Below are 54,964 nucleotides of genomic sequence, written 5' to 3'. Positions count from 1 at the left end.
GAATGACAAAATGCCCGCGGCAGAGAACTGACGCAGGCATTTCGGCTCAAGCCGGGACGTACAAAGATTACTTACGCAGACCCAGTTTAGCGATCAGATCGCGGTAACGGGTTGCATCTTTGTTCTTCAGGTAGGACAGCAGCGATTTACGACGGTTAACCATCATGATCAGGCCACGACGGCTGTGGTGATCTTTGCTGTGGGCTTTGAAGTGACCGTTCAGTTCGTTGATGCGTGCGGTCAGCAGCGCAACTTGAACTTCTGGGGAGCCGGTGTCGTTCTGGCCACGTGCGTTGTCCGCGATGATCGCGGCTTTGTTGATGTTTTCTACGGTCATGATATTACCTTTCACATGCGGTATGCGGAGTCTGAACCCTGCGCACCGTGATATCGATTAAAAATATACTGATCCAAAGACCAGACCCGCGAGTATAACGGAATACATCACGGATGGCTAGAATTACCCGTAGACGGAGAGTGCGAGGCTTGCAACCATGAAAAAACTGATCACAATCGCAATATTGCCGCTGCTGCTGGCGGCCTGCGCCGGCCCGGGCGGCACGCCGCCGGCCATAGGCGAGCGCATGGACGCCGTCAAAGCCAGGCTGGGCCAGCCCGGCGCCAGCTACCAGGCGGGCGGCGACACCTTGCTCGAATACAGCACCCAGCCCTTCGGCCAATACGCCTACATGGCCCGCTTCGGGCCGGACGGCGCGCTGAAATCCTACGAGCAGGTGCTGACGGACGAAAAATTCGCCACCCTGAAAGTGGGCATCGCCACCCGCGACGACGTGCTGCGCACCATAGGACATCCGGCCGAGACCAGCTACCTGGCGCTGCGCGATCTCACGGTCTGGTCCTACCGCTACAAGCAGTCCGGCGTGTGGAACTCGATGATGCACGTGCATTTCGACCAGGCCGGCATCGTGCGCGAAATGATGGCCGGGCCGGACCCGGCCTACGAGGACAAGCCGCGCTTCTTCCGCTAGCCCCCCCACGGCGGGGTCAGTTCTGTCATCGCGTCACAAGCTCATCCGTTCAACGCTTGAGCTCGTGACGCGATGACAGAACTGACCCCAATATTATTCGGTTTGCGGATTGACGCGCTCGATCTTGGAGTGCAGCTTGTTCAGGCCGGACAGGTAGGCCTTGGCCGAGGCGACCACGATGTCGGGGTCGGAGCCGACGCCGTTGACGATGCGCCCGGCGTTCGATAGCCGCATCGTCACCTCGCCCTGCGACTGGGTGCCGGTGCTGATGGCGTTGATCGAGAACAGCACCAGCTCGGCTCCCGACCTGGCCTGGCATTCGATGGCGTTGACCATGGCGTCCACCGGCCCGTCGCCCTGCCCGTCGCAGCTGTACTCCTTGCCGTCCATGGAGAACACGATCCTGGCGGTGGGCGTTTCGCCCGTTTCGGAGCGCTGCGCCAGCGACACGAAACGGTAGTACTCGTTCTCCTGCGCCGTCTCCTCGTCCGACACCAGGGCCATGATGTCTTCGTCGAAGATTTCGGCCTTGCGGTCGGCCAGCTCCTTGAAGCGGCCGAAGGCGGCGTTCACCTCCGCTTCCGAGTCCATTTCTATGCCCAGCTCCTGCAGGCGCTGCTTGAAGGCGTTGCGGCCGGACAGCTTGCCGAGCACGATCTTGTTGGCGGTCCAGCCCACGTCCTCGGCGCGCATGATCTCGTAGGTTTCGCGCGCTTTCAATATGCCGTCCTGGTGGATGCCGGACGCGTGCGCGAAGGCGTTGGCGCCCACCACGGCCTTGTTGGGCTGCACCGCGAAGCCGGTGATCTGCGACACCATCTTGGACGCGGCTACGATCTGCGTGGTGTCTATGCCCACGGTCAGGTTGTAATAGGCTTGCCGCGTGCGCAGCGCCATCACCACCTCCTCCAGCGCGGTGTTGCCGGCACGCTCGCCCAGGCCGTTGATGGTGCATTCGATCTGGCGCGCGCCGCCTATCATCACGCCGGCCAGCGAGTTGGCCACCGCCAGCCCAAGGTCGTTGTGGCAGTGCACCGACCACACGGCCTTGTCCGAATTGGGGATGCGCTCGCGCAGGCGCTTGATGGTGGCGCCGAACATTTCCGGCACCGCGTAGCCCACCGTGTCCGGGAAGTTGATGGTGGTGGCGCCTTCGGCGATCACGCCCTCCAGCACGCGGCACAGGAAGTCCTCTTCCGAGCGGCTGCCGTCTTCCGGGCTGAATTCAATGTCGTCGGTGTGCTGGCGGGCGAAGCGCACGGCCAGTTTGGCCTGCTCCAGCACTTGCGCCGGCTCCATGCGCAGCTTCATCTGCATGTGCAGCGGCGAGGTGGCGATGAAGGTGTGGATGCGTTTGCGCTCGGCCGGCGCCAGCGCTTCGGCGGCGCGGGCGATGTCGCGGTCGTTGGCGCGCGATAGGGAGCAGATGGTGGACTCGCGCACATGCGCGGCGATGGCCTTGATGGATTCGAAGTCGCCCTGCGATGCGGCGGCGAAGCCGGCTTCGATGACGTCCACCTTCAGCCGTTCCAGCTGCTTGGCGATGCGCAGTTTCTCTTCGCGCGTCATGGAGGCGCCCGGCGATTGCTCGCCGTCGCGCAGGGTGGTGTCGAAAATAATGAGGCGGTTGCTGAGGCTCATAACGATGTCTCCTTATGGCTAGGGTTGAACCGCCCCGTACTTGCTAGCGGCGTTCGCTCTCGTCCACCGGTTCGTGGCCGGTCTGCACGATGCTGACCGGCTTGCCTTTGGCCATGCGCCAGAAGAACACCGCGTAGCCGGACAGGCCGTACACGATGAACAGCGGGAACAGCACTTTGGGCGGATCGATCGACACCAGCGCGAAGAACAGTGCAATCAGGAACACGGCGATAAAGGGCACGGACTTGCGGAAATTCAGCTCCTTGAAGCTGTAGAACGGCACGTTGGTGACCATGGTGAGCCCGGCGAACAGGGCAATGGCGAACGAGGTCCACGACAGCTGCAGGCCGGGCACTTCCATGTCCACCATCAGCAGCACGAAGCCGCCCACGATGGCCGCCGCGGCCGGGCTGGGCAGGCCCTGGAAGAAGCGCTTGTCGACCACTTCGATATTGGTGTTGAAGCGCGCCAGGCGCAGCGCGGCGCCTGCGCAGTAGACGAAGGCGGCGATCCAGCCCAGCTTGCCCATGCCGCGCAGCGACCATTCATAGATCACCAGCGCCGGGGCGGCGCCGAAGGAGACCATGTCCGACAGGGAGTCGTACTGGGCGCCGAATTCGCTTTGGGTATTGGTCAGGCGGGCGATGCGGCCGTCCAGGCCGTCGAGCACCATGGCGATGAAAATGGCCCAGGCCGCGTGTTCGAAACGCTGGTTCATGGCCATGACGATGGCGTAGAAGCCGCAAAACAGCGCGCCCGTCGTGAAGGCGTTGGGCAGCAAATAGATGCCGCGCGAACGCGGGCCGGCCACGCCGCTCTCGTTCTCGCCACGGGCCTTGCGCGCGAACCGGGCGAAACGCGAGTTCTTGGGCTTGGCCAGGGTTACGCCATTTTTAGGTCTGCGACGGGGGAAATTTGCCATTGGGTTCCATTTCTAGTGCTGCGTGTTTGCTTTTCCGGCCGGCCGGGCGGCCGGAATCTCCCGCCTATTATATAAGGGCGACGCAAGGGAGCACACAGCAAAGAGAAAGTTTGGCTTATTTGAACGCTTATTTGAACTTCACTTTGCCCACTACGCGCATTTCCAGCGTGGTCTCGCCGGGCTCGAAGCTCGGTTCGGACACTTCGGCGCTGTCCATGGCTTTGCCGCGCATCATCATCATGGGCGCGGGCGCGGCCATGGCTTCGCGGGCGTAGGCGCCGGAGCCTTCGAAGTCCACCGTGTCCAGCGTGGCGTCGCTGACCTTGCGGCCCATGGCGGCGGCGATGGAGGCGATGCGCTCGTTGAGGTTCTGGTAGGTGGCGGCGATGCGCTGCTCGTCCAGCTTCCTGGTGGCGGCCGGCGACAGGCCAAAGCTCAGGTTGTTCAGCGTCAGCACTTTCTGCGCGGCGGCCACGGTTTTCGGCAGCTTGTCCAGGCTGGTGGTGGTCACTTGCAGGTACTGGCCCACGCGCCAGGCGGCCGGCACGCGCGGCTTGGGCGCGGCGCCGGCCGGCAGTGGACGCTCGTCCGGGTACACCGGGTAGGTGTAATAGCCCTGGGTCTTCAGGCTGGCTTGCGGGTCCTCCTTCTTCACGATATCCAGGCCCTGCTTCATCTTCTGGTTCACGCGCGAGGCAGCGGCGGCCTTGTCCTTGTCCTGCTCCTCGATGGCCAGCGTGGCCACGGCCTGGTCGTTATTGGCGCGCACCTCGCCCTGGGCCGGCACGATGACCAGGGTGCCGCTGGTCGGGGTTTGCTGGGCGTGGGCGTGCGCGCCCAGGATCAGCATGGCGGCGGCAATGAGGGATTTCTTGTTGGTCATTCTGTTGCTCCTTGGTTAAATCGTGAAGCAACTTTAACCGAATTTCACGATGCCACAGGCACAACTAAGTGAGCGTTTGTAACAGGGGGGAAGCATGCGCGGCGTGATAGTATCGACAAGACCACCACCATCACCACCACTAGGAGTATGTCATGGGATTGCTCGATCAACTCGCAGGACAAGTGCTCGGCTCACTGGGCTCGCAGAAACAGGACCCGGTGCCGCAAGGCGACCTGGTCAACACCGTGATCGGCCTGGTGCAGCAGGCTGGCGGACTGCAGGGGCTGCTGCAGAAACTGCAGGCCAGCGGCCTGGGCGACCAGGTCGCGTCCTGGGTAGGCACGGGCGAGAACCAGGCCGTGTCCGGCAACCAGATCGCGGATGCGCTGGGCAGCGACCAGCTGGCGCAAATCGCGCAGCAAGCCGGCCTGGAACCGGAGCACGCCAGCACCGGCCTGGCCCAGCTGCTGCCGCAAATTATCGACCAGCTCACGCCGCACGGCGCCGTGCCGCAGGACGATATGGTGGCCCAGGGCCTCAGCCTGCTCAAGGGCAAGCTGTTCGGCTAAACCCTGCCGAACGGCGGCGTCAGGCCAGCGCGCGCATCAGGCGCCGGCCAGCTTGGGCCTCGGCAACGCCGCCGCCGCACCAGGCCAGGAAGCCGGCCGGCTCCAGCGGGTGCGCAAACAGATAGCCTTGCGCCTCGTCGCAGCCGGCCAGTTTCAAAAAGGTCTGCACCTCGCAGCACTCCACGCCCTCGGCCACCACGCGGTGGCCCAGGTCCTGCGTCAGCGAAATCATGGTGCTCACCAGCGACTGCTTGCGCACGTCGTCCTCCAGGCCGATGATGAAGGACTGGTCGATCTTGACCACGTCGGCCGGCATGCTCTGCAAATAGGACAGGCTGCTGTAGCCGGTGCCGAAGTCGTCGATGGCCAGGCGCACGCCGATGGCGGCGATGGCTTGCAGCGTGGCCTGGGCGCGCTCCGGGTGCTCCATGATGGCGCTCTCGGTGATCTCCAGCTCCAGGCAGGATGCGGGCAAATCGTACATATTCAGGTAGTGCTCCACCTGGGCCACAAAGTCCGGCTCGAGCAGATTGGCGGCCGATACATTGACCGCCAGCTGCAATTGCAGGCCGGCGTTGCGCCAGGCGCGCTGCTGGCGCAGCGCCGCGTTCAGCACCCAGGCCGTGGTGGGCTGCGCCAGCCCGGAACGCTCGATCACCGGAATGAATTCGCCGGGCGACACATTGCCCAGTTCAGGGTGGGTCCAACGCAGCAGCGCCTCGGCGCCCACGCAGGCGCCGCTTTCCATGTCCACGCGCGGCTGGAACACCAGGCGCAGCTGGCTGCTGCTTTCCAGCGCGTCGCCGAACTCGTTGAGCAGGCGGAAGCGCCGCTGGCAGGCGTCGTCGTCGATGCGCGAATAGATGGCGATGCGGCTGGGCTGGAAAATGGCGCCGTGGGCGGCGCTCTGCGCGGTGCGCAGCACATCCAGGCTATCGGCCCCGCCCAGCACGAACGGCGCCACGCCTATCGTCGGCGTGGCGATATGGCGCGACTTGGCCAGGCTGGAGGCGCGGGCCAGCTTCTCCTTCAGCACCGGCAGGTAGTCCTCCAGCACGGTGCACGGCGGGGCGAACAGCGCGAACTGGGCGTCGCCCACATGGTAGACCTGGCGGCCCGGGCCGAGCTGGCCGCGTATCCACTGGCTGGCCTCGGTCACCAGTTCGTCCAGGTAGGACGAACTGCGCACCCGCGCCGCGCTGCCCAGCTGCTCCGGCGTGGCGAGGTTGACCACCACCGCCAGGCGCAACTCGTCCGGCGGGCAGTCGTTCTGCATGTCCTGGAAATCCTCGATGAACTGGTTGCGGTTGGGCAGGCCGCTGAGCGGATCCACCCGGCCGGCCGTGTGCTGCAGCTCGATCTGCGCCATGACCATCGCCGCCAGGTCGGACAGGCAGGCGATTTCCTCCGGCGTGGTGTGGCGCGGTTCCTGCCCCATCACGCACAGGGCGCCCAGGCAGTGGCCGCCGGTGGTGGTCAGCGGCGCGCCGGCGTAGTAGCGCACGCCGCTCGCGGCCAGCGCGCCGTGGCGGAAATAATGGTCTTCCAGCAGATCGGCAATCACCAGCGCGCCGCCGGTGTCCACCACTTCGGCGCATGGCGCTTTCAGGCGCGGAATGGAGTTCTGCTCCAGGCCCAGGCGCGACTTGAACCACTGCCGGTCGCTGTCGGTAAGGGAGACCGCCGCAATCTCCAGGCCGAATATGCGCGCAGCCAGGCGCGTAATGCGGTCAAAGGCTTTGCTCGGGCGGGTGTCAAGCAATTGCAGTTTATACAGGGCGTCGAGACGGGCTGCTTCGGTTTGGGAAGAAATAGTCATGGCTGGTCCGGTCAGGGTCGATACGGCGCGCGCAGCAAGGCAGCGGGCGGGGTAATCAATGCGGGACTGGGCACTGGCACGTGCCTGCGGCGGCACGAGAAATCGGGTAAAACTGAGCGGGACTGGGGCTCGGAGGGGCAAGCTATGTTAATTACTGCTGAGTTGCAGAATAGCATGAGACACAAAAAACGTCACGTTCAAAATGCAAAGCCCGCCGGCTTGCGTCGGCGGGCTGGGGCCAAGGCGGAGACTCAGACGAAGTGGACGGTTTCGGCTTCGGCCACGCCGACCAGCACGGCAAATTGCGTGGCGGGCGGGAACGGGCCGGGGTTTTCGTTCAGGCTCTTGAGCAAGGCCGGCAGCGCGGCAATGGCGCCGGACAGCGTGGCGTCGTCGTGGACGCCGGCCAGCCAGGCGCTTGCCGCCGCAATATTTTGCCCGGCGTAGGCCGCTTCCGTTTGCAGCACCGTCAGGCCGGCGGTGAATTCCGCCGCCGCCACGGCTTTGGCTTGCAGCGCCAGCGCGTCGCTGCCCTGCGCCGCCTGCGTCAGCGCGATGGCGGTGCCGCCCAAGGTGAAGTAGCCCTTGGAGATCAATCCGGTCCAGTACTGCAAGCCGGCAGGGTCGGCGGCATGGCCGAACATGTTCAAATACATCTGGTTGACGGCCACGTCGTTTGCTTTCCCGCCGAACTGCTGCTGGAATTCAGCCGACTGCACCAGCGCCGTCTCCAGCACATGCACGCTGCTCTGGGCCTGCCAGTAGCCCTGCCCCGCCGGCTCCGCCGGGCGCTGGAAAATGGCCGCGTACAGCTTGCCGACTTCGATCGCGCTGATGGCGGGCACGCCCGCGCCGCTGTTGGCGCGCGCGATGGCGGCCGCGTCGTTCAGGCTGCCGGTGTCGATGTCGGCGATGTGCGCGGCCGGCGTGCTCACGCCGAGCGCGGAGCCCATATAGGACGTCAGCAGCGCTTCCGGATGCCCGCCGGCCATGGCGGCGGCCAGCTTGTCCGCCAGCGACGCCTGCAGCACCACCGAAGCCTGGCCGATGTGGGCCAGCGCGCCGTAGATCCCGCCGCCGCCATTGTTGGTCTGCTCGATATTGGCCAGGCCCGCCTCCAGCACTTGGCCGAAAGCCTGGGTCGCCAGCGCGCTCAGTTTTGCGGCCGCCGCCGTCAGGCTGGCATTGCCGGCCTGGGCGACGCTGCTGGCGAGCAGCGCACTGATGAAGCCCGCGCTGCTCAGGTCCGTGGCGCCGGTGGCGTGCGCGATGGTCCCGGCCAGCGCGCCTGCAACCGCCTTGTAGGCTTGCGCTTCGCTGAGCTGGCCGGCACCGCCGGCCAGGCTGACCAGCGTGCGGGCGACCGCCAGTTGCAGGCCGTCCAGGCTGGCCGCCACCACTTGCACATGCAGGGCGGCCGGCACGGCGGCGGGCGCTCCGGGATCGCTGTCGATGGCGGCGGTCAGCGGACTGGTCTTGGTCACGTCGGTGGCGCCCAGGCCGAACGCTTCGGCCAGGCGGGCGCTGGCCTGGGCCGCGCTCGCGCCCTGCTGCTGCAATTGCTGGTGCAGCGAGGACAAGGCATTGACCGCCTTGCTTTGGGTGGTGGCGGCATAGCTGCCATGCTGCGCCAGGCCGGTGGTGGCGTCGGTGCCGCCGGTCACCAGCAGCGGAAGGGGAATCTGGCCCGGCGCCACGATGCCGGCGTTGGAGGCCGGCAGGATGTAGCGGCCCTGGCTGTCCGTGACGGCGCTCCATTCGCCCTGGTCGAACTGGCCGTTGCCGTTGGCGTCGCCAAACACGGTGGCGCCCTGCACGTAGCCGGTCGCCTGCACCTGGCCGGTGTAGGCGGTGTAGCCCCAGTCCTTCAGCGTGGAGGCCAGAAAGGGCAACTCTGCCTTGAAGGCGGCCAGCGAGGCGGTGTCGGTGACGCGGTCCAGGTAGGCGCCGACGAGGGCCACATTGCTGCCCTGGTAGGCGGCCAGCTCGGGGCCGGTGTCCATTTCGGCGCTGAAAGCCAAAGCCGCCGCCGCCTTGCTTTCCAGCGCCGTCTTGTCGCTGCCCTGCGCGCCGAGCGCCAGATACAGCGGCAATGTGCTGCGGCTGACCGCGCCGCTGTCCAGCAGCCCGGTCCAGTAATTCGCCCCGGCGGCGTCGGCGGCGTGGCCGAACATCTGGTGGTAGAACGAGCGCACCATCGCGGCATTGCTTTCGTCGGCGTGCGCCGCCTTGAATTCTGCGGAGGCGGCCAGCGTCGCCGCCAGCTCCGCGTTGCTCAGATTGGTGCTGTAGGTGATTACCAGCGCTTCCGGCACGCGGTTGCTGTAAGCGACAAAGAGCTTGGCGATATCGGTCGGTGAGAGGGGCATGGTGGCGCCTGTATGGTTGAGTAGTCGAAACAACTTGGAGTTATAAGATTGTCAGAATTATCAATTTGAAAATGTGCCGGCCATCACAAAACCAGCGCGGAAAACTTGCCAAAAGGAACATTGTTTGCGACCATGGCGAATTGTTATCTTTTTGAGAACGCATGAAACGTTTAGTCCCCCTGCTGCTATTTGCCTGCTGCGCCGCCGGCGCCCAGCAAACCGAGGCCAACCGCGACGCCGCAGCGCAGCCCGGCGCGGACGCGCCGGCGGTGGAAGTGGCCAATCTGCGCAATCCGGTGCTGAAGTCTTACAAGACCATGCTGGCGGGGGCGGAGGTCTACGAGCGCATGAAAGCCAGGGCGCCCAACACCACGCTGCGTTTCCGCCTGCTGGCGCCGGACGGCGCGCCAGCCAAGCCGTTCACCTTGCGCATCGCCAACGACGAAACCTCGGTCGGCGTGCCGGTGGAGGCGAACGGCACCTTCGCCCTGCCCCGCCTGCCGGAACTGAGCGGCGACGCGGAACTGATCGTCAACGCCAAAAAAGGCAGCGTGCGCTGGACGCCGGACATCCGCCCCGCAGGCGAGCCGGACACCGTGCGCCGCCTGGGCGACCTGCGGCTGGAGTGCGAGGTGTGGTGGATTATCGAGCAGGAGGATATGGGCTTTTTCCGGCGCAAGCTGATGCAGGCCGTGGGCAGCCCTTGCGCCAGCAAGATGAGCACGCTGTTTTACGAGCCGGGGCGCAAGGTGAGCGGCGCCACGCTGGAGCACGGCGGCCAGCGCTTGCCACTGAAGGTCGTGCGCAACGGCTATGCTTTTATCCTGCCGCTGCAGGATAAAAGCCTGGCGGACGAGGCCACCATCGCGATCGAGTATGCGGAGTCCTGAATAAAAAAAGCCCGCCGGCTTGCGCGGGCGGGCTTGCTGCACGGCGGGCTGGCGCCCGCGCTGCGCGTTATTCGACTGCTTAGTTCTTCGATTGATCAACCAGCTTGTTTTTCGCGATCCAAGGCATCATGGCGCGCAGCTTGGCGCCGACTTCTTCGATCGGGTGCTCGGCGGTCAGGCGGCGGCGGGAAATCAGGGTCGGTGCGCCGGCCTTGTTTTCCAGGATGAAGCTCTTCGCGTATTCGCCGGTCTGGATGTCCTTCAGGCACTGGCGCATCGCTTCCTTGGTGGCCGAGGTCACGACTTTCGGGCCGGTCACGTACTCGCCGTATTCGGCGTTGTTCGAGATCGAGTAGTTCATGTTGGCGATGCCGCCTTCATAGATCAGGTCGACGATCAGTTTCAGTTCGTGCAGGCACTCGAAGTAAGCCATTTCCGGAGCGTAGCCCGCTTCGGTCAGGGTTTCGAAGCCGGCCTTGATCAGCTCGACCGCGCCGCCGCACAGCACCGCTTGTTCGCCGAACAGGTCGGTCTCGGTTTCTTCACGGAAGTTGGTTTCGATGATGCCGGCCTTGCCGCCGCCGTTGGCCGAAGCGTAGGACAGGGCGATGTCGCGGGCGTTGCCGGACTTGTCCTGGTACACGGCGATCAGGTGCGGCACGCCGCCACCCTGGCGGTAGGTGCCGCGCACGGTGTGGCCTGGCGCTTTAGGCGCAACCATGATCACGTCCAGGTCGGCGCGTGGCACGACTTGGCCATAGTGCACGTTGAAGCCGTGCGCGAAGGCCAGCACGGCGCCCTGCTTGGCGTGCGGCGCCACGTTTTCGTTGTAGACCTGGGCGATGTTCTCGTCCGGCAGCAGGATCATGATGACGTCGGCCGCTTTGACGGCGTCGTTCACTTCAGCGACCTTGATGCCGGCCGCTTCCACTTTCTGCCAGGAGGCGCCGCCTTTGCGCAGGCCGACCGTGACGTTCACGCCCGAGTCGGTCAGATTTTGCGCGTGCGCGTGGCCCTGCGAGCCGTAGCCGATGATGGCAACGTTTTTGCCCTTGATCAGGGAGATGTCGGCGTCTTTATCGTAGAAAACTTTCATGGTCATTCCTTGGTGAGATATTTGGTAAATTTTTAAAAATTAAACTTTGAGGATGCGTTCGCCGCGGCCGATGCCCGAGCCGCCGGTACGGACGGTCTCCAGGATCGAGGTGCGGTCGATGGCATCGATGAAGGCGTCCAGCTTGCTCTTGGCGCCCGTCAGCTCAATGGTGTAGGTCTTTTCGGTGACGTCGATAATGCGGCCACGGAAAATGTCGGCGGTGCGCTTCATTTCCTCGCGCTCCTTGCCCACCGCCCTCACCTTGATCAGCATCAGCTCGCGCTCGATGTGCTGGCCTTCGGTCAGGTCGACCACCTTGACCACTTCAATCAGGCGATTGAGGTGCTTGGTGATCTGTTCGATGATGTCGTCCGAGCCGGTGGTGACGATGGTCATGCGCGACAGGGTCGCGTCTTCGGTCGGCGCCACGGTCAGCGTTTCAATGTTGTAGCCGCGCGCCGAGAACAGGCCCACTACGCGGGACAGGGCGCCGGCTTCGTTTTCCAGCAGTACAGAAATAATATGTCGCATTACAGATCCTCCGAACCCAGCAGCATTTCGGAGAGGCCTTTACCCGCCTTCACCATCGGCCACACATTCTCGCTCTGGTCGGTAATGAAGTTCATAAAGACCAGCTTGTCCTTCATACGGAAGGCGTCCTTGAGCGCGTTCTCGACGTCGCCCGGCTTTTCGATCTTCATGCCGACGTGGCCATAGGCCTCGGCCAGCTTCTCGAAGTCCGGCAGCGAATCCATATAGGACTCGGAGTAGCGCGAACCGTAGTCGATCTGCTGCCACTGGCGGACCATGCCCAGGAAGCGGTTGTTCAGCAGGATGATCTTCGGCGTCAGGTGGTACTGCTTGCAGGTGGCGAGTTCCTGGATGTTCATCTGGATCGAGCCTTCGCCGGTGATGCAGGCGACGGTGGCGTCCGGATTGGCCATCTGCACGCCCATGGCGTAAGGCAGGCCGACACCCATGGTGCCCAGACCGCCGGAGTTGATCCAGCGGCGCGGCTTGTCGAACTTGTAGTACTGCGCGGCCCACATCTGGTGCTGGCCGACGTCGGAGGTGACGTAGGCGTCGCCGCCGGTGACCTGCCACAGTTTTTCCACCACGTCCTGCGGCTTGATGACCAGGTCGGAGCTGCTGTATTTCAGGCAGTCCTTGCCGCGCCATTCATTGATCTGCTTCCACCAGTTGCCGACGGCGGGATTCGGCTTCTGCTCGGCCGCGTCCAGCTGGGACAGGAACTCGATCAGCACGTCCTTGACGTTGCCGACGATGGGGATGTCCACTTTCACGCGCTTGGAGATCGACGATGGATCGATGTCCACGTGGATGATCTTGCGCGGGTTGGTGGCGAAGTGTTTCGGATTGCCGATCACGCGGTCGTCGAAACGGGCGCCGATGGCGATCAGGACGTCGCAGTTCTGCATCGCCATGTTCGCTTCGTAGGTGCCGTGCATGCCGGGCATGCCGACGAACTTGTCGTCGGAGGCGCGGTAGGCGCCCAGGCCCATCAGCGTGTTGGTGACCGGGAAGCCCAGCTTGTCGACCAGCTTGTTCAGCTCGGGCGCGGCATTGGCCAGGATCACGCCGCCGCCGGTGTAGATCATCGGGCGTTCGGCTTGCAGCAGCAGTTGCACGGCCTTGCGGATCTGGCCGGAATGGCCCTTGTCCACCGGCTTGTACGAGCGCATTTCGATCTCCTTGGGATAGGAGTACGGCGCCTTGTGCATGCTGATGTCTTTAGGGATATCGACCAGCACGGGGCCGGGACGGCCGGTGCGGGCGATGAAGAAAGCTTTTTTGACGGTTTCCGCCAGGTCTTTCACATCCTTGACCAGGAAGTTGTGCTTGACCACGGGGCGGGTGATGCCCACGGTGTCGCATTCCTGGAAGGCGTCCTGGCCGATGGCGTGGCTGGGCACCTGGCCCGAGATCACAACCATGGGAATGGAATCCATATAGGCGGTGGACAAGCCGGTCACGGCATTGGTCACGCCCGGGCCGGAAGTCACCAGCGCAACGCCCACTTTTTGCGAGCAACGCGAATACGCGTCGGCGGCATGGATGGCGGCCTGCTCGTGGCGAACGAGGATGTGCTGGAATTTGTCCTGCTTGAAGATGGCGTCGTAGATGTAGAGCACTGCGCCGCCGGGGTAGCCAAAGACGTGTTCTACGCCTTCCTCAGCTAAACAGCGAACGAGTATCTCTGCGCCCGTGATGGGTGCATTGGCTTCGGTGTTCATAAAACATTCCTTTCAAGGTCCATAGGAGATTGATCGGATGCTCTTTCCTGGCGAAGCTATGCAATGCGGGGCAGTTCTCCTGGCTTCCCTTCTCTCTGCGGTCACGTCACTTCTTCCCGTAGCCATAGATACGGTGCAAAGTGGCGCTAAACGCAACTCGTTTGGCCGGAGTGTCTGCCGCGGTTGTGCATACCTCTCGCGCTTGTGGCGCGGGTTAGAGCAAACTGCTGACAAATGAAAGCGGGAGTTGCCGATGACAGCCTTGTGTGCTGCCGGACAAAACCAAGGACTTCGTGGTGTTCGAAGCGATCTATACGGTACTGCGCCGCACCAATTTGGTCAAGTAAAATAGCGAGCAATCTGCAATTGAGGGCCCATTCTGGTGCATTTACTTGTTGCAAAACGTGAAAACCAAGCGGAAAGGCCCGTTTTTTGCTAGGATGCAGCCTGTTCATCTCCCCCCGGCAGTACGCTCCCCGACGCATGGCAACAGACAAAGAATTATCGGATTTTCTCGAAAACGTCGAGCGGCGCGCCTTTAAACAAGCCGTCTACGCCGTGCGCAAGGACGAGAGCGCGCTGGACATCGTGCAGGACGCGATGATCAAGCTGGCCGAGAAATACGGCGACAAGCCGGCCGCCGAGCTGCCGATGCTGTTCCAGCGCATCCTGCAGACCACCATCCTCGATTATTTCCGCCGCGAAAAGGTGCGCAACACCTGGGTCAGCCTATTCTCGGGCATGAGCTCCTCGGCCGACGAGCATGACGACTACGACATCCTGGAGTCCTACGAGGCCGAACAAGGCTCGCAGGCGGCCGAATCGAGCGCCGACAAGGTCGAGCGCATGCAGACGCTGAGCGCCATCGATGACGAAGTACAAAAACTGCCCGCGCGTCAACGGGAAGCCTTCCTTATGCGTTATCTACATGATCTGGACGTGGCCGAGACGGCCGAAGCGATGGGATGTTCCGAAGGGAGCGTGAAAACACATTGCTCAAGAGCAACCCACACTCTCGCCGAAGCGCTCAAAGCCAAGGGAATTAAATTATGAATACCGACGATCTGAACTTTGCCTATCGGGTGCGCCACGCACTCAACGAGAAGCTGGACGACCTGCCGGCTTCGACCACCGACCGCCTGGCCGCCGCCCGCAAGGCGGCCATGGCGCGCAAGAAGGCGCATGTGCCGGTGCGCGTGACCCAGGCCGAACTGGCCGGCGCGGGCAATCACCCGGCCGGCTTCCTCAGCAGCCCGTTCAGCTGGCTGGGCCGCATGCGCGTGGCCGTGCCCATGCTGATCCTGGTGGCCGGCATGGTGGGCGTGTACCAATACGAGGAACAGCAGCGCATCGCCGAACTGGCCGAGCTGGACGCGGCCGTGCTGTCGGACGAGCTGCCGCTGTCGGCCTATCTGGACCATGGCTTCAACGCCTATCTTGAGAATCGCGAGCAATAAGGATGGCGCGTATCAGCCTGATGACTCTGTCTCGCTACAAGGGTGAACTGGTCAGCCTGGCACTGTGCGGCTGGGCTGCCGTGGCCGCCGCGCAGGGCGGCGCCGCAACTGCCGCCCCCGCCGCATCCCCTGCCGCCCCCCCGGCCTCCGTGCCGGCGGCGGCGCCCGGCAAGCACGCGGTTGCCCCCATCGCCCTCGAAAAACCGCTGTGGAAAGACCTGTCGCCGGCCCAGCAGCGCGCCCTGGAGCCGCTGTCGGCCGAGTGGAACAAGCTGACCGGCCTGCGCAAGCAGAAATGGCTGGAAATCGCCAACCGCTTTGCGTCGATGAAGCCGGACGAGCAGCAGCGCGTGCACGAGCGCATGCGGGACTGGCTGCGCCTGACGCCGGAGCAGCGCCGCCAGGTGCGCGAAAATTTCGCCCGCTCGCAAAAGATCACGCCCGGCCAGAAGTCGGCCCAGTGGGAGCAGTACCAGCAGTTGCCGGAAGAAAAGAAAAAGCAGCTGGCCGACAAGGCGCCCAAGAAACTGGTTGCCAATCCCCCCACGCCGACCCAGAGCAAGGCGCCCACCGTGGCGCCGGTGAAGTCCAAACTGCCGCCGGCCCAGGGCGCACTGATTCCGGGCATACCGGCGCCTGCCGCCGCGCCTGCCAGCCCAGCCGCCGCCCTGCCCGGCGCGGCCAATGTGGCGCCGGGCGCCGTGCCGGCCGCCGCCACCGCTCCGGCCACCGCACCTGTCACGCCGCCCCAACCCACGCCAGCCAATGTCAAATAGCCTGCCGATCGCGCAGCCGGCGCCCACCGTCAAGCGCCGCCTGATTTCCATGGTGTATGAATTGCTGCTGGCGTTCGCGGTGCTGTTCCTGCCCTTCCTGATTTTTGAAGTCGTCTCCGGCGCGTCGCACACGCCAGTGGCCGAGCACATGCGCCAGATGCTGGCCTTCCTGGTGCTGGGCGCCTATTTCATCCACCAATGGGTGCGCGAGGGCCAGACGCTGGCCATGCGCACCTGGCGCATCAAGGTGGTGCTGCCGGGCCACGCCCACGTGCCGCCCAAAATCGCCGCGCTGCGCTATCTGCTCAGCTGGGGCTGGGTGCTGCCCGCGCTGGTGGTCGACTACGCCTTCGGCCTGAGCCGCTGGCAGGCGCTGAACGCCATCGGCGCCGGCATCCTGGCCTGGTCGCTGACCGCCTTCTTCAACAAGGACCGCCAGTTCCTGCACGACCGCATTGCTGGTACCCGCATGGTCCAACTGCCCAAGCCTGAAAAGTCTGTTAAGTAGCTTCCAAGCCCGAGCCTCCGTTCAAATTACTTCCCGCCGTTATCTATTTCAAACGTAATTATTTCGAACAACGCTATCGCGATCCAGTTTAGCCCGAGATCAATTAAAGGTTTGAAGAAGAGGTCAGGAAATACAATTTCCCCTGTTTCGATATTTTTTTGCCAACTACCCTGGAGAAAATGAAAGTATCGATTACGAATTGACACTAGGAATGCACGGAACTCAGAAAATTTAACCTTAATTTCCTCGTCTTCGGTCTCGGACTCTATTCCATTTTTCGGTATTAATTTTTTATAAATATCGAAATAAACACCACGCATCTCCTCAACTTCAATTTCTGACAAATTAATATCCATTGTCAGCAGAAAAAAAGCCTTTTTATTCCAATGCTGTTCGATAAAATTCTTAAAAAGAAGCAACTCCCCTTCTTTCTCAGAAGTCGGCATTGCGGCCTGCAATGCCTTAAAGGAACTCATGAAGCTTTTCGATTTCGATATATACATCAGAGGAACACTGTAACTTATTCCCTCAAGCAATCTATAGAGAAAAATGAAAGCCTCCAGATAACGCCCCTGCGATCGCGAGGTTAAACAATTTATCAATTCAAACTCAATTAAAGTATAAAACTCATTATTGTGTTTGAAATTTTGGAAATATTTTGACAAATCCCCCAGCGTGACTTCCTCGGGGAAATTTTGTCGAATCAAATTTCTTCTCAGCCGTAAATTTTTCTCGAATGGCAAGGATAGATAATTAATTCTAAACTTAAAAACTTGAGAGAAATATTCGTCTCGAATGTCGCAACTCCCGGACAACAACCGGAATATCCTCAACGCGGGATTACTATTGGTTATTAAAGATAATCCTGGATAATCCGACTTCCCCTCACCGAAAATTCTCTCAACGTAGGAATAACGTTCAATCATTTGCAGTCAGCTCTGCAAACACACTCAACAGCTCATCAGAGTCCATACTTTTATACTCATCAAAACTCTTGAAATATTCGTAGACCAGCTCTCTACGATATTTTCCAACTTTAATCTTAGATGGATTGAAATCAGCAAACGCTTGGTCAAATACTTCAATATACTCAGCAAAAGTATCGCCATTCAGTTTTTGCATCGATTTCATTGAGTGTTTAATCCCGGCAGCCAAGCCAACTAAGTTATTAGTTATCTTCAACCATTTGAATGCTTCCGGGTTTTTTTGAAATTTAGCCAATAGCGTCACAAAATCCTTAAAGCTAGACATATACTTTTTAGGTTCAACATCCATGATGCGCCCAACCAACAACTCATCCATCTTTTCTTCGATGATTTTCTTATTATCAACGATGGGGCTATCCGCCATGAATGCGAGATAAGCTTGGATTATGTCTGCTTTCCGGAACGCTTTCCGCGCACTGGCTATAGTAGAATCCTTCTCAGCGACAACATCAATGCCCATAGCCTTAAAGTTAAAGACGTTAGCAATCATAATTTCTACTTGGTGCCGGGGTGTCATCGGCCGCTGGCCATTGTTTAGCGTTATCATTCGGTACAGCAACTTCTCCACAGAATCACATAAAATAAAGTTAATATATATTTGATAGTCATCCGTGAATTCGTATTTTGCGGCCGCGCGGGACAAAGTATTGAGCCTTTGAATTCCATCTAAAACGAAAGACTTTGAAATATTTTTAGTTACATGATCTTGAACAGCGCCTAAAGTAGCGAAGGTCTCCGGTGTAAGAATTGCAACGGTGATTGGCGGCATTACACACCCATCCTCGATGTCACGTTCCAATTTATTGTAGAATTTCTTATCCTGAAGTTTTCGCTGGAACTCCGTCTTATCGATCAATGGAACCAAAAGCCTGACTGCGTCATTGTATGATGCCTTTGCGAAAGCCACTTGCCCGTTAATAACTGCATCCGTTTGCATGTCAAGTATTTTCACTGTATTCCTCGATTTTTTCAATATAGCAATATTACGATGCCAGCTGGAAAGCTGCAACAGCCTTGTGAAAACAGTTTTCGCAATCGGCATTGCAACAATACAGCGCGGTCGCAGTCACCTGATAGCAAGCCGATGATCTGTGTGGTTTATCTGACTACAATGTCTCGAGCGAGCTAGTTTTGGCCCCGTCCAATAAGGACAGTAGGCGCCAAGGGGCGAAACGAATTTATTATTCGTAAGCAGCTGCTTACCAGTACGTTTGTCGCATAGCGATACGACAATAGGACGTAATGCAACGTATGCTCCATAGCATTCCGTGAAATGCGCCGCTTAGAAGCGCTCGTAGCCCTGCAGGTAGCGCCACTCGCCGACCGGCAGGCTGGACATGGCGATGCGGCCGATGCGGATGCGCTTCATGGCCACCACTTTCAGGCCCACCAGCTTGCACATGTGCTGGATCTGGCCCGGCTTGGGCGCTTTCAGCGCGAAGCGCAGGCGCTTCTCGTTCTGCCAGCTGACCTTGATCGGCGGCAGCGGCTTGCCGTTGTAGGGCAGGCCGTGGTTCAGCAGCGCCAGGCCGTTGTCGGCGATGCTGCCCTCCACTTCCACGATGATCTCCTGCTCCAGCCCTTCGCCCAGCTTGCGCGTAATGCGGAAGTCCTGCGTCAGCACCACCAGGCCGCTGGCCATGGTTTCCAGCGGCGACTCCAGCGACAGGTTCACCAGGTGGCGCTTGAGGAAGCGCTCGCCGCGCGCGGCCTCGCTGCGCGTGGCCTCGCTGATGCAGCTGAACACCGGCTGGCCGTCCTTGTCGATGCCGGCGCTGACGCCGGCCGGCTTGTTCAGCAAGATGGTGGCCGGCGCGATCTCCAGCAATGTGGCGTCCTTATCCAGCTCCACGGTCTGTTCCGGCGCGACGCGCGCGCCCGCCTCCTCGACCAGCACACCGTCCACGCGGACGAAAGCGCCTTCGATATACAGCTCGGCCTCGCGGCGCGAGCACGGGAGCATGTCCGCCACGCGCTTGGCGAGGCGGACGGTGTTGTCTTGTTCGGTCATAATTTGCTGAAGTAGGCCGCAAAGACTGCGGCGGTGCGTTCGAGGCCGGCGCGCGGCGCGTCGAGATGGGTGACGAGGCGCAGGCGCGGCGCCATGGATACGCGGATGCGCGCAGCAAGCAGCGCTGCCTGCAGCCCTGCCGTGTGCTGCTGCGGCACGTCCACGTAGAAGATATTGGTTTGCGGCGTGCTCACTTTCAGGCCGGGGATCTTGCCCAGTTCGGCAGCGAGGAAGGCGGCGTTGGCGTGGTCGTCCGCCAGGCGGCCCACGTTGTGCTGCAGCGCGTACAGGCCGGCAGCGGCGATGACGCCGGCCTGGCGCATGCCGCCGCCCAGCATCTTGCGCCAGCGCTTGCCCTGCTCTATCAGCGCGCGCGAACCGCACAGCACCGAGCCCACCGGCGCGCCCAGGCCTTTGGACAGGCACACGGACACGCTGTCGAAGCCCTGCACCGCGTCGCGCAGGCTCACGCCCTGCTGCACGGCGGCGTTGCAGATGCGGGCGCCGTCCAGGTGGGTGGCGAGGCCGCGCTGGTGCGCGAACGCGGTGGCCTGCGCCACGTAGGCGGCGGGCAGCACGCGGCCGCCTATGGTGTTTTCCAGGGCCAGCAGGCGCGAACGGGCGAAGTGCACGTCGTCCGGCTTGATGTTGGCTTCGATGTCGGCGATGGCGATGCTGCCGTCGGCCTGGTTGGGCAGGGGCTGCGGCTGGATGCTGCCCAGGACCGCCGCGCCGCCGCCTTCGTAGCGGTAGGTGTGCGCTTCCTGGCCGACGATGTATTCGTCGCCGCGGCCGCAATGGGCCAGCAGCGCGATCAGGTTGGACTGGGTGCCGGAAGGCGCGTACAGGGCCGCCTCGAAGCCGAACAGTTCGGCGGCGGTGTCCTGCAGCAGGTTGACGGTGGGGTCGTCTCCGTAGACGTCGTCGCCGGTGTCGGCGGCGCGCATCGCGTCCAGCATGGCTGGACTGGGGCGGGTTACGGTGTCACTGCGAAGGTCTATCCACTGCTCACTCATTTTCCCGCCCTTTTTTTCGATTATTCAGCTTTGGCCAACTGCTCCGCAAAGAAGCGATTGCCCATTTCTTCCAGTCCCAGCGTCTCCAGCACTTCCTGCAAGCGCTCCGTCGGACGGCGGCGCGGCAGGTTTTTGTAGCTGGCAATGATGAGCTCATTCTTCATCGAGTGCTCCCACCCGACCAGCTCGGTCACGTTCACGTGGTAGCCATGCGCTTCCAGCTGCAGGCAGCGCAGCACGTTGGTGACCTGGCTGCCGAATTCGCGCGTGTGGATGGGGTGGCGCCAGATTTCGGTCAGCGGGCTTTTCAGCTGCTTGGCCTTGTTCCTCTTCAGCACCGTGGCCACTTCGGCCTGGCAGCACGGCACCAGCACCATGAACTTGGCCTTCTTTTTCAAGGCGAAGGCGATGGCGTCGTCGGTGGCGGTGTTACAGGCGTGCAGCGCGGTGACGATGTCGATCTGCCCGGGCAGCTCTTTCGACTCGGTCGATTCCGCCACCGACAGCGGCAGGAAGGACATGCCCTTGAAGCCGAACTTGGCGGCCAGCTCCTGCGAACGCGCCACCAGCTCGGCGCGCGTTTCAATGCCGTAGATGTGCGAGTTGTCTTCCAGGTGCTTGAAGAACAGGTCGTAGATGATGAAGCCGAGGTAGGACTTGCCCGCGCCGTGGTCGACCAGCGATACGCCCGGCCCCTGCGCCTGCACTTCCTTCAGCAGCGGCTCGATGAACTGGTACAGGTGGTAGACCTGCTTCAGCTTGCGGCGGCTGTCCTGGTTCAGCTTGCCGTCCCGCGTGAGGATGTGCAGTTCCTGCAGCAGCGCGACCGACTGGCCTTCGCGGACCTCGGGCATGTTGGCGGCAGCCGTGACGGTGTCGCCCAGCGGGGCCGGCCTGGCTGGCTTGGCTGCGGTCTTAGGCTGCTTCATCGATCCACGCCTGCTGTATCGCTTCCAGTACCTTCTCGCCGCCACGGGTGTGGTCGTCGTCGAAACCGTCCAGGTCCACCACCCAGTTGTGCAGGTCGGTGAAGCGGATGGTGATCGGGTCGATCTCCGGGAATTTATCGTACAGCGCTTCGGCGATGGCCGTAATGTCGCTCCATTTCATGCTGCGCTCCTCAGTGCCCGCCTTCGCTGGCGTGGTTGATGGTGTACTTCGGAATCTCGACCACCAGGTCTTCGTCCGCCACCACCGCCTGGCACGACAGGCGCGACACCGCTTCCAGGCCCCAGGCCTTGTCCAGCAGGTCTTCTTCCGTTTCGCTGGCTTCGCTCAGCGAGTTGAAGCCTTCGCGCACCAGTACGTGGCAGGTGGTGCAGGCGCAGCTCTTCTCGCAAGCGTGTTCGATGTGGATGTCATTTTCCAGCATGACGTCGCACAGCGTCTTGCCGGCCGGCGCTTCAACAACGGCGCCTTCAGGGCACAGCTTGGGATGGGGCAGAAATACGATTTGAGGCATTGTGATCCTTCGATTTAAACAACCTGGTCCAGCGATTTGCCGGCCAGTGCGCTGCGCACGCTGCGGTCCATGCGGCGCGATGCGAATTCTTCGGTGCCGCGCGCCAGGGCTTCCACGGCCAGCTTGACGGCGGCGTGGTCGGCCTCGCCGGTGGCGGACTGCGCCAGCACGGTGCGGGTCTGCGCCATCAGCGCGTCCACGTCGGCGCGCTCGGCCTCGTCCAGCAGGCTCGCGTCCTCGTCCAGCGCGGACTGCGTGGCCAACAGGATGCGCTCGGCTTCCACCTGTTCTTCGCGCAGCGCGCGCGCCTTCATGTCCACGTCGGCGGACTTGTAGGAATCCTGCAGCATGCGCGCCACGTCGTCGTCGCCCAGGCCGTAGGACGGCTTGACCGAGATCGACGCTTCCACGCCGGAGCGCAGCTCGCGCGCCGACACGGACAGCAGGCCGTCGGCGTCGACTTGATACGTGATGCGGATGCGCGCCGCGCCGGCCGCCATCGGCGGAATGCCGCGCAGCTCGAAGCGCGCCAGCGAACGGCAGTCGGTCACCAGCTCACGCTCGCCCTGCAGCACGTGCACGGCCAGGGCGGTCTGGCCGTCCTTGAAAGTGGTGAACTCCTGCGCGCGGGCGCAAGGAATGGTGGAGTTGCGCGGGATGATCTTCTCGACCAGGCCGCCCATGGTCTCTATGCCCAGCGACAGCGGGATCACGTCCAGCAGCAGCCAGTCGTCGCCCGGCGCCCGGTTGCCGGCCAGCAGATTGGCCTGGATGGCGGCGCCCAGCGCCACCACTTTGTCCGGGTCGATATTGGCGTGCGGGATGGTGTGGAAATGCTCGCTGACGGCGCGCTGCACGTGCGGCATGCGCGTGGCGCCGCCCACCATGACCACGCCGTCCACGTCGTCCGCGTCCACATCGGCGTCGCGCAGCGCTTTCTTGATGGCGTTCATGGTCTTGCCGACCAGGTGCTTGGTGATCTCGGCGAAGGTCTCGGCGGTCACTTTCAGGTGCACTTCCTCGCCCGAGCCGAGGATGGCGTCCACCGTCACTTCGGACTTGGTGGACAGCAGTTCCTTGGCTTCGCGCGCCTTCACCATCAGCACGGCGGTGTCCTCGTCGGACAGCGGGGCCAGCTTTTCCTGTTCGTGTATCCAGCAGAACAGGCGGTGGTCGAAGTCGTCGCCGCCCAGCGCGGAGTCGCCGCCGGTGGACAGTACTTCAAACACGCCCTTGCTCAGCTTCAGGATGGAGATATCGAAGGTGCCGCCGCCCAGGTCGTACACGGCGAACAGGCCTTCCGAACCGTTGTCCAGGCCATAGGCGATGGCGGCGGCGGTCGGCTCGCTCAGCAGGCGCAGCACGTTCAGGCCGGCCAGCTGGGCCGCGTCCTTGGTGGCCTGGCGCTGCGCGTCGTCGAAGTAGGCCGGCACGGTGATGACCGCGCCCACCAGGTCGTCGCCCAGCGAGTCTTCGGCGCGCTGGCGCAGGGTGGCCAGGATTTGCGCCGAGGTTTCCACCGGCGACTTCACGCCGGCCACGGTTTTCAGCTGCACCATGCCGGGGCCGTCGACGAAGTCATACGGCAGGTTCTCGGCGTAGGCGATGTCCTTCAGGCCGCGGCCCATGAAGCGCTTGACCGACACGATGGTGTTCTTCGGGTCGGTGGTCTGCGCCGCTTGCGCCTTGTAGCCGATATTGGCGTTGCCGTTGGCAAGGTAGCGCACCACGGACGGCAGCAGTGGGCGGCCCTCCTCGTCGTTCAGCACTTCGGGTATGCTGTTGCGCACGGTGGCCACCAGCGAATTGGTGGTACCCAGGTCGATGCCCACCGCCAGGCGGTGCTGGTGCGGCGCGGTCGACATGCCGGGTTCGGAAATCTGCAGTAGTGCCATGGTGTTATATTTCTAAGGCGTCAAAGGCGAAGCGGACTTCTTCGCCGAATTTTTCAAGGAACATCAGGGCGCGCACGCCTTGGGCTGCGGCATGGAAGTCGTTTGCCGTGATGCGGGCCTCGATGTCCTTCAACTGGTCTTTGCGCGCGGCGCGCAGCTGGCCGTCCAGCTTCTCCAGCAAGTCCATATCCTTGCCGCTGCGCGCGTCATCCAGCTCCTCGCGCCATTCCATCTGCTGCATGAGGAAGGCCGCCGGCATGGCGGTGTTCGACTCGGTCTGCAGATCCACGCCATTCAGTTCGCACAGGTATTGCGCGCGCTTCTGCGGGTTTTTCAGAGTCTGGTAGGCTTCGTTGGCGCGCGTGGCCCATTGCATGGCGACGCGCTTTTCGGCGTCGGTGGCGTTGACGAAACGGTCGGGATGGACGCGGCTCTGGACGTCGCGGTAGGCGCTGTCAAGCGCCCCCGCGTCGACGGCGAACTGCTGCGGAAGATGGAATAGTTCGAAGTGGTTTTGCACGGCGCATTACTAAGAAAACTGCGGATTTAAATACGGAAGCTTTCGCCGCAGCCGCAGGCGTCTTTTTCGTTCGGATTGTTGAACTTGAAGCCTTCGTTCAGGCCCTCGCGCGCGAAGTCCAGCTCGGTGCCGTCGATGTAAGGCAGGCTTTTCGGATCGACGAACACCTTCACGCCGTGCGACTCGAACACGCTGTCCTCGTCCGCCACTTCGTCCACATATTCCAGCTTGTAGGCCAGACCGGAGCAGCCCGTGGTGCGCACGCCGAAGCGCAGGCCCAGGCCTTTGCCGCGGCGTTCGATGTAACGGTTGATGTGCTTGGCCGCTTTTTCGGTCAGGGTAATTGCCATGCTGTTCTCCGGCGCGCTTAAGCCGCTTGTGCCGCTGTTGCCACTGGTGCCGCGTGCTTGGCCTTGTAGTCTTCAACCGCCGCCTTGATGGCGTCTTCGGCCAGGATGGAGCAGTGGATTTTCACCGGCGGCAGCGCCAGTTCTTCGGCGATGGCGGTGTTCTTGATGGCCAGCGCTTCGTCCAGGGTCTTGCCCTTGACCCATTCGGTCACCAGCGACGACGAGGCGATCGCCGAGCCGCAGCCGTAGGTCTTGAACTTCGCATCTTCGATCAGGCCGTCGGCGCCAACCTTGATTTGCAGCTTCATCACGTCGCCGCAGGCCGGCGCGCCGACCATGCCGGTGCCAACCGATTCGTCGCCCTTTTCAAAGGCGCCGACGTTGCGTGGATTTTCGTAGTGGTCCAACACTTTTTCCGAGTAAGCCATTTTGATGCTCCTGTAATCTTTAAATTAGTGCGCTGCCCATTGGATCGAGCTGATATCGATGCCTTCTTTGAACATGTCCCACAGCGGCGACAATTCGCGCAGCTTGCCGACCTTGGACTTCATCAGCTCAACTGCGAAGTCGATGTCCTTCTCGGTGGTGAAACGGCCGATGGTGAAACGGATGGAGCTGTGCGCCAGTTCGTCGCTGCGGCCCAGGGCGCGCAGCACGTAGGACGGCTCCAGCGAGGCCGAGGTGCAGGCCGAACCGGACGATACCGCCAGATCCTTCACTGCCATGATCAGCGATTCGCCTTCCACGTAGTTGAAGCTCACGTTCAGGTTGTGCGGCACACGGTGTTCCATGTCGCCGTTGATGTAGGTTTCTTCAATTTCCTGCAGGCCGGCGGCCAGGCGGTCGCGCAGCGCCTTGATGCGGGAGATTTCGCTGTCCATTTCCACTTTCGCCAGGCGGAAGGCTTCGCCCATGCCGACGATCTGGTGGGTAGGCAGGGTGCCCGAGCGCAGGCCGCGCTCGTGGCCGCCGCCGTGCATTTGCGCTTCGATGCGCACGCGCGGCTTGCGGCAGACGTACAGCGCGCCTATGCCTTTCGGGCCGTAGGTCTTGTGCGCGGTGAAGGTCATCAGGTCGACCTTGGTCTTTTGCAGGTCGATCACCACCTTGCCGGTCGCTTGCGCGGCGTCGCAGTGGAAGATGATGCCTTTCGAGCGGCACAGCGCGCCGATTTCGTCGATAGGCTGGATCACGCCGATCTCGTTATTGACCAGCATGACCGAGATCAGGATGGTGTCCGGGCGGATCGCCGCTTCCAGCTGGGCGATGGTGATCAGGCCGTTGTCCTGCGGTTCCAGATAGGTGGCTTCGAAGCCCACGCGCTCCAGTTCGCGCACCGTGTCCAGCACTGCCTTGTGCTCGGTTTTCACGGTGATGATGTGCTTGCCCTTGGTCTTGTAGAACTGCGCCGCGCCCTTGATGGCCAGGTTGTTCGACTCGGTGGCGCCGGAGGTCCAGATGATTTCGCGCGGATCGGCATTCACCAGCGCGGCGACGTGGCCGCGCGCTTCTTCCACCGCTTTTTCAGCAGTCCAGCCGTACATATGGCTGCGGGAAGCGGGATTGCCGAACTGCTCGCGCAGGTAAGGGATCATCATGTCGGCCACGCGCGGGTCGATCGGCGTGGTGGCCGAGTAGTCCATGTAGATCGGGAAGTGCGGGGCGGTCTTGAATTCCACCGGTGCTACCTGGGCGACGTTTTTTTCTGGGGCGTTCATCTATTACTCCAATCAGCGTATCTGCGTATCTTTGTTAGCCGGCGACGGCGTTGCGGTGCATTACCACCACGGCCTGCTCGGCGTGTTTTTGTCTCTGTTGATCGACCAGATCCTGCAGCGATACGGAGTCCAGGTAATCGACCATTTTTTCATTCAGCGTAGCCCACAGCTCATGGGTCATGCAGCGCGCGCCGGTGGCGGCGTCCGCCCCGTGGCAATTTTCCTTGCCGCCGCACTGGGTGGCGTCCAGCGGCTCGTCGACGGCGATGATGATATCGGCCACCGTCACTTTGTCGGCGCGGCGGGCCAGGCTGTAGCCGCCGCCGGGGCCGCGTATCGATTCAACTATCTCGTGGCGGCGCAGCTTGCCGAACAGCTGCTCCAGGTAGGACAGCGAAATGGCCTGGCGCTGCGAAATGCCGGACAGCGTGACCGGGCCTTTGCCTTGGCGCAAAGCCAGATCGATCATCGCAGTCACTGCAAAACGGCCTTTGGTGGTCAGACGCATCACAACCTCGGTTCGGTTAAAATATCGCGCTTGTTTCACGCGATCTCAACTAGCCGAAACACCGATTAGTTGAATGATTTAGTCAAGTATACCAAACTTGACCAATTTTGTCAGGCACCCCGCCAAACGGCTTGACTTGCAGCGGGCTTTCTTGGGCATGGGGCAAGATTTTACCCGACCCCGGCATTCCTCGCTCGCGGCCGCTCCATCACCCTGATATGAGTCCGGCCGCCAGCGCCAGCATAATGGCGCCGGTCAGCCCCTCTATGCCCTTCCACACCAGCGGCCGCTGGAATACACCGGACAAGCGGCTGGCGCCGAAACCCAGCGCGGTAAACCACAGCAGCGACGCCGTCATGGCGCCGACGGCAAAGCTGGCGCGCTGGTGGGCCGGATAATTGCCGCCCAGTGAGCCGAGCAGCACCAGCGTGTCCAGATAGACATGCGGATTGAGCAGGGACAGCGCCAGCACGCTGGCCAGCGCGCGCCGCAGGCTGGGCGGCACCGCGCCGGCTTGCGCATCCAGCGCGTCCGCGCGCAGCATGGAGGCCCAGCTGCGCAGCCCGTACCACACCAGAAAGGCCGCCCCGCCCCAGCGCGCCAGCCCCATCAGTAGCGGCGAGCCCTGGATCAAGGCCCCCATGCCGGCCACGCCGGCGGCGATCAGCGCGACGTCGATCACGATGCAGGCCAGTACCGTCACCGCGACGTGCTGGCGGCGCACGCCGACCCGCAATACATGGGCGTTCTGAGCGCCGATGGCCATGATCAGGCTGGCGCCCAGGCCCAGGCCGTTGAGGAATACGTGGGGAGTAAACATGGCAAGCTCGCTGATGAGTGGAGAAGCGGCCATTTTGCGGCGCTTGCCCGCCAAGATGAAGCTGGATTAATATTCTTCACGATAGTTAAGAATCGCTAATCCAAGCAAACCCGGAGACCGCCATGCTGCCCGACGCCCGCCAGGCCGAAGCCCTGCTCGCCATCGTAGCCACCGGCAGCTTTGAACAGGCCGCCGCGCTGCTGCACGTTACCGCCTCGGCCGTGTCGCAGCGCGTCAGCGCCATGGAAGCGGCGCTGGGCACGCCGCTGCTGATACGCAGCCGCCCCTGCCGTCCCACCAGCGCCGGACAGCGCCTGGTGCAGTATTTACGACGCAGCAAATTGCTGGAGGAGGAATTCCTGTCCGGCATGGAGGAAGAAGACGCCCGCCCGCTGAGCGTGTCCCTGGCCGTCAACAACGACACCCTGGGCACCTGGCTGCTGCCCGGCCTGGCCCCCTTCCTGACTGCGGAAAACATCCTGCTGGACCTGTCGCTGGACGACCAGGACCACACCTACACGCTGATGGAGCGCGGCCAGGCGCTGGCGGCCATCTCCACCGAGCCGCAGCCCATGCGCGGCTGCGTGGCCCAGCCGCTGGGCGTGATGCGCTACCGCATGATGGCCACGCCCGCCTTCGCCGCGCGCTGGTTCCCGGACGGGCTGAACCGCCAAGCCGCGCTGGCCGCCCCCATGATGGTGTTCGACCGCAAGGACTTGCTGCAATCGAACTTCATGCAGCGCGAATTCGGCCTCACGCCGTTCAGCCATCCCTGCCACTTCATCCCGGCCAACGAAAGCTTCCTGCGCTGCATAGACCTGAGCCTGGGCTACGGCATGGTGGCCGAACAGCAGATCGGCGAGCGCCTCGCCAGCGGCGCCCTGCTCGACCTAGCGCCGGGCAAACATTCCGACATCGCCCTGCACTGGCACACCTGGCGCGTGCAGTCGCCCAAGCTGGAGCGGCTGAGCGCGGCCGTGGTGGCTGCGGCCCGGAACGCTTTGCGCTCAATTGCCGATAGACAATGAGTTATCAATCGAATAATATTAAACTTTCGTCTCGAATGCCGGAGCTCCCATGCCCAGAGCAAGACAGCCTGCACGTCCCGACTTGACCATTTTCGTCTTGGGCCAATTACGCCAGGCATACATCGACGGCGCCCCGCGCCCCACCGCAGCGGCAATTGCAGCCGCTTACGGGACCTATGCGAACGCGCCGGATACCGGCCGAAATATATCCTTCGCGGTTCACAGGACGCTGGCCGAACTGCAAACACTTGGGCTTGCCGAAGCGAACTTTCCACTGGAAGACTTTCTTGAAGGAATGCCCTGGAGCTGTGGCGACGACTGGCATCCCAGCAACCAGAATGGCGGCGGCAACCGCCCTCTACCGCCCGCTATCGGCAACGGCGAAAACAACGGAGACTTCGGCGGCGGCATCCTGGAAGTGCTGGCCGACCCCATGCTGTTTTCGCTGGACAGGCCGGATTTCGACCGCGTGCTGGCAGACGCGGTAGGCGGCGGGGCTGAGCGATGATAGACACCGTTGACAGCCTGGCCCTGCTGGCCCACAAATGCGCGCCCAACGTGTTCGACCTGTCCAGCGGGATGATGCAAGTCAGCATCCGCGACCAGATTGTGCGCGCCCAACTGCTGGTGCGCGACCTGCACAAGGCCGACCCTTCGCTCAGCCAAATGCTGGTAGTGGGCGCCGGCGTAGCCGGCATTGCCGCTGCGGTGGCCGCCGCCGATCTGGGTGTGAACGTTGTCGTGGCCGAGTCCGCGCAGCGCCCGTTTACGCTGTTCCGCAACGTGCATGGCCGCCATGTCGGCCCCTTCATGTATGATTGGCCAAGCTGCATCCACGCCGCACAGGACTACCCGCCCAGCGGGCCGCAGTGGGGGCCGGAGCACAGCGGCTCGCCGGCCTGGCTGGCGGCGCAGCCTATCAGCGCGCACCAGCTCTACTTTAAATTATGCATGTGGGCGCGCACGGCAATCCGGCAAAGGCCGGTGTTTCTGCGTACCGGCGTGGACCGCGCCGCGATGACGGACTTCGTGCAGCGTTTTGCCGTCACGGAAGGCCTGCGCGCGCGGCGCTGGAGCTCGTCCGTCAAGCCGCCGCCGAAGGAGAGTCTGATCATGCCCAGTGCCTGGCGGCCCTGGCCGCGCGGCGACTACGGCGCGCAACTGGCCATCACGCCGGACTACGTGCTGCTGGCCGGCGGCATGGGCGCTGAGGACACCAACTTATGCCGCGGTAAAACGGCATTCAAGGGACCGGCTTTCTGGGGCGAGGACACCTTGCGCGAGCCGGCCACCAGCACGCAGCAAGTGGGGATATTCGGCGGCGGCGACGGCGGCCTACAGGACGCCTTGCGCGCCATGACCATCCACGATCATCCGCTGCAAACGATACAAGCCATGGAGCGCGCGCCAGCGGTGCGCGAGGCGTTGGCGTCGGTGCATCAGCGCCTGCTGGCCATGGAGCAGCAAAGCTGCCTGTTCACCAGCTGGACGGCAGGCGGCAGCGCATACCGGCAGGTCGATACAGCCTGCCGGCAGCTGGCGCTGGAACTGGCTGGCAATCCCGCCATCCGCAAACAATTGCGCCTGGCCCTGCGTCCGGGCACGGGCGTGGTGCGCCACTATGTACGCGAAAGCCACTTCGGCAAGGCCTACCTGCTGAACCGCTTCCTGGTCCACTTGCTGGTGGCGGCCCAGCAGCGCGCGCGCCGCTGGGCAGGCTGCATGCGCTACGAGCTGCACTTTAACCACAGCGCCAGCGGCGGCAGCATGACGCCGGGCGCCGTCATGCCATATACGGTGCAGGTCGAAGGCAAGACCGAGCAATTCCACGTGGTGGCGGTGCGTTACGGAGTGGAACCGGGCAGCGTGCCGGGCAGGCAAATCATCCAAATGAGCGCCAAGCCGTCGCGGCAGCGCACCACGCTGGCACACCTGCCGCTGCCCTTTATGCTCAACGGGCCGAAGTGAAGCGGCAACGAAGTTGCAAGCCAGCCGGTTTTGCCGCACCATCCACTTATCAATTTATAACCATACGCTGCCGAGGTGCTACGTGCCCAGTTCTCCTGATCTCTCCAAACTGAAGATAGAGCGCACGGCGAAAGCGCAAGTGCCGGGCCAGCGCTCGCGCAGGCGCAAGTGGCTGAAGATAGCGCTGGCGGTGCTGGCGCTGGCGGCGGCGGCCGTGTTCATCAGCCGCCTGGGCGGCGGCAAGGCGGAGGTGGAGACGGTGACCGTGTCGCAGGCCTATCCCTCGCAGAATTACACCCTGCTCAACGCCACCGGTTACGTGGTGGCGCAGCGCAAGGCGGCGCTGTCGTCCAAGGCCACCGGGCGGCTGGAGTGGCTGGGCGTGCTGGAGGGCTCGCGCGTGAAGAAGGACGAGGTCATTGCGCGCCTGGAGAACCGCGACGTGAGCGCCTCGCTGGGCCAGGCGCAGGCCAATATCAAGGTGGCGCAGGCCAATCTGGAACAAGGCCAGGCCGAGCTGCTGGACGCGCAGCAGGCGCTCAAGCGCGCCAGCGAGCTGCTGGCGCAGAAGTTCATCGCGGCGGCCAGCTACGACAGCGCACAGGCGCGCTACAACAAGGCCAAGGCGGCCATCTCGGCGCAGCGCGCGGGCATCGCCGCCGCGCAGGCCAGCGCGCAGTCGGCGCAGGTGGCGCTGGACCAGACCGTGATCCGCGCCCCCTTCGACGGCGTGATCCTGACCAAGAGCGCCAACGTGGGCGACAACATTACGCCCTTCTCCTCCGCCGCCGACAGCAAGGGCGCGGTGGTGACCATCGCCGACATGGATACGCTGGAGGTGGAGGCGGACGTGTCCGAGTCCAGCCTGTCCAGGATCAAGGTGGACCAGCCGGTGGAAATCCAGCTCGACGCCTTCCCCGAGCTGCGCCTGGCGGGCGTGGTGTCGCGCATGGTGCCGACCGTGGACCGCAGCAAGGCGACCTTGCTGGTGAAGGTGTGCTTCATCGACCGCGATCCGCGCGTGCTGCCGGACATGAGCGCCAAGGTGGCCTTCCTGTCCAAGCCCGTGCCGGCCGGGGACAAGGCGGCGGTGACGGCGCTGCAGCCGGCCGCCATCGCCACGCGCGACGGCAAGGCCGTGGTGTTCGTGGTGGCGGACGGCAAGCTGCGCCAGGTCGCCGTATCCAGCGGCCGCAAGGTGGGCGAGCTGGTGGAAGTGGGCGGCGTAAAACCGGGCGACAAGGTGGTGGCGAATCCGGACGCCAAGCTGCACGACGGCCAGCCGGTGTCGGCGGCGAAGAAATGACGGCGCCCGGCGATGCGCCCCTGGTGCGGATCGAGCACCTCGTGAAATCCTACCAGCGCGGCGGCCAGGTGGTGCCGGTGCTGACCGATATCACGCTGGACATCCAGGCCGGCGACTTCACCGCGCTGATGGGGCCTTCGGGCTCGGGCAAGAGCACCCTGCTGAACCTGATCGCGGGCATCGACAAGCCGGACTCCGGCCTGCTGCGCGTGGACGGCCTGGACATCGCGTCCATGTCCGAGACCGACCTGGCGCACTGGCGCGCCGCCAATGTGGGCTTCATCTTCCAGTTCTACAATCTGATGCCGGTGCTGTCCGCCTTCGAGAACGTGGAGCTGCCGCTGCTGCTGACGGCGCTGTCCCGCCGCGAACGGCGCGAGCGCGTGGAGCTGACGCTGGCCATGGTCGGCCTGTCCGACCGCATGGACCACACGCCCAACGAGCTGTCCGGCGGCCAGCAGCAGCGCGTGGCCATTGCGCGCGCCATCGTCACCGACCCCACCATCATCGTGGCAGACGAACCGACCGGGGACCTGGACCGCCAGTCCGCCGCCGAGGTGTTGGCGCTGCTGCAGCAGCTGAACCGGGAGCTGGGCAAGACCATCATCATGGTCACGCACGACGCGCACGCCGCGGCCCAGGCGCGCACGCTGATCCACCTTGAAAAAGGTGAGCTCATTTCCGCGCCCGCCTAGGCCCGGCCCGCCATGTACCTGCTCAAGCTGATCGCCAAGAACGCCTTGCGCCACAAGCTGCGCACGGCGCTGACGGTGCTCGGCCTGGTGGTGGCCACGCTCTCCTTCGGCCTGCTGCAAACCGTGGTGGACGCGTGGTACGCGGGCGCCGAGGGCGCCTCCAACACCACCCTCGTCACGCGCAACGCCACCTCGCTGGTGTTCCCGCTGCCGCTGGCCTACCAGGCCCGCATCCGCGCCGTGGACGGCGTGACCGGCGTGGGCTACGCGAGCTGGTTCGGCGGCGTGTACAAGGACCCCAAGAACTTCTTCGCGCAGTTCGCCATTTCCGGCCAGAGCTACCTGGACATCTATCCCGACTACCTGCTGCCCGACGACCAGCGCGCCGCCTTCCTGCGCGACCGCAAAGGCGCCATCGTGGGCCGCAAGCTGGCGAACCAGTACGGATTCAAGGTGGGCGACACCATCCCCATCAAGGGCACCATCTATCCGGGCCAGTGGGAGTTCGTGGTGCGCGGCATCTACGACGGCAGGCAGGACTCGACCAACACCGCCACCATGTTCTTCCACTGGGACTATGTGAACGAAGGCCTGAAGAAGATCTACCCGCGCCGCGCCAACCAGGTGGGCGTGTACGTGGTGCGCATCGCCCGCGCCGAGGACGCCGCCGCCACCTCCGGCGTGATCGACGGCCAGTTCCGCAACTCGCTGGCCGAAACGCTGACCGAGACCGAGAAGGCCTTCCAGCTCGGCTTCGTGTCCATGTCCGAAGCCATCGTGGTGGCGGTGCGCGTGGTGTCCTTCGTGGTCATCGTCATCATCATGGCGGTGATGGCCAACACCATGGCCATGAGCGCGCGCGAGCGGCTAGGCGAATACGCCACGCTGAAGGTGCTGGGCTTCGGCCCCGGCTACCTGGCGGCGCTGATCTTCGGCGAATCGCTGCTGCTGTCGCTGTTCGGCGCGGCGCTCGGCATCGCGCTGCTGTTCCCGCTGGCGGCCATCATCGGTTCGGCCATGGGCACCATGTTCCCGGTGTTCCAGGTGGCGCCGCTGACCTTGCTGCTGCAGTGGCTGGCGGCGCTGCTGATCGGCGTGGTGGCCGGCATTACGCCCACCATACGCGCGGTGCGGGTTAACATCGTCGAGGGACTGAGGAGCATAGGCTGATGCGCATTCCCCTGTCCTACATCGCGCGCAACCTGTGGGCGCGGCGCCTGACCACCACGCTCACCGCCAGCGGCCTGGCGCTGGTGGTGTTCGTGTTTGCCACCGTGCTGATGCTGGACGAGGGCCTGCGCACCACCCTGGTCACCACCGGCGAGTACGACAACGTGATCCTGATACGCCGCTCGGCGGAAAGCGAAGTGCAGAGCGGCGTGGACCGCGCGCAGGCCAATATCGCCTCCAGCCACCCGGCCATTGCGCTGGGCGCGGACGGCCAGCGCATGGTGTCCAAGGAGACCGTGGTGCTGATCTCGCTGCGCAAACGGGGTTCCGACAAGCCCTCCAACGTGGTGATACGCGGCATAGACCAGCGCGGCCTGGTGTTGCGGCCGCAGGTGAAGCTGAGCGCGGGCCGCATGTTCCGTCCCGGCGCCTCCGAGATCGTGGCCGGGGCCAGCATCGCCAAGCGCTTCGCCGGCGCGGGCATAGGCGAGAAGCTGCGCTTCGGCCAGCGCGAATGGACCGTGGTGGGCCTGTTCGACGCCGGCAACAGCGGTTTTGACTCCGAGATCTGGGGCGACGCGGACCAGCTGATGCAGGCCTTCCGCCGCAACGGCTATTCGTCCATGGTGCTGCGGCTGGCGGACAGCACGCTGTTCGAGCGCTTCAAGCAGGATATCGAATCGGATCAGCGCCTGACACTGGAGGCCAAGCGCGAACAGACCTTCTACTCGGACCAGTCGCGCGCGCTGTCCACCTTCATCAGCATACTGGGGCTGACGCTGTCCATCATCTTTTCCATCGGCGCGATGATAGGCGCGGCCATCACCATGTACGCGTCGGTGGCCAACCGCACCGGCGAGATCGGCACGCTGCGCGCGCTGGGCTACCAGCGGCGCAACATCCTGGCCGCCTTCCTGGCCGAGTCCATGCTGCTGGCGGTGGCGGGCGGCGCGGTCGGGCTGGGGTTTGCCTCCTTCATGCAGTTCCTGTCCTTTTCCACCACCAATTTCCAGTCCTTCTCCGAACTGGCCTTCGGTTTCCGGCTGAATGGCGCCATTGTGGCCAAGACCTTGCTGTTCTCGCTGGTGATGGGCTTTATCGGCGGCTTCCTGCCTGCCGTGCGCGCCGCGCGCATGAAAATTGTGGACGCACTGCGCGCAGCCTAGGCTGGCGCCCGGGCCCGCGCCGCGAGACAAATGTAAACAGCCATAGATACTTTGTGTCAAACTGTCTTGTTCGTCAGACAAACGCCGTTTATGGACTATCCGCACCCCTCCCCCACCCTCATGCGCCGCGCCGGCTGGCTGCTGGCCGCTTGCGCACTGTGCCTGCTGGCGCTGCTGGCTGCGGGCCAGGCGCGCGCGGCGGAGCAGCGCAAGGTGCTGGTGCTGTATTCGCTGGGCTCGGAGTCGGCCTCGCTGTGGCAGCGGCTGGTGCACAAGGGCTTGCATGATGAAATGGCAAGCAAGCGCTGGAACGACGAGCCCAGCGTCTTCGAGGAGCACTTCGACTTCAACCGCGTGGGCGAACAAGCCGCGCTGGAGAGCATGGAGCCCTATCTCCGCATCAAGTACGCGAACGTGAAACTGGACGCCGTGGTTGCCGAAAACTACCTGGCCTCGGGTTTCCTGAACAGCCACCCGGAACTGTTCCCCGGCGTGCCGCGCTTCTATGTGAACCATGGCCGCCGCAACTGGCGCCCGGGCGACGGCGAGGCGCTGGAGGTGGCGCCGGACTACGGCCGCATCGTGGGGGCCATTCCGCTGGTCGCGCCGAATGTGAAGCGCGTGGTGGTGGTGGGCGACCCGAGTCCGCGCGTGCAGGAATGGATCGCCGGCGTGCGCGCCGCGTCGCGCCCCTACAGCAAGCAGATCGTTTTCGACTACTGGGACCAGCAGCCTTTCGCCGACCTGTACCGCCGCGCCGGCATGCTGGGCTCGGACACGGCCATCCTGCTGCTGGCCACCTACCGCGACAGCACCGGCGCCAGGGCGACGCCGGCCGAAGTAACGCGCAAGCTGGCGGCGGTGACGACAGCACCGGTGTTCACGCATATCGACTCGCTGGTGGTGCCCGGCATAGTGGGCGGCTATGTGCTGAGCGGCGAGGCCATAGGCCGCGTCATCGCGCGCATCCTGCATGGCCAGCCGGCCGATCTGAGCGGCGTGCAGCGCTATATCTTCGACTACCCCACCGCCGAGCGCTTCCAGCTGCGCAAGCTGCCGCCGGAAGCCGTGCTGCAGAACCGGCCCGTTGGTGTGTGGGAGCTGTACCGTTGGCAGATACTCTTGGGCGGCACGCTGATCCTGCTGCAGGCGGCGCTGATCACGGTGCTGGTGCGCGTGCTGCGCTCGCGGCGCATGGCGCTGGCGGCGCTGAACGACGAGCGCAACAACCTGGAGGACAGGGTGCTGCAGCGCACGCTGGAACTGTTGATGGCCAATACCAAGCTGGAACAGCTGGCCACCACCGATCCGCTCACCGGTATCGCCAACCGGCGCCGCATGACGGAGCAGATCGCCAAGGAGCTGGACCGCGCGCGGCGCTACCGCCATCCGCTGGCGCTGCTGATGGTGGACATCGACCACTTCAAGCGCATCAACGACACTTACGGACATGATGTGGGCGACCAGGCCATTGTGGCGGTGGCGAGCGCACTGTCGGCGGGCCTGCGCAGCATAGACCTGGTGGCGCGCTTCGGCGGGGAGGAGTTTGTGCTGCTGATGCCGGAGGCTTCGCTGGAAACGGCGGGCGCCGCCGCCGAACGCCTGCGCGAGACGGTGTCGCAGCTGCGCATTGAACTCGATGGCGGGCTGGAAGTGTCGCTGACCATCAGCGTGGGCGTGGCGGCGTCGTATTTGCAGGAGGCGCCGGATTCGCCCTCGTCCCTGCTGATGCGGGCGGATAAGGCCCTGTACCAGGCGAAGAACGAAGGGCGCGACCGGGTGGTGCTGGGGAACGCCTAAGCTACCAGCTCACTCGGCGTCCGGCTGCTGCGACGGGTGCGCGGCCTGGAAAGCAGGCAGCGCGGCGCAATTGGCGGCGATGCGCGCGATGTTCGGATACGGCGCCAGATCCACCTCGAAGCGCTCCGCATTGAACACCTGCGGCACCAGGCAGCAATCGGCCAGGGTGGGCGTGTCGCCGTGGCAGAAACGGCCGGTGGCGCCGTCGCACGCCAGGTGCGCTTCGAACGTGGCCAGGCCGAGGCGCATCCAGTGCCGTATCCAATCCAGCTTGGCCGCTTCGTCCAGCTTGAGCGTGTGCACCAGATACCTGAGCACGCGCAGATTGCTGAGCGGGTGCGTGTCGCAGGCGATGGTCATGGCCAGCGCGCGCACGCGGGCGCGGCCCGCCGCGTCGGCCGGCAGCAAGGCCGTCTCCGCATGCGTCTCCTCCAGATACTCCACGATGGCCAGCGACTGCGTCAGCAGCACGCCCTCATCCTCCAGCGCGGGCAGCAGCGCGCCCGGATTGATTTCGCGGTAGGCCTCTCCCAGCTGCTCGCCGCCGTTGCGCAGCAGGTGCACCGGCACCGCCTCGTAGGGCAGCCCCTTCAGGTTGAGCGCGATGCGGACGCGGTAGGCGGCCGAGCTGCGGAAGTAGGTGTACAGTTTCATCAGCCCCGCTCCTGGTAGTGCGCCACGGTCTGGTCGATGGCGCCGAACACGCTGGCGCCCTGCCCGTCGAACATCTCGATGCGCACGGTGTCGCCGAACTTGAGGAAGCCGGTGGCGGGCTTGCCGCCTTCGATGGTTTCGTACATGCGCACTTCGGCCAGGCAGCAGTAGCCCACGCCGCCGTTGGCGATGCTGGAGCCGTGCAGGCTGCCCTGCTTGTTGGACACGGTGCCGGAACCGATGATGGTGCCGGCCGCCAGCTCGCGCGTCCTGGCGGCGTGCGCCACCAGCTGGGCGAAGCTGAAAGTCATATCTTCGCCGGCGTTCGGCTTGCCGAAAGGCTGCCGGTTCAGGTGCACGGTGAGCGGCAGGTGCAGCTTGTTGTCCGCCCAGTGCGCGCCCAGTTCGTCCGGCGTGACGGCCACAGGCGAGAAGGCGCTGGCCGGCTTGGAGTTGAAGAAGCCGAAGCCCTTGGCCAGTTCGTTCGGGATCAGGTTGCGCAGGGAGACGTCGTTTACCAGCATCACCAGGCGGATCGCGCTGGCGGCGTCGGCTTCGCTGGCGCCCATCTTCACGTCGCCGGTGATCACGGCCACTTCGGCTTCCAGGTCTATGCCCCAGTCTTCGCTCAGCGCGTAGATGCTGTCGCGCGGGCCGACGAAGCTGTCCGAACCGCCCTGGTACATCAGCGGGTCGGTGTAGAAGGAGGCCGGCACCTCGGCGTTGCGCGCCTTGCGCACCAGTTCCACGTGGTTGATGTAGGCGGAACCGTCGGCCCACTGGTAGGCGCGCGGCAGCGGCGAGTGGCAGGCGCTTTCGTCGAACGGCTGCGCATCGGCGGCGCGGCCTTCGTTCAGCGCGGCGTACAGCGCGGCCAGCTGCGGCGCGGTGTATTCCCAGTTGTCCAGCGCCGCCTGCAGCGTGGGGGCGGCGCCGCCGGCGCTCACGTAGTGCTTCAGGTCGCGGCTGACGACCACCAGGGTTCCGTCACGGCTGCCGTTTTTCAGGGTGGCTAATTTCATTGCTTATTCTCCGGTGGCGGGGGCGTGCATCCAGGCGGCGTGCTTGGGCGCTTTTTTGGTTTTGGACCATTCTTCCAGCATGTCCCATTTGACTTCGTCCAGCTTGCGCATCATTTCCGGCGTGCCGGTGTTGACGGACAGCTCGAGGCGGTGGCCGTTGGGGTCGAAGAAGTAGATCGACTTGAAGATGGTGTGGTTGACCGGGCCGATCACGTCGATGCCGGCGTCCGTCAGGCGCTGCTTCGCCTCCAGCAGCTCGTCCATGCTGTCCACTTCCATGGCCAGGTGCTGCACCCAGGCCGGGGTGTTGTGGTCGCGGTCCATGGCGGGCTGGGTCGGCAGCTCGAAGAAGGCCAGCACATTGCCGTGGCCCGCATCCAGGAACACGTGCATATACGGGTCCGGCGCCTTGGTGGACGGTACTTCGTCTTCGGCGATGGCCAGCACGAAGTCCATATTCAGGTGCTTGACGTACCACTCGACGGTTTGCTTGGCGTCCTTGCAGCGGTAGGCGACGTGGTGGATTTGCTTGATTTTCATGGTGGTCTCTCCAAGAGTATGCCGATATTAGAATCCAGAATGAGATATCATACAAACGGTATTTTTCAATCGATTTATCGGAATTCCTTATGAGTCCCACACTGCGCCAGATGCGCGCCCTTGTCGCCATCGCCCGCACCGGCAGCTTTACGCTGGCCGCCGAACTGCTGAACCTGACGCAGTCCTCGCTGAGCGGCCAGATCAAGGAGCTGGAACAGGTGCTGGGCGTGAAGGTGGTGGAGCGCAATACGCGGCGCGCGCAGCTGTCCGAGCTGGGGCGCGAGCTGTATCCGCTGTTCGACAAGATGCTGCAGGACCTGGACGGCGCCATGGCCGACATTGCCAACCGCAAGGCGCTGAAAAAGGGCACGGTGCGCGTGGCGGCGCCGCAGATGATGGCCTGCACCCTGCTGCCGGAGGTGATCGCCGCCTACCGCGCGGCCTACCCGGCGGTGCAGGTGATGCTGGTGGACTGCCCGGTGGAGAACGTGTCCGGCCGCGTGTTCAGCGGCGAGGTGGATTTCGGCATCGGCCCGGAGCGCGATCCGGCGGCCGAGATCGCCGCGCAGCTGCTGTTCGAGATGCCTTTCGTGCTGGTGCTGCCGGTGGCGCACCCGCTGGCGGGCAAGGACAGCGTGACCTGGAGCGACGTCAACGAGCATCCGCTGATCGCGCTGCAGGGCCAGTTCACCGAGCGCCTGCTGCGCGACGTGGCGCTCAATCCCTACAACGAAGTCACCTTCATGACCACCGCGCTGGCGATGGTGAACGCGGGCCTGGGCGTGACCGCCTGCCTGCCCTACGCGGAACCCATGGTCAAGCTGTACGGCTTGCAGATGCGATTGCTGCGCGAACCGGAACTGACGCGGCGCTTCTTCGTCTACACCAAGAGCGCGCGTTCGCTGTCGCCGGCTGCGCAGAGCTTTGCGGACTTCCTGTTCCAGTTCGTGGCCGCGCACGAGTGGAACATTCCGCAGTCCTGAGTGCCTGTCAGGCCAGGCGTCAGGCCAGGCAGCAGTTGCGCTGGTAGCCCAGCACCAGCTCGTCGAGCAGGCCGCGCACGGCGGGCACCAGGCCCCGGCGCGACGGGAACACCGCATGCACCAGGCGGAACGGGAAATTGAGCTGCGGCAGCACGCGCTCGAGCAGGCCGCTGTCCAGGTCGGACTGGACCTGGGCCTGCGGCAGCTGGGCCACGCCGAGGCCGTCGATGGCGGCCAGTTTCAGCGTGGGCATGTCGTCCGTCACCATGCGCGGCGCGTGCGTGACGCTGACGCTGGCGCCGGCGACGTTGATGAAATTCCACACGAACTTGTCGCCGGGGCGGGCCATGGCCAGCGTGGGCAGCTGCGCCAGCCCGGCCGCGTCCGTGGGGCGCGGGTAGTGCGCGAACAGGCGCGGGCTGGCCACCAGGATGGGCTCGGAGCGCGCCAGCACGCGCACGGCCAGGTCGCTGTCGTCCAGCGGCGGCGTGCGCACGCGCAGCGCGATGTCTATGCCTTCCTCGATCACGTCGACGCGGCGGTTGGTGGCGTCGATGGCGATGCGCACCAGCGGGTTAGCATTCAGATAAGCTGAAATAATGCGTCCCACGCCGTTTTGCAGCAGTCCCAGCGGCGCGCTCAGGCGCACCAGGCCCTGCGGCGTGGAACGGGTGCGCTCGATGGCGTCGCGCGCGGCCTGGGCTTCGGCCACCACGGCGGCGCAGTGGCGGTAGTAGGTCTGGCCCGCTTCTGTGACGGAAATACGACGCGTGGTGCGGTTTAGCAGGCGCACGCCCAAATCCTTTTCCAGCGCTACAATGTGCCTGCTGAGGCGGGACGCCTGCATGCCCAAAGCGGCCGCCGCCGCGCTGTAGCCGCCATGTTCGACAACTTTAGCGAACAGATACATGTCGTTAAGGTTTTCAGCCGCCATTGTGTCACCCGCATTATTCTAATTTTGCAAAACTAATTTGCATTATCACCTCTTTCGCGATGATTGTTGCAGGTATAAGCTGCCCGCATTCGTTTTTTATTGCGCTCATCATGAATATCTTGCATATCGACTCAGCTTGTCTGGGCGACAACTCCGCTTCCAGGCAGCTGAGCGCCGCCGCCGTGGAAGCGCTACGCGCCGGCAACGAGCAGGCCTGCGTCATTTACCGCGATCTGTCGGCTTCGCCACTGTCGCATGTCAACGGTCCGCTGATGCAAGTAATGCGGTCCGAATGGAACACCGCCCTGCCCATGAACGCCGAGCTGAGCGCCGAGGCGCTGCTGTCCGAGTCCCTGCTGGCCGAATTCATGGCGGCCGACGTGCTGGTGCTGGGCGCGCCGATGTTCAACCTGTCGGTGCCGTCCACGCTGAAAGCCTGGCTGGACCGCGTGCTGCAGCAGGGCCGCACCTATGACGTGGGCGCGGACGGCCGCACCGTGGGCCTGGCGGCGGGCAAGCGCGTGGTGCTGGTGTCGACGCGCGGCGGCCAGCCGCACGAAATGCTGGCCGACCACCAGGAATCCTACCTCAAGGCCGTGTTCTCCATCATGGGCATTGCGCAGGTGGACGTGGTGCGCGCCGAAGGCATCGCGCTGGGCGCCGAACTGCGCGCGCAAGCGATACAGGGCGCTTTGCGGCAGGCTGCGGAACTGCGCCCGGCCTGATAGCGCTACAGCACTGGGCAGTACGGCGCGCTTCGCTATAATTCAGCCATGTCAGCCAATACGATCGCGATCAACCAGCAGATGGACTTCACCGGTCACGCCAGCGTGTGGGTGTTCGGCTACGGCTCGCTGATCTACAAGGCGGACTTCCCCTACCTGCAGCGGCGCCCGGCCAATATCGAAGGCTGGTCGCGCCGCTTCTGGCAAGGTTCGCACGACCATCGCGGCACGCCCTCGGCGCCGGGCCGCGTGGTCACCATCATCCCCGACGCGGGCGCGGTCTGCCACGGCATGGCCTACCTGATTACGCCGGAAGTGTTCGGCCACCTGGACTACCGCGAGAAAAACGGCTACCTGCGGGTGGCCGTGGAGATGGCGTTCGACGACGTGGAAGGCGAAGCGGCCGCAGGCGTGGTCTACGTGGCGCGGGAAGACAACGAAGCCTTCCTGGGCGAAGCGAGCGAAGAAGAAATCGCCCGCCACATCGCGCGCTCCGCCGGCCCCAGCGGCCCCAACAGCGACTACCTGACCCATCTCGCGCTGGCCCTGCGCGAACTCGGCAAGCACGACGCCCATGTCTTCGCCATCGAGCAATACCTGATGGAACTGATCGCCTCGCGCGCGTAACGAGCCTGACTACGCAAGCAACGCACCCAGCAAAACGATTCCGACACCGATCAAGCCGAGCGTCCCACCAATGACACTGATCGACATGCGGGCATGGTCTACGTCCCGAAAATGGTATTTCACCCAACTGGTAAACATGGCATCTCCCTCACCGTGTGGTTAATGAGTAAATCAAAGTGTACCAGCGCGTACAAAGCCGCAGCGCATAACGCCAACGCGAGAGACACTATCAGGCACGAGTAATGATGCATCCAGGTCGTCGATGGTCGTCGGACGGTGGCGGTAGGGAAAATTGCGCCACCGGCAGCAACGATACTACTGCCGGCAAGTACCGTAACCAGCCCTCCAGTAACCATGCCACCGTAGGCTCGCAACACGTGCGTGCCGCAAAAACTCGTCACGGCCATTTCATATAGTGCCGAAGCGCAAAAACCGATGGCCACCCAGCACAGCTGGCCATCTTTAATTGGTACCACCAAATCCCGCAGTGGGGCGAGTTCGGGCGGCAATGGCAAAGGCCGCAGGAACAGCAGCGCGCAAATCGGTGCGACCAGCGGCAGTATGATGCTGATGAGTAGCCATCCCATACATCCTCCCTGTCTCCTCAGAACAAATCCATCTGTCCCGCCGCCGCAGCGGCCTTGGCTTTGGCGCCGACGGCAGGCACCACCAGAGGGCGCTTGAACTGGCTGGCGTCGAGCAGGCGGAAGCGGCTGCCGCGCTTTTCCATGCCGAAGCGGCGGATCGCCTTCTCGGCCCGCTGGCGTATCAGATCGGCCCAGACGCCCTCGCCTTTCATGCGCTTGCCGAAGTCGCTCTCGTAGTCCTTGCCGCCGCGCATGTCGCGCACGCGGTTCATCACGCGCTGGGCACGGTCGGGGAAATGCGCCTCCAGCCATTGCTGGAACAGCGGGTTGACCTCCCACGGCAGCCTGAGCACGATGTAGTTGGCGTGCATGGCCCCGGCCTTGAATGCCGCCTCCATCACCCGCTCCAGGTCCGGCTCGGTCACAAAGGGGATCACCGGCGCGATGCTGACGCCGACAGGAATGCCCGCGTCCGCCAGCATGCGGATGGTGCGCAGGCGCCGCGCCGGGGCCGCCGCGCGCGGCTCCAGCGTGCGCGCGATGGCCGGGTCCAGCGTGGTGATGGTGATGGCGGCCGAGGCCTGGCCCTTGGCCGCCATGGCCGCCAGCAGGTCAATATCCCGCTCGATCAGCGCGGACTTGGTGATCAGCCCCACCGGATGGTTACACTCGTGCAGCACCTCCAGCACCCGCCGCGTGATGCGCAGCCCGCGCTCGCAGGGCTGGTAGGCGTCCGTGTTGACGCCCAGCGCGATCGGCTCCGGCACGTAGGAAGGCCGCGCCAGCTCCTGCCGCAGCAGTTCGGGCGCGTTCACCTTGGCGAAGATCTTGCTCTCGAAGTCCATGCCGGGCGACAGGCCCAGGTAGCTGTGGGTGGGCCGCGCAAAGCAGTAAATGCAGCCGTGCTCGCAGCCCCGGTAGGGATTGAGCGACACGTCGAAGGGCACGTCCGGCGAACTGTTGCGGGTGAGAATGGATTTGGCGATCTCGTCCGTGACGTGCGTCTTCCACACGCGCGGCTCGCCGTCCTCCTCCTGCTCCCAGCCGTCGTCGAACTGCTCGCGGCCTTGCACCTCGTAGCGGCCCTGCAGATTGCTGACCGCGCCGCGCCCTTTCTGCGCCCGCAGCGGCGCCGGCGGCAGCATGGCTTGCCCTTCAAGCTGTTCGTCGTCCATGGTGGCCCCGGGTTGAGATGATAACTGTGTTTATATACAGTATTCTAGGCTGTATGGCGCGTCCGCGCAACGGTGATTATTGGAGAGAATTGGCCGTGAAGCGTCAGCGCATAATTAACAATTCACCGCCAACCAGACAGGGAACACCCCATGCTGAAAAACCTGAAGATCGCCACCCGCCTCGGCTTAGGCTTTGGCAGCGTCGTTGTGCTGCTATTGATTTTGTCCGTCATCAGTGTCCAGCGCCTGGGCACGGTCAACGAAAGCAGCCGCGTCATGTACGAGGAGCACTATGCCAAGGTCGTCCTGATCAACGAGGTATTGAAAGACAGCATGGACAACGCGCGCCAGATGCGCAATATGCTGCTCTCCAGCAGCGATGCCGAGGTGGACAAGTACCGCCGCCTGGTCGACACCAACCGCGGCGAGATGAACGAGGGCCTGGGCAAAGTGCAAAAACTGCTCAGCACGGAGGCCGGCAAGCAGATGTACAAAACCATCCTCGACAAGCGCGAGCTGGTGGCGGCCAAGTACGAGCCCTTTTACGCGCTGGTGAAGGCGGACCGCAAGGGCGCGATCGACTACCTGAAAAACGAGTTCGTGCCCACCAACGACCAGTTCTGGCTGGCGCTCGAGGCACTGGCCAAATCGCAGGGCGAGCTGATGGACAAGGCCGCCGACGACGCCGCCGCCACCTATGAATCCACGCGCACGCTGGTGATGGCGCTGTCGGCCGGGGCCATCGCGCTGGCGGTGGCGATTGCAGCCTGGATCACGCTCAGCATCGTGCGCCCGATCCGGCAGGCGGTGCAGGTGGCCGAGCGGCTGGAGGCCGGCGACCTGTCGATCGACATCAAGGACGAGTCGCGGGACGAAACCGGCCAGCTGCTGCGCGCCATGCGCAACCTGGTGGCCAAGCTGAACCAGGTGATCTCCGGCCAGAAACGCGCGGTGGAGGCGGCCAACCGGGGCAATTTCGAGGTCCGCATCGACCTGGCCGGCCTGCAGGGCTTCCAGCAGGAGCTGGGCTCGGGCTTGAACCAGCTGATGGAGACCACCGGGGCCAGCATCGCCGACGTGGTGCGCGTGATGGGCGCGCTGTCGGAGGGCGACCTGAGCAAGACCATCACCAAGCCTTACGAGGGCGAGTTCGACGAGCTGAAGCGCTTTGCCAACAACACGGTGAACAAGCTGAGCCAGGTGATCGAGGGCCAGCAGCGCGTGGTGGGCGCGGCCAACCAGGGCAACTTCGAGGCGCGCGTGGAACTGGCCGGGCTGCAGGGCTTCCAGAAGGAGCTGGGCGAAGGCCTGAACCGCCTGATGGCCACCACCGGGGCCAGCATTGCCGACGTGGTGCGCGTGATGGGCGCGCTGGCGGACGGCGACCTGAGCAAGACCATAGACAAGCAGTACGAGGGCAGTTTCGCCGAGCTGAAGGAATACGCGAACAACACCATGGCCAAGCTGCTGCAGGTGGTCACCGAGGTCAACTCGGGCGCACAGTCGCTGGCCAGCGCGTCCGAGCAGGTCAGCGCGACGGCGCAGGCGCTGTCGCAGGCGTCCAGCGAGCAGGCGGCCAGCGTGGAGGAAACCAGCGCCTCGATCGAAGAGATGACCTCCTCCATCGCGCAGAACACCGACAACGCCAAGGCCACCGACGGCATGGCGGCCAAGGCCTCGCAGGAGGCCACCGAGGGCGGCGCGGCGGTCGACGCCACCGTGGCGGCGATGAAGCAGATCGCGCGCAAGATCGGCATCATCGACGACATCGCCTACCAGACCAATCTGCTGGCGCTGAACGCGGCCATCGAGGCGGCGCGCGCGGGCGAGCACGGCAAGGGCTTCGCGGTGGTGGCGGCCGAGGTGCGCAAGCTGGCCGAGCGCAGCCAGGTGGCGGCGCAGGAGATCGGCGAGGTGGCCACCAGCAGCGTGGAGCTGGCCGAGCGGGCCGGCATCCTGCTGGAGCAGATGGTGCCGAACATCAAGAAGACTTCCGGGCTGGTGCAGGAGATTGCCGCCGCGTCCGAGGAGCAGTCGGCCGGGGTGGCGCAGATCAATTCCGCGGTGAACCAGCTCAGCCAGACCACCCAGCAGAACGCCAGCAGCTCGGAGGAGCTGGCCGCCACCGCCGAGGAAATGAGCGGCCAGGCCGAACAGCTGCAGCAGACCATGGGCTTCTTCAAGGTGAACGCGGCGCCGCTGCGGCGGCAGGCTCCGGCCGCCGTGGTGCGCAGGCCATCGGCCGTCAAGATGGTGCGCAGCAGGGAGGTCTACCCGTCCCTGGCCCAGCAGGGCGAGGACATGGACGAGGGCGAGTTCGTCCGCTTCTGAGCCGCCGCACCACCCTGCCCCTCCGCCCTGTAAATCCCTCGCCCGGCGGGGCGGGGATTTCGCCGCCAGCCCGCTAGCTGGTATCATGCGCATTGTCCCAGGCGCACGTGCGCCCGGCGCCCCGCGCCGCGCACGCTCTCCGATGTCACCAACACCGCCAGTCCATGGCCGCGCACCCTGCTGCGGCGGGCTGATTTTTGACCCGAATTGACCACAACATGACCAATACCAACACCAACCTGCCCTCGCTGGGAAGCCGCATCGCGCTCTCCTTCGGCACTTTCTTCCGCACCCTGTCGGACCCGCAGTTCGCCGCCCGCCTGCAGCGCATCAACCAGCGCGTGGCCGGCGCCACGGCCGCAGCACCAACGGCAGCCCCGACCGCCGCACCAACGGCAGCCCCCACCGCAGCCCCCACCGCGCCGCCGGCCCCGGTGATCCTGCGCGAAGCCACGCCGGACGCCGCCCTGCAGCTGCTTAGCCTGCTGCAGCGCGAAGCGCGCCTGATCGACTTCACCCAGGAAAACCTGAGCGCCTATGCCGACGCCGACATCGGCGCCGCCGCCCGCGTGGTGCACGAAGGCTGCGCCAAAGTGCTGCGCGAGCACTTCACCATCGAACCTGTGCGCGCGGAAGCCGAAGGCTCGCGCGTCACGCTGGAGGAAGGCTTTGACGCCGCCGCCGTGCGCCTGACCGGCAACGTGGTGGGCAAGGCGCCGTTCAAGGGCAGCTTGAGCCATCGCGGCTGGCGCGCCACCAGCGTGCGCCTGCCGAAACTGGCCGAAGCGCATGACGCCAAGGTACTGGCGCCGGCGGAGGTGGAACTGTGAGCGGCGATATGAACAACAGCGGCAACAGCCCGCGCTACGCCATCGGCATCGACCTGGGCACCACGCACAGCGCGCTGTCCTATGTGGACCTGCAGGCCAGCGACGGCGAGAAGACCGCGCAGTCGGTGCTGGGCGTGCCGCAGCTGACCGCGCCGGGCACGGTGGAAGAACTGCCGCTGCTGCCTTCCTTCCTGTACCTGCCGCATCCGGACGAAATGGCGCCGGGCCAGCTGGCGCTGCCGTGGCAGGCCGACGGCCAAGGCCCGTCGCCCGCCGCCGTGGCCGGCGAAATGGCGCGCAGCCGTGGCGCCACCACGCCGATCCGCCTGGTCTCCAGCGCCAAGAGCTGGCTGTGCCACCCCGGCGTGGACCGCCGCGCCGCCATCCTGCCGAACGACGCGCCGGAAGAAGTGACGCGCGTATCGCCACTGGAAGCGTCCACCCGCTACCTGTCGCACCTGCGCCAGGCCTGGGACGCGGCGCATCCTGACGCGCCGTTCACCGAGCAGGCCGTCACCGTGACCATTCCCGCCTCGTTCGACCCGGCCGCGCGCGAGCTGACCGCCGACGCGGCCAAGGCCGCCGGCTACCAGGCCCTGACGCTGCTGGAAGAGCCGCAAGCGGCGCTGTACAGCTGGATCCAGGGCAGCGAAGGCCGCTGGCGCAAGGAGGTCAAGCCGGGCGACATCATCCTGGTGGTGGACGTGGGCGGCGGCACCAGCGACTTCTCGCTGATCGCCGTGCTGGAACGCGACGGCGTGCTGGAACCGCACCGCGTGGCGGTGGGCGACCACATCCTGCTGGGCGGCGACAATATGGACCTGGCGCTGGCCCACCTGGTGGCGCGCAAGCTGGCCGCCAACGGCACGCAGCTGGACGCGTGGCAGCTGCGCGCGCTGACCTACGGCTGCCGCGCCGCCAAGGAAGCCCTGCTGGCCGACGCCAGCGTGGAAAGCTGGCCTATCGTGGTGCCGAGCCGTGGCTCGAAACTGATCGGCGGCTCCATCCGCACCGAGCTGACGCGCAGCGAAGTGACGGCCTTCATCCTGGATGGCTTCTTCCCGCAAGTGGAAGCGTCGGCCCGCCCCGCCGTGCGCACCCGCGCCGGCCTGACGCAGCTTGGCCTGCCGTATGCGCAGGACGCGGGCGTAACGCGCCACCTGGCCTCCTTCCTGGCGCGCCAACTGGGCGCCACCAGCGAACTGCAAGGCTACGCCGGCGCGCAGAGCGCCGATGCGACCTTCCTGCATCCGACCGCCGTGCTGTTCAACGGCGGCGTGTTCAAGTCCGAGCTGCTGGCCAAGCGCGTGATGGACACCATCAACGACTGGCTCTACCTGGAAGGCGCGGAGCCTGCCCGCATGCTGGGCGGCGCCGACCTGGACCTGGCCGTGGCGCGCGGCGCGGCCTATTACAGCTACGTGCGCCGTGGCAGCGGCGTGCGCATCCGTGGCGGCACGGCGCGTTCCTACTACGTGGCGGTGGAGTCGTCCATGCCCGCCATCCCGGGCATGGAGCCGCCTATCCAGGCGCTGTGCGTGGCGCCGTTCGGCATGGAGGAAGGCAGCGAGATGGAACTGCCGGGCCAGGAGTTCGGCCTGGTGGTCGGCGAGCCGGTGGACTTCCGCTTCTTCGGTTCGTCCACCCGCCGCCAGGACCAGATCGGCGAGCTGCTGGACTTCTGGGGACCGGAAGAACTGGTGGAGCTGAACGCGATCCAGATGACGCTGTCGCCGGAAGGCCGCCAGCCGGGCGACGTGGTGCAGGTGCGCCTGCACGCGCAGGCCACGGAATCGGGCACGCTGGAGCTGCTGGCGGTCTCCAATGACAATCAGCAGCGCTGGAAGGTGGAGTTCGACGTCCGCGCAGCCACTGCCGAGTAACGACTAACGATCAACACCGCCGCATGAAGCAATACCTCGTCAGCATCGACCTCGGCACCACCAACACGGTGCTGGCCTACTCCGAGCCCGGCTCGGATGCGGTGCAGCTGTTCGCCATCGAGCAGTTGGTGGCGCCGGGCGAGGTGGGCACGGCGGCGCTGCTGCCGTCGCTGCGCTACCACCCGGCCGAGGGCGAGCTGGCGGCCGGCGAACTGCAGCTGCCGTGGCGCCTGCCGGACGTGGCCGGCGTGGCCGAAGTGGCTGGCGGACAGCTGGCGCGCAAGCTGGGCGCGCAAGTGCCGGGCCGGCTGGTGGCCAGCGCCAAGAGCTGGCTGTCGCATCCCGGCGTGGACCGCATGGCGGCCATCCTGCCGTGGGGCGCCGAGGACGACGTGGCCAAGGTGTCGCCGGTGGCGGCCAGCGCCAGCTACCTGGCGCACGTGCGGGCGGCATGGAACCAGCGCTTCCCCAAGCATCCCCTGGAACAGCAGCAGATCGTGCTGACCATCCCCGCCTCCTTCGACGAGGGCGCGCGCGCGCTCACGCTGGAGGCGGCGCGCATGGCGGGCCTGCCCAAGCTGCGGCTGCTGGAAGAACCGCAGGCCGCCTTCTACGACTGGCTGTACCGGCACCGCGCCACGCTGGCGCAGGAGCTGGCGCACACGCGCCTGGTGCTGGTGTGCGACGTGGGCGGCGGCACCACGGACTTCAGCCTGATCAAGGTGGAACTGCCGGCCGGCGGTGGCGACCCGGTGCTGACGCGCATCGGCGTGGGCAACCACCTGATACTGGGCGGCGACAATATGGACCTGGCGCTGGCGCGGCTGGTGGAAGCGCGGCTGGCGGGCGAAGGCCAGGAAGCGGCGCAAGCCACGCGGCTGTCGGCGGCGCGCATGGCGCAGCTCACGGAGCGCTGCCGCGCGGCCAAAGAGCAGCTGCTGGCGGCGGACGCGCCGGAGCGCGTGTCCGTCACGCTGCTGGGCGCGGGCTCCAGGCTGATAGGCGGCACGCGCTCGGCCGACCTGGCGCGCGAGGACGTGGAGCGCATGGTGGTGGACGGCTTCTTCCCCATGGGCGAGCCGCACGAGGAAGCCCGGCGCGCGCGCGGCGGCATTGTCGAATTCGGCCTGCCCTACGCGAGCGACGCCGCCATTACGCGCCACCTGGCCAGCTTCCTGCGCCAGCACGCGGCGGCCGCGCGCCAGGCGCTGGGCATGGCGGCCGAAGATGGCAACGGTGAGACCAGCCTGCCGGTGCCGGACACGCTGCTGCTGAACGGCGGCGTGTTCCGCGCGGACGCGCTGGCCAGGCGCCTGGAAGCCACCTTGTCCGCCTGGCGCGGGCAGCCGGTGCAGGTGCTGCACAACGAGAATCCGGACGTGGCGGTGGCGCGCGGCGGCGTGGCCTACGCCATCGGCAAGCAGGGCCGCGCCCCGACTATCGGCGGCGGCTCGCCGCGCTCCTACTTCCTGCTGCTGGACGGCGAAGCAGGCAACGGCAAGCAGGAAAGCCGCCGCGCCGTCTGCATTCTGCCGCGCGGCGCGGAAACCGGCGTGGAACTGCGCCTGGCGGACCGCAGCTTCGCGCTGCGCCTGGGCCGCCCGGTGCGCTTCCACATTGTGTCCCTGACCGCAGACGCGGGCGCACCGCCGCGCGCCGGCGACCTGGCCGATCTCGATCCGTCGTCCTTTGTGCGCCTGCCGCCCATCGCCACCGTGCTGCGCGACAGCGGCGACGCGGCCGCCCTCAAGGAGATCCCGGTGCAGCTGGCCGCTACGCTGAGCGAAGTGGGCACGCTGGAAGTGCATTGCGTGGCGAACGAAGGCGGCAAGCCGCAGCGCTGGCTGCTGGAGTTCCAGCTGCGCGGCCAGGACCAGGGAAAGGCCGGCGGCGCGGAAGGCGCGGAAGAAATCGCCCTGCCGCCCCGCTACAAGGACGCGCTGGAAAAAATAGACCGCATCTTCGGCAGCCGCGCGCAGCAGGTCGACAGCAAGGAAGTGCGCCAGCTGGGCCGCCAGCTGGACCACCTGCTGGGCGCGCGCGAAAGCTGGCCCACGCCGCTGCTGCGCCACCTGTTCGACGCGCTGCTGCAGCGCGCCAAGGGCCGCCGCCGCTCGGCCGAACACGAACGCGCGTGGCTCAACCTGGCCGGCTACTGCCTGCGCCCCGGCTTCGGCCACGCGCTGGACGCATGGCGCATCGAGCAGCTGTGGGCCATGTTCGACACCGGCCTGCAATATCACAAGGACAGCCAGGCCTGCTCGGAATGGTGGACCTTGTGGCGCCGCGTGTCCGGCGGCCTGGACGCCACGCAGCAACTGCGCCTGCTGGACGATTTCGCCTTCAACCTGCAGGCGGACGAGCAGGAGCGCGGCCGCCGCCCCGTCACGCTGGTGAACGGCAGCGAGGAGGACATGCTGCGCCTGGGCGCGTCGCTGGAGCGCATTCCATCCGCCTACAAGGGCGAGATCGGCGAATGGCTGCTGGGCCAGGTGCAGGAATTGGCCACCGCGTCCGCCGCCAGGGCGGACAAGGCCGAAGCCGCGCTGGGGCGCTTCCTGTGGGCGCTGGGCCGCGTGGGTTCGCGCCATCCCTTCCACGGCAGTGCGCACGACGTGGCGCCGGTGGCGGCGGTGGAGCAATGGCTGGCGGTGCTGCTCACGCTGGACTGGAAGAAGGTGGAACCCGCTGGCTTCGCCGCCGCGCATCTGGCGCGCATGACCGGCGACCGCACGCGCGACATTGGCGAGGAATTGCGCGCGCAGATATTGCAGCGCATGGAAGCGTCCCGCGCGCCCGCCGCGTGGAGCGCCATGGTGCGCGAGGTGGTGCAGCTGGACCAGGCGATGGAGAAGCGCATGCTGGGCGAGGCGCTGCCGCCGGGATTGAAGCTGCTAAGCTAAGCGAGCGGCACGTAGCTTTGCTGCTGCGCCACGAAAGCGTCGAACGCCGTGATCAGCGGCGCGTATTTTCCCTCATCCCCTTCCAGCTGTGCCAGCGCATACGCCGTGGCCTCAAGCGTCGACAGCTGGTCCGGTCCATGCGCCTTGCGTATCAGGTAGTGCGATTCAGGTGTATCGCGCAGGGGCAAACGGGGCAGGCGCTGCAAGGCGGGATTCAGATACAACATCTTGCGGCTCTTGCGCCAGGTTGCGTCCAGCACCACCAGCAGCAGGCCGGAAGGCTCGTCCGCCCAGGCCGAATCGAACGGCGGCGCGGGCGCGATGCCCATCGATGCGTCGCCCGGCGTGTCCGGATAGAGCAGCACCGGCCGCGCCGCCGATGGCCCGGCCAGCAGTGCCTCCAGCCGCGCCGGATCGAACGCTTCGCCCACTTCCAGGCGGCTGTTCGGCAGGCAGAGATGCAGCAGCCGTCCGCTGTTCTTGGCGTTCGCCACTTCCATGGGATGCTGCAGTATCAGCACCTGCGCCGCGCTGGGCACAGGCGCCGCCCAGCGGCAGATGCACGCCGCCTGCGCCCGCAGGCAGGCCGCGCACATCGGGCGTTTATTGTAGGGGGACTGGTCGGAAGGCTGGTCGGAAGGCATGGCGCGATTGTAGCCGCAGCAGCGGGCCGCGCGCCAGCCCGTGGACCTTAAGTGAGCCTGGCCACTTCGCGTCCGGACACCGCGCGCCGTGCAGCGCGGCCCGGCAGCGCGGCGCCGCCCCGCTCATGCATTTGCGAATCCGTCAGCTTGAACACGCTGACCGACTGCGCCAGCTGCGCCGCCTGGTCCTGCATGGCGGCAGCGGCAGCGGCGGCCTGTTCCACCAGTGCCGCGTTCTGCTGCGTCACCTGGTCCATTTGCGTAATGGCGAAATTCACCTGCTCGATGCCCGTGCGCTGTTCCTCGCTGGCGTTCGCGATTTCGCTCATGATGCCGGACACCTTGGCAATGCTGGCCACAATATCGTCCATGGTGCGTCCCGCCTTGTCCACCAGGCCGGTGCCGGCTTCCACCTGGTGCACCGAGGTGTTGATCAGCTCCTTGATCTCCTTGGCGGCCGAGGCCGAACGCTGCGCCAGATTGCGCACTTCGGAGGCCACCACGGCAAAGCCCCGGCCCTGCTCACCGGCGCGCGCCGCTTCCACCGCCGCGTTCAGCGCCAGGATATTGGTCTGGAAGGCGATGCCGTCGATCACGCTGATGATGTCCACGATGCGGCGCGAAGAATCGTTGATCGATCCCATCGTCGCCACCACCTCCGACACCACCGCGCCGCCGTGGCTTGCGATTTCGGACGCGTCCACCGCCAGCTGGCAGGCCTGGCGCGCATTCTCCGCGTTGATCTTCACAGTGGCCGTCAGCTGTTCCATCGACGACGCAGTCTGTTCCAGCGCACTGGCCTGCTCCTCGGTGCGCGAGGACAAGTCCATATTGCCCGCCGCGATTTCGCTGGAGGCGTTGGACATGGTGTCCGTGCCGCCCCGCACCTGGCCGACGATGTTGACCAGATTGCTGTTCATATTCTTCAGCGCGTGCATCAGCTGCCCGGTCTCGTCCCGGCTGCCGACCACGATGTCGCTGGTCAGGTCGCCGGCGGACACCGACTCGGCCACCTTGACCGCTTCGCTGAGCGGGCTGGTGATGGTGTGCGTGATGTACCAGGCGAAGCCCACGCCCAGCGCCACGGCGGCCACGCCCAGCAGGATGAGCATATTGCGGCCGCTCGCGTTGCCGCTCTGGATCTGGTCCGCCTTGGCGTCAAGCTGCGCGCGCTGCGTGTCGACCAGCTTCTGCAGCGCAGCCAGGTAGACCACGCGGTTGCGCTCCATGTCCTGCTCGAAGATGCGCTTGCCCAGTTCCAGGTCGCCGTCGGCCTTGGCCTTGAAAACGGCTTTGCGGGCGTCCACGTAGGCCTTGCGGGAGGCGAGGATGGCGGCGTGCTGCTCCTTGCCCACAGGGTCCTGCAGGATGGTGCCGAGGGCGTCCTGCAGCTCGGTGGCGCGGCTGGAGGCCTGCGCCATCTGCTGTTCAAAGCCCTTCTGGTCGGCCGGGTCCTGCACCTTCCAGGCGGCCGTGGTGCGGGCGGCGTTCACTTCCACCACCTTCTGCCATTCGGTTGCCATGCGCTCGACGCGCAGATGGTCCTGCAGCAGCGATTCGGTCATGGCGCTGGCTTGCTGCATGCGGGCGATGCCTACCAGCGTTAGCGCCGTCAACAGCAACAGCACCACGGTAAAGGCCAGACCCAGCCTGACGCCTATCCTCAAATTCTTCATGCCTGTCTCCTCGTGCCGAATTTATCGTGCTTTTTTGGCAGTCTGAGCGCATTTCCATCGGATTGCAACAATTACCAGAAGGAAATTATTTGAGGCCGCTATTCGGCCAGGTGGCCGATCAAAGCGCGGGCGGCGCCGCAACGCCAAGCAATTCATCCATTTGGGCGATGGCGCCGGGCTCCTTCAGCACGTCGCGCAGCCACAGGTGCAGCGGCAGTTCGCCCCAGCCGGCGGCCTTGTCGGCCAGGTAGGCGACCGGGCTGTGCGGCTCGGTGCGGCGGAAGAATTCCGCCACCTGCCGGAGCTGGGCCAGCGCCTGCGCGCGGTTCAGCGGCGGGCCGGAAGGCATACGCCCCGGGCCTTCGGCGCCGCCATGCGTGTTGCCGGCTCCTTGTACCGCGCCGGCCTCGCTGCCGCCCTCCTCACCGGACGGCGTGGCCAACGGTTCAATAAAATCGATGGCGTTCAGCAGCGCCTCGCGGGCGGCGCCGAAGCCCGGCCCGTCCACGCCCAGCCGCTCATCCACGGCGCGCTCGAGCTCCTGCAGCGACGCCAGGCAGTAGCGCGCGTCTGCCAGCAAAACGTTGTTGAATTGAGACGAATTGCGGCGCCGCTCGGCATCCAGCTCGGCCAGCCCCGGCCCCTCCGGCGCCGCCACGGCAGGCGTAGGCCAGCCGCCGCTGCCCGCCGCCGCGCTGGCGCTGCTGGCCATGGCCACGCGCTGGCGCGCCGCATCGAAGCTGGCCATGGAGACGCCGCCGCTCTCCGTCACCGCAATTTCCTTCACCAGTTGCGGCGTGTGCGCCAGCAGCCAATACAGATTGCCCACGCGCTGCTCGGCGTCGCCGCCGTCGATG

Annotated in this window: 54 protein-coding genes and 1 pseudogene (1 of these 55 only partly in view); 23 read left to right on the top strand and 32 right to left on the bottom strand. The window is 64.8% G+C overall.

All coding sequences use genetic code 11. From position 1 onward, the window contains the following. Window positions 1-67: 67 nt before the first annotated feature. A complete protein-coding gene (gene rpsO / locus AC07S4_RS14520; protein WP_056405183.1) occupies window positions 68-337 on the bottom strand; it encodes a 30S ribosomal protein S15 in 270 nt (89 codons plus the stop codon). Window positions 338-494: 157 nt separating this feature from the next. Between rpsO and bamE the strand changes: the two genes are divergently transcribed. Continuing rightward, on the top strand, window positions 495-989 hold the full coding sequence (bamE, locus tag AC07S4_RS14515) for an outer membrane protein assembly factor BamE domain-containing protein (protein ID WP_494987324.1): 495 nt from the start codon (window positions 495-497) through the stop codon (window positions 987-989). Window positions 990-1,082: 93 nt separating this feature from the next. Here the strand turns inward: bamE and AC07S4_RS14510 are convergent, their stop codons facing one another. From AC07S4_RS14510 to AC07S4_RS14500, 3 genes are all read right to left on the bottom strand, one after another. After that, on the bottom strand, window positions 1,083-2,630 hold the full coding sequence (locus AC07S4_RS14510; protein ID WP_494987323.1) for a 2-isopropylmalate synthase: 1,548 nt from the start codon (window positions 2,628-2,630) through the stop codon (window positions 1,083-1,085). A gap of 43 nt (window positions 2,631-2,673) precedes the next feature. Then, the gene (gene pssA, locus AC07S4_RS14505) at window positions 2,674-3,552 is read right to left on the bottom strand and encodes a CDP-diacylglycerol--serine O-phosphatidyltransferase (protein WP_161071972.1); all 879 of its coding nucleotides are present in this window, start codon (window positions 3,550-3,552) and stop codon (window positions 2,674-2,676) included. Between the two features lie 127 nt (window positions 3,553-3,679). Then, on the bottom strand, window positions 3,680-4,435 hold the full coding sequence (locus AC07S4_RS14500) for an SIMPL domain-containing protein (RefSeq protein WP_494987322.1): 756 nt from the start codon (window positions 4,433-4,435) through the stop codon (window positions 3,680-3,682). A 152-nt stretch (window positions 4,436-4,587) separates the two neighbouring features. Here AC07S4_RS14500 and AC07S4_RS14495 point away from each other — a divergent pair, with 152 nt between their 5' ends. Further along, complete coding sequence (locus AC07S4_RS14495) at window positions 4,588-5,004, top strand: YidB family protein (protein WP_494987321.1); 417 nt, start codon at window positions 4,588-4,590, stop codon at window positions 5,002-5,004. A 19-nt stretch (window positions 5,005-5,023) separates the two neighbouring features. Here the strand turns inward: AC07S4_RS14495 and AC07S4_RS14490 are convergent, their stop codons facing one another. Next, window positions 5,024-6,823: a putative bifunctional diguanylate cyclase/phosphodiesterase gene (locus tag AC07S4_RS14490; protein ID WP_494987320.1), complete on the bottom strand. Its 1,800-nt coding sequence runs from the start codon at window positions 6,821-6,823 to the stop codon at window positions 5,024-5,026. Between the two features lie 251 nt (window positions 6,824-7,074). Then, a complete protein-coding gene (locus AC07S4_RS14485; protein ID WP_494987319.1) occupies window positions 7,075-9,192 on the bottom strand; it encodes a DUF4214 domain-containing protein in 2,118 nt (705 codons plus the stop codon). Window positions 9,193-9,353: 161 nt separating this feature from the next. Here AC07S4_RS14485 and AC07S4_RS14480 point away from each other — a divergent pair, with 161 nt between their 5' ends. Beyond that, window positions 9,354-10,082, top strand: a complete 729-nt coding sequence (locus AC07S4_RS14480) for a hypothetical protein (RefSeq protein WP_494987318.1) — start codon at window positions 9,354-9,356, stop codon at window positions 10,080-10,082. Window positions 10,083-10,161: 79 nt separating this feature from the next. Here the strand turns inward: AC07S4_RS14480 and ilvC are convergent, their stop codons facing one another. The 3 genes from ilvC to AC07S4_RS14465 are packed head-to-tail and all read right to left on the bottom strand — an operon-like array spanning window position 10,162 to window position 13,433. Beyond that, window positions 10,162-11,178 (bottom strand): ketol-acid reductoisomerase, encoded by a 1,017-nt coding sequence (ilvC, locus tag AC07S4_RS14475; protein WP_056405196.1) that lies wholly within the window; start codon window positions 11,176-11,178, stop codon window positions 10,162-10,164. A 39-nt stretch (window positions 11,179-11,217) separates the two neighbouring features. Next, the gene (gene ilvN, locus AC07S4_RS14470; protein ID WP_055935546.1) at window positions 11,218-11,709 is read right to left on the bottom strand and encodes an acetolactate synthase small subunit; all 492 of its coding nucleotides are present in this window, start codon (window positions 11,707-11,709) and stop codon (window positions 11,218-11,220) included. Further along, window positions 11,709-13,433, bottom strand: a complete 1,725-nt coding sequence (locus tag AC07S4_RS14465; protein ID WP_494987317.1) for an acetolactate synthase 3 catalytic subunit — start codon at window positions 13,431-13,433, stop codon at window positions 11,709-11,711. Before AC07S4_RS14465 ends, ilvN begins: the two co-directional genes overlap by 1 nt. A 483-nt stretch (window positions 13,434-13,916) precedes the next feature. Here AC07S4_RS14465 and AC07S4_RS14460 point away from each other — a divergent pair, with 483 nt between their 5' ends. The 4 genes from AC07S4_RS14460 to AC07S4_RS14445 are packed head-to-tail and all read left to right on the top strand — an operon-like array spanning window position 13,917 to window position 16,174. Beyond that, window positions 13,917-14,486: an RNA polymerase sigma factor gene (locus AC07S4_RS14460; RefSeq protein ID WP_494987316.1), complete on the top strand. Its 570-nt coding sequence runs from the start codon at window positions 13,917-13,919 to the stop codon at window positions 14,484-14,486. Beyond that, a complete protein-coding gene (locus AC07S4_RS14455) occupies window positions 14,483-14,890 on the top strand; it encodes a DUF3619 family protein (RefSeq protein ID WP_494987315.1) in 408 nt (135 codons plus the stop codon). The genes AC07S4_RS14460 and AC07S4_RS14455 overlap by 4 nt, the downstream gene beginning before the upstream one ends. A 20-nt stretch (window positions 14,891-14,910) precedes the next feature. After that, entirely contained in the window at window positions 14,911-15,666 is a 756-nt protein-coding gene (locus tag AC07S4_RS14450; protein WP_494987314.1) for a DUF3106 domain-containing protein, read from the top strand. After that, window positions 15,656-16,174, top strand: a complete 519-nt coding sequence (locus AC07S4_RS14445; protein ID WP_494987313.1) for an RDD family protein — start codon at window positions 15,656-15,658, stop codon at window positions 16,172-16,174. The genes AC07S4_RS14450 and AC07S4_RS14445 overlap by 11 nt, the downstream gene beginning before the upstream one ends. Window positions 16,175-16,200: 26 nt before the next feature. Here the strand turns inward: AC07S4_RS14445 and AC07S4_RS14440 are convergent, their stop codons facing one another. The 14 genes from AC07S4_RS14440 to AC07S4_RS14375 all read right to left on the bottom strand — a co-directional run bounded on the left by AC07S4_RS14440 (window position 16,201) and on the right by AC07S4_RS14375 (window position 27,460). Then, window positions 16,201-16,650, bottom strand: a complete 450-nt coding sequence (locus AC07S4_RS14440) for a hypothetical protein (protein WP_494987312.1) — start codon at window positions 16,648-16,650, stop codon at window positions 16,201-16,203. 442 nt (window positions 16,651-17,092) lie between these two features. Beyond that, window positions 17,093-18,202, bottom strand: coding sequence for a hypothetical protein (locus tag AC07S4_RS14435; protein WP_494987311.1), 1,110 nt, complete (start codon window positions 18,200-18,202; stop codon window positions 17,093-17,095). A gap of 240 nt (window positions 18,203-18,442) precedes the next feature. Continuing rightward, on the bottom strand, window positions 18,443-19,171 hold the full coding sequence (locus AC07S4_RS14430; RefSeq protein WP_494987310.1) for an rRNA pseudouridine synthase: 729 nt from the start codon (window positions 19,169-19,171) through the stop codon (window positions 18,443-18,445). Further along, window positions 19,168-20,187, bottom strand: a complete 1,020-nt coding sequence (gene ltaE, locus AC07S4_RS14425) for a low-specificity L-threonine aldolase (protein WP_494987309.1) — start codon at window positions 20,185-20,187, stop codon at window positions 19,168-19,170. Before ltaE ends, AC07S4_RS14430 begins: the two co-directional genes overlap by 4 nt. Window positions 20,188-20,207: 20 nt before the next feature. Further along, window positions 20,208-21,116, bottom strand: coding sequence for a class I SAM-dependent methyltransferase (locus AC07S4_RS14420; protein WP_494987308.1), 909 nt, complete (start codon window positions 21,114-21,116; stop codon window positions 20,208-20,210). Then, the gene (gene iscX / locus AC07S4_RS14415; RefSeq protein WP_494987307.1) at window positions 21,103-21,297 is read right to left on the bottom strand and encodes a Fe-S cluster assembly protein IscX; all 195 of its coding nucleotides are present in this window, start codon (window positions 21,295-21,297) and stop codon (window positions 21,103-21,105) included. The genes AC07S4_RS14420 and iscX overlap by 14 nt, the downstream gene beginning before the upstream one ends. Before the next feature lie 10 nt (window positions 21,298-21,307). Continuing rightward, the gene (fdx, locus tag AC07S4_RS14410; RefSeq protein WP_436264990.1) at window positions 21,308-21,649 is read right to left on the bottom strand and encodes an ISC system 2Fe-2S type ferredoxin; all 342 of its coding nucleotides are present in this window, start codon (window positions 21,647-21,649) and stop codon (window positions 21,308-21,310) included. Window positions 21,650-21,663: 14 nt separating this feature from the next. Further along, window positions 21,664-23,544, bottom strand: coding sequence for a Fe-S protein assembly chaperone HscA (gene hscA, locus AC07S4_RS14405; RefSeq protein ID WP_494987306.1), 1,881 nt, complete (start codon window positions 23,542-23,544; stop codon window positions 21,664-21,666). Between the two features lie 4 nt (window positions 23,545-23,548). After that, window positions 23,549-24,064 (bottom strand): Fe-S protein assembly co-chaperone HscB, encoded by a 516-nt coding sequence (hscB, locus tag AC07S4_RS14400; protein WP_494987305.1) that lies wholly within the window; start codon window positions 24,062-24,064, stop codon window positions 23,549-23,551. Between the two features lie 26 nt (window positions 24,065-24,090). After that, window positions 24,091-24,414: an iron-sulfur cluster assembly protein IscA gene (gene iscA / locus AC07S4_RS14395; protein WP_161071992.1), complete on the bottom strand. Its 324-nt coding sequence runs from the start codon at window positions 24,412-24,414 to the stop codon at window positions 24,091-24,093. 17 nt (window positions 24,415-24,431) lie between these two features. Next, the gene (gene iscU / locus AC07S4_RS14390) at window positions 24,432-24,842 is read right to left on the bottom strand and encodes a Fe-S cluster assembly scaffold IscU (RefSeq protein ID WP_494987304.1); all 411 of its coding nucleotides are present in this window, start codon (window positions 24,840-24,842) and stop codon (window positions 24,432-24,434) included. 24 nt (window positions 24,843-24,866) lie between these two features. Then, the gene (locus tag AC07S4_RS14385) at window positions 24,867-26,132 is read right to left on the bottom strand and encodes an IscS subfamily cysteine desulfurase (protein WP_494987303.1); all 1,266 of its coding nucleotides are present in this window, start codon (window positions 26,130-26,132) and stop codon (window positions 24,867-24,869) included. Between the two features lie 34 nt (window positions 26,133-26,166). Then, the gene (gene iscR, locus AC07S4_RS14380; RefSeq protein ID WP_494987302.1) at window positions 26,167-26,640 is read right to left on the bottom strand and encodes a Fe-S cluster assembly transcriptional regulator IscR; all 474 of its coding nucleotides are present in this window, start codon (window positions 26,638-26,640) and stop codon (window positions 26,167-26,169) included. Window positions 26,641-26,848: 208 nt separating this feature from the next. Next, complete coding sequence (locus tag AC07S4_RS14375; protein WP_494987301.1) at window positions 26,849-27,460, bottom strand: LysE/ArgO family amino acid transporter; 612 nt, start codon at window positions 27,458-27,460, stop codon at window positions 26,849-26,851. A 122-nt stretch (window positions 27,461-27,582) separates the two neighbouring features. Here AC07S4_RS14375 and argP point away from each other — a divergent pair, with 122 nt between their 5' ends. The 8 genes from argP to AC07S4_RS14335 all read left to right on the top strand — a co-directional run bounded on the left by argP (window position 27,583) and on the right by AC07S4_RS14335 (window position 36,593). Beyond that, window positions 27,583-28,488, top strand: coding sequence for an HTH-type transcriptional regulator ArgP (argP, locus tag AC07S4_RS14370; RefSeq protein ID WP_494987300.1), 906 nt, complete (start codon window positions 27,583-27,585; stop codon window positions 28,486-28,488). Window positions 28,489-28,570: 82 nt separating this feature from the next. After that, window positions 28,571-28,996, top strand: coding sequence for a hypothetical protein (locus AC07S4_RS14365; protein WP_494987299.1), 426 nt, complete (start codon window positions 28,571-28,573; stop codon window positions 28,994-28,996). Continuing rightward, window positions 28,993-30,456: an NAD(P)-binding protein gene (locus AC07S4_RS14360; protein ID WP_494987298.1), complete on the top strand. Its 1,464-nt coding sequence runs from the start codon at window positions 28,993-28,995 to the stop codon at window positions 30,454-30,456. The genes AC07S4_RS14365 and AC07S4_RS14360 overlap by 4 nt, the downstream gene beginning before the upstream one ends. Before the next feature lie 82 nt (window positions 30,457-30,538). Beyond that, window positions 30,539-31,762 carry an efflux RND transporter periplasmic adaptor subunit gene (locus AC07S4_RS14355; protein ID WP_494987297.1) on the top strand — a complete coding sequence of 408 codons (1,224 nt, stop codon included), beginning with the start codon at window positions 30,539-30,541 and terminating at the stop codon, window positions 31,760-31,762. Next, window positions 31,759-32,457, top strand: a complete 699-nt coding sequence (locus AC07S4_RS14350; protein ID WP_494987296.1) for an ABC transporter ATP-binding protein — start codon at window positions 31,759-31,761, stop codon at window positions 32,455-32,457. The genes AC07S4_RS14355 and AC07S4_RS14350 overlap by 4 nt, the downstream gene beginning before the upstream one ends. A gap of 12 nt (window positions 32,458-32,469) precedes the next feature. Continuing rightward, the gene (locus AC07S4_RS14345) at window positions 32,470-33,627 is read left to right on the top strand and encodes an ABC transporter permease (RefSeq protein WP_494987295.1); all 1,158 of its coding nucleotides are present in this window, start codon (window positions 32,470-32,472) and stop codon (window positions 33,625-33,627) included. Then, on the top strand, window positions 33,627-34,793 hold the full coding sequence (locus AC07S4_RS14340) for an ABC transporter permease (protein WP_494987294.1): 1,167 nt from the start codon (window positions 33,627-33,629) through the stop codon (window positions 34,791-34,793). Before AC07S4_RS14345 ends, AC07S4_RS14340 begins: the two co-directional genes overlap by 1 nt. Before the next feature lie 90 nt (window positions 34,794-34,883). After that, window positions 34,884-36,593 (top strand): diguanylate cyclase, encoded by a 1,710-nt coding sequence (locus AC07S4_RS14335; RefSeq protein WP_494987293.1) that lies wholly within the window; start codon window positions 34,884-34,886, stop codon window positions 36,591-36,593. A gap of 9 nt (window positions 36,594-36,602) precedes the next feature. Here the strand turns inward: AC07S4_RS14335 and maiA are convergent, their stop codons facing one another. Genes maiA through AC07S4_RS14320 form a run of 3 tightly spaced genes read right to left on the bottom strand, consistent with a single transcriptional unit; the run spans window position 36,603 to window position 38,809 of the window. Then, the gene (gene maiA, locus AC07S4_RS14330) at window positions 36,603-37,247 is read right to left on the bottom strand and encodes a maleylacetoacetate isomerase (protein WP_494987292.1); all 645 of its coding nucleotides are present in this window, start codon (window positions 37,245-37,247) and stop codon (window positions 36,603-36,605) included. Beyond that, complete coding sequence (locus AC07S4_RS14325) at window positions 37,247-38,269, bottom strand: fumarylacetoacetate hydrolase family protein (RefSeq protein ID WP_494987291.1); 1,023 nt, start codon at window positions 38,267-38,269, stop codon at window positions 37,247-37,249. The genes maiA and AC07S4_RS14325 overlap by 1 nt, the downstream gene beginning before the upstream one ends. Before the next feature lie 3 nt (window positions 38,270-38,272). After that, window positions 38,273-38,809: a VOC family protein gene (locus AC07S4_RS14320; RefSeq protein ID WP_494987290.1), complete on the bottom strand. Its 537-nt coding sequence runs from the start codon at window positions 38,807-38,809 to the stop codon at window positions 38,273-38,275. An 89-nt stretch (window positions 38,810-38,898) separates the two neighbouring features. Here AC07S4_RS14320 and AC07S4_RS14315 point away from each other — a divergent pair, with 89 nt between their 5' ends. Further along, complete coding sequence (locus AC07S4_RS14315; protein ID WP_494987289.1) at window positions 38,899-39,792, top strand: LysR family transcriptional regulator; 894 nt, start codon at window positions 38,899-38,901, stop codon at window positions 39,790-39,792. Between the two features lie 19 nt (window positions 39,793-39,811). On the opposite strand, the gene AC07S4_RS14310 is transcribed toward AC07S4_RS14315, so the two are convergent. Then, a complete protein-coding gene (locus AC07S4_RS14310; protein ID WP_494987743.1) occupies window positions 39,812-40,702 on the bottom strand; it encodes a LysR family transcriptional regulator in 891 nt (296 codons plus the stop codon). Window positions 40,703-40,836: 134 nt separating this feature from the next. Here AC07S4_RS14310 and AC07S4_RS14305 point away from each other — a divergent pair, with 134 nt between their 5' ends. Together AC07S4_RS14305 and AC07S4_RS14300 are read left to right on the top strand one after the other, a co-directional pair. Further along, entirely contained in the window at window positions 40,837-41,451 is a 615-nt protein-coding gene (locus tag AC07S4_RS14305; protein ID WP_494987288.1) for an FMN-dependent NADH-azoreductase, read from the top strand. Window positions 41,452-41,499: 48 nt separating this feature from the next. Next, complete coding sequence (locus tag AC07S4_RS14300) at window positions 41,500-42,078, top strand: gamma-glutamylcyclotransferase (protein WP_494987287.1); 579 nt, start codon at window positions 41,500-41,502, stop codon at window positions 42,076-42,078. A gap of 119 nt (window positions 42,079-42,197) precedes the next feature. Here AC07S4_RS14300 and AC07S4_RS14295 read toward each other — a convergent pair whose 3' ends face one another. Next, complete coding sequence (locus AC07S4_RS14295; protein WP_494987286.1) at window positions 42,198-42,665, bottom strand: hypothetical protein; 468 nt, start codon at window positions 42,663-42,665, stop codon at window positions 42,198-42,200. Window positions 42,666-42,682: 17 nt separating this feature from the next. Next, window positions 42,683-43,840, bottom strand: a complete 1,158-nt coding sequence (locus AC07S4_RS14290; RefSeq protein WP_494987285.1) for a PA0069 family radical SAM protein — start codon at window positions 43,838-43,840, stop codon at window positions 42,683-42,685. 150 nt (window positions 43,841-43,990) lie between these two features. On the opposite strand from AC07S4_RS14290, the pseudogene AC07S4_RS14285 reads away from it, so the two are divergent. From AC07S4_RS14285 to AC07S4_RS14265, 5 genes and pseudogenes are all read left to right on the top strand, one after another. After that, window positions 43,991-44,755: pseudogene (locus AC07S4_RS14285) on the top strand (MCP four helix bundle domain-containing protein); the annotation flags it as partial. Then, complete coding sequence (locus AC07S4_RS14280; RefSeq protein ID WP_494987742.1) at window positions 44,738-46,171, top strand: methyl-accepting chemotaxis protein; 1,434 nt, start codon at window positions 44,738-44,740, stop codon at window positions 46,169-46,171. The pseudogene AC07S4_RS14285 and the gene AC07S4_RS14280, both read left to right, overlap by 18 nt. 218 nt (window positions 46,172-46,389) lie before the next feature. After that, the gene (locus AC07S4_RS14275) at window positions 46,390-47,001 is read left to right on the top strand and encodes a DUF2760 domain-containing protein (protein ID WP_494987284.1); all 612 of its coding nucleotides are present in this window, start codon (window positions 46,390-46,392) and stop codon (window positions 46,999-47,001) included. Between the two features lie 8 nt (window positions 47,002-47,009). Continuing rightward, window positions 47,010-48,884, top strand: coding sequence for an Hsp70 family protein (locus AC07S4_RS14270; protein ID WP_494987283.1), 1,875 nt, complete (start codon window positions 47,010-47,012; stop codon window positions 48,882-48,884). Window positions 48,885-48,907: 23 nt separating this feature from the next. After that, window positions 48,908-51,787, top strand: a complete 2,880-nt coding sequence (locus AC07S4_RS14265) for an Hsp70 family protein (RefSeq protein WP_494987282.1) — start codon at window positions 48,908-48,910, stop codon at window positions 51,785-51,787. On the opposite strand, the gene AC07S4_RS14260 is transcribed toward AC07S4_RS14265, so the two are convergent. The 3 genes from AC07S4_RS14260 to tssA form a co-directional block, all read right to left on the bottom strand. Continuing rightward, on the bottom strand, window positions 51,784-52,431 hold the full coding sequence (locus AC07S4_RS14260; RefSeq protein WP_494987281.1) for a tRNA-uridine aminocarboxypropyltransferase: 648 nt from the start codon (window positions 52,429-52,431) through the stop codon (window positions 51,784-51,786). The genes AC07S4_RS14265 and AC07S4_RS14260 overlap by 4 nt on opposite strands. 47 nt (window positions 52,432-52,478) lie before the next feature. Then, complete coding sequence (locus tag AC07S4_RS14255) at window positions 52,479-54,107, bottom strand: methyl-accepting chemotaxis protein (protein WP_494987280.1); 1,629 nt, start codon at window positions 54,105-54,107, stop codon at window positions 52,479-52,481. 118 nt (window positions 54,108-54,225) lie between these two features. Next, window positions 54,226-54,964: the 3' portion of a type VI secretion system protein TssA gene (gene tssA / locus AC07S4_RS14250; RefSeq protein ID WP_494987279.1), read on the bottom strand. It continues 338 nt past the right edge of the window; only the last 739 of its 1,077 coding nucleotides appear in the window; the start codon falls outside the window, past its right edge; the stop codon is at window positions 54,226-54,228.

This window comes from Pseudoduganella sp. GW821-FHT05F09 (assembly GCF_059419605.1).
The sequence above is the reverse complement of the archived record's forward strand: the minus strand, read 5'-3'. Positions and strand labels throughout refer to the sequence as shown.

Excerpts from the sequence above, each read along its gene's own strand:
- rpsO (WP_056405183.1), bottom strand. The coding sequence starts at position 337 with ATGACCGTAGAAAACATCAACAAAGCCGCGATCATCGCGGACAACGCA.
- bamE (WP_494987324.1), top strand. The coding sequence starts at position 495 with ATGAAAAAACTGATCACAATCGCAATATTGCCGCTGCTGCTGGCGGCC.
- AC07S4_RS14510 (WP_494987323.1), bottom strand. The coding sequence starts at position 2,630 with ATGAGCCTCAGCAACCGCCTCATTATTTTCGACACCACCCTGCGCGAC.
- pssA (WP_161071972.1), bottom strand. The coding sequence starts at position 3,552 with ATGGCAAATTTCCCCCGTCGCAGACCTAAAAATGGCGTAACCCTGGCC.
- AC07S4_RS14500 (WP_494987322.1), bottom strand. The coding sequence starts at position 4,435 with ATGACCAACAAGAAATCCCTCATTGCCGCCGCCATGCTGATCCTGGGC.
- AC07S4_RS14495 (WP_494987321.1), top strand. The coding sequence starts at position 4,588 with ATGGGATTGCTCGATCAACTCGCAGGACAAGTGCTCGGCTCACTGGGC.
- AC07S4_RS14490 (WP_494987320.1), bottom strand. The coding sequence starts at position 6,823 with ATGACTATTTCTTCCCAAACCGAAGCAGCCCGTCTCGACGCCCTGTAT.
- AC07S4_RS14485 (WP_494987319.1), bottom strand. The coding sequence starts at position 9,192 with ATGCCCCTCTCACCGACCGATATCGCCAAGCTCTTTGTCGCTTACAGC.
- AC07S4_RS14480 (WP_494987318.1), top strand. The coding sequence starts at position 9,354 with ATGAAACGTTTAGTCCCCCTGCTGCTATTTGCCTGCTGCGCCGCCGGC.
- ilvC (WP_056405196.1), bottom strand. The coding sequence starts at position 11,178 with ATGAAAGTTTTCTACGATAAAGACGCCGACATCTCCCTGATCAAGGGC.
- ilvN (WP_055935546.1), bottom strand. The coding sequence starts at position 11,709 with ATGCGACATATTATTTCTGTACTGCTGGAAAACGAAGCCGGCGCCCTG.
- AC07S4_RS14465 (WP_494987317.1), bottom strand. The coding sequence starts at position 13,433 with ATGAACACCGAAGCCAATGCACCCATCACGGGCGCAGAGATACTCGTT.
- AC07S4_RS14460 (WP_494987316.1), top strand. The coding sequence starts at position 13,917 with ATGGCAACAGACAAAGAATTATCGGATTTTCTCGAAAACGTCGAGCGG.
- AC07S4_RS14455 (WP_494987315.1), top strand. The coding sequence starts at position 14,483 with ATGAATACCGACGATCTGAACTTTGCCTATCGGGTGCGCCACGCACTC.
- AC07S4_RS14450 (WP_494987314.1), top strand. The coding sequence starts at position 14,911 with ATGACTCTGTCTCGCTACAAGGGTGAACTGGTCAGCCTGGCACTGTGC.
- AC07S4_RS14445 (WP_494987313.1), top strand. The coding sequence starts at position 15,656 with ATGTCAAATAGCCTGCCGATCGCGCAGCCGGCGCCCACCGTCAAGCGC.
- AC07S4_RS14440 (WP_494987312.1), bottom strand. The coding sequence starts at position 16,650 with ATGAGTTCCTTTAAGGCATTGCAGGCCGCAATGCCGACTTCTGAGAAA.
- AC07S4_RS14435 (WP_494987311.1), bottom strand. The coding sequence starts at position 18,202 with ATGCCGATTGCGAAAACTGTTTTCACAAGGCTGTTGCAGCTTTCCAGC.
- AC07S4_RS14430 (WP_494987310.1), bottom strand. The coding sequence starts at position 19,171 with ATGACCGAACAAGACAACACCGTCCGCCTCGCCAAGCGCGTGGCGGAC.
- ltaE (WP_494987309.1), bottom strand. The coding sequence starts at position 20,187 with ATGAGTGAGCAGTGGATAGACCTTCGCAGTGACACCGTAACCCGCCCC.
- AC07S4_RS14420 (WP_494987308.1), bottom strand. The coding sequence starts at position 21,116 with ATGAAGCAGCCTAAGACCGCAGCCAAGCCAGCCAGGCCGGCCCCGCTG.
- iscX (WP_494987307.1), bottom strand. The coding sequence starts at position 21,297 with ATGAAATGGAGCGACATTACGGCCATCGCCGAAGCGCTGTACGATAAA.
- fdx (WP_436264990.1), bottom strand. The coding sequence starts at position 21,649 with ATGCCTCAAATCGTATTTCTGCCCCATCCCAAGCTGTGCCCTGAAGGC.
- hscA (WP_494987306.1), bottom strand. The coding sequence starts at position 23,544 with ATGGCACTACTGCAGATTTCCGAACCCGGCATGTCGACCGCGCCGCAC.
- iscA (WP_161071992.1), bottom strand. The coding sequence starts at position 24,414 with ATGGCAATTACCCTGACCGAAAAAGCGGCCAAGCACATCAACCGTTAC.
- iscU (WP_494987304.1), bottom strand. The coding sequence starts at position 24,842 with ATGGCTTACTCGGAAAAAGTGTTGGACCACTACGAAAATCCACGCAAC.
- AC07S4_RS14385 (WP_494987303.1), bottom strand. The coding sequence starts at position 26,132 with ATGAACGCCCCAGAAAAAAACGTCGCCCAGGTAGCACCGGTGGAATTC.
- iscR (WP_494987302.1), bottom strand. The coding sequence starts at position 26,640 with ATGCGTCTGACCACCAAAGGCCGTTTTGCAGTGACTGCGATGATCGAT.
- AC07S4_RS14375 (WP_494987301.1), bottom strand. The coding sequence starts at position 27,460 with ATGTTTACTCCCCACGTATTCCTCAACGGCCTGGGCCTGGGCGCCAGC.
- argP (WP_494987300.1), top strand. The coding sequence starts at position 27,583 with ATGCTGCCCGACGCCCGCCAGGCCGAAGCCCTGCTCGCCATCGTAGCC.
- AC07S4_RS14360 (WP_494987298.1), top strand. The coding sequence starts at position 28,993 with ATGATAGACACCGTTGACAGCCTGGCCCTGCTGGCCCACAAATGCGCG.
- AC07S4_RS14350 (WP_494987296.1), top strand. The coding sequence starts at position 31,759 with ATGACGGCGCCCGGCGATGCGCCCCTGGTGCGGATCGAGCACCTCGTG.
- AC07S4_RS14345 (WP_494987295.1), top strand. The coding sequence starts at position 32,470 with ATGTACCTGCTCAAGCTGATCGCCAAGAACGCCTTGCGCCACAAGCTG.
- AC07S4_RS14340 (WP_494987294.1), top strand. The coding sequence starts at position 33,627 with ATGCGCATTCCCCTGTCCTACATCGCGCGCAACCTGTGGGCGCGGCGC.
- AC07S4_RS14335 (WP_494987293.1), top strand. The coding sequence starts at position 34,884 with ATGGACTATCCGCACCCCTCCCCCACCCTCATGCGCCGCGCCGGCTGG.
- maiA (WP_494987292.1), bottom strand. The coding sequence starts at position 37,247 with ATGAAACTGTACACCTACTTCCGCAGCTCGGCCGCCTACCGCGTCCGC.
- AC07S4_RS14325 (WP_494987291.1), bottom strand. The coding sequence starts at position 38,269 with ATGAAATTAGCCACCCTGAAAAACGGCAGCCGTGACGGAACCCTGGTG.
- AC07S4_RS14320 (WP_494987290.1), bottom strand. The coding sequence starts at position 38,809 with ATGAAAATCAAGCAAATCCACCACGTCGCCTACCGCTGCAAGGACGCC.
- AC07S4_RS14315 (WP_494987289.1), top strand. The coding sequence starts at position 38,899 with ATGAGTCCCACACTGCGCCAGATGCGCGCCCTTGTCGCCATCGCCCGC.
- AC07S4_RS14310 (WP_494987743.1), bottom strand. The coding sequence starts at position 40,702 with ATGTATCTGTTCGCTAAAGTTGTCGAACATGGCGGCTACAGCGCGGCG.
- AC07S4_RS14305 (WP_494987288.1), top strand. The coding sequence starts at position 40,837 with ATGAATATCTTGCATATCGACTCAGCTTGTCTGGGCGACAACTCCGCT.
- AC07S4_RS14300 (WP_494987287.1), top strand. The coding sequence starts at position 41,500 with ATGTCAGCCAATACGATCGCGATCAACCAGCAGATGGACTTCACCGGT.
- AC07S4_RS14295 (WP_494987286.1), bottom strand. The coding sequence starts at position 42,665 with ATGGGATGGCTACTCATCAGCATCATACTGCCGCTGGTCGCACCGATT.
- AC07S4_RS14290 (WP_494987285.1), bottom strand. The coding sequence starts at position 43,840 with ATGGACGACGAACAGCTTGAAGGGCAAGCCATGCTGCCGCCGGCGCCG.
- AC07S4_RS14280 (WP_494987742.1), top strand. The coding sequence starts at position 44,738 with ATGCGCAACCTGGTGGCCAAGCTGAACCAGGTGATCTCCGGCCAGAAA.
- AC07S4_RS14275 (WP_494987284.1), top strand. The coding sequence starts at position 46,390 with ATGACCAATACCAACACCAACCTGCCCTCGCTGGGAAGCCGCATCGCG.
- AC07S4_RS14270 (WP_494987283.1), top strand. The coding sequence starts at position 47,010 with ATGAACAACAGCGGCAACAGCCCGCGCTACGCCATCGGCATCGACCTG.
- AC07S4_RS14265 (WP_494987282.1), top strand. The coding sequence starts at position 48,908 with ATGAAGCAATACCTCGTCAGCATCGACCTCGGCACCACCAACACGGTG.
- AC07S4_RS14260 (WP_494987281.1), bottom strand. The coding sequence starts at position 52,431 with ATGCCTTCCGACCAGCCTTCCGACCAGTCCCCCTACAATAAACGCCCG.
- AC07S4_RS14255 (WP_494987280.1), bottom strand. The coding sequence starts at position 54,107 with ATGAAGAATTTGAGGATAGGCGTCAGGCTGGGTCTGGCCTTTACCGTG.